At 43.1% G+C, this 57,671-nt stretch carries 57 protein-coding genes, 3 tRNA genes and 1 pseudogene (2 of these 61 cut by a window edge); 24 read left to right on the top strand and 37 right to left on the bottom strand.

Translation table 11 applies throughout. The features are described from left to right. The 3 genes from prfC to TI10_RS08415 form a co-directional block, all read right to left on the bottom strand. A protein-coding gene (gene prfC / locus TI10_RS08405; protein WP_049582872.1) for a peptide chain release factor 3 crosses the window boundary here: on the bottom strand, positions 1-33 show its beginning. It extends 1,557 nt beyond the left edge of the window; the window shows 33 of its 1,590 coding nt (coding positions 1-33); the start codon lies at positions 31-33; its stop codon lies beyond the left edge, outside the window. A 156-nt stretch (positions 34-189) separates the two neighbouring features. Beyond that, positions 190-636 carry a ribosomal protein S18-alanine N-acetyltransferase gene (gene rimI, locus TI10_RS08410; protein ID WP_049582873.1) on the bottom strand — a complete coding sequence of 149 codons (447 nt, stop codon included), beginning with the start codon at positions 634-636 and terminating at the stop codon, positions 190-192. Further along, the gene (locus TI10_RS08415) at positions 605-1,018 is read right to left on the bottom strand and encodes a DNA polymerase III subunit psi (protein WP_049582874.1); all 414 of its coding nucleotides are present in this window, start codon (positions 1,016-1,018) and stop codon (positions 605-607) included. The genes rimI and TI10_RS08415 overlap by 32 nt, the downstream gene beginning before the upstream one ends. A gap of 129 nt (positions 1,019-1,147) precedes the next feature. Here TI10_RS08415 and rsmC point away from each other — a divergent pair, with 129 nt between their 5' ends. The 3 genes from rsmC (at position 1,148) to TI10_RS08430 (ending at position 2,584) form a co-directional block, all read left to right on the top strand. Continuing rightward, complete coding sequence (gene rsmC, locus TI10_RS08420) at positions 1,148-2,164, top strand: 16S rRNA (guanine(1207)-N(2))-methyltransferase RsmC (RefSeq protein ID WP_049582875.1); 1,017 nt, start codon at positions 1,148-1,150, stop codon at positions 2,162-2,164. Between the two features lie 178 nt (positions 2,165-2,342). Continuing rightward, positions 2,343-2,428: transfer RNA gene (locus tag TI10_RS08425), tRNA-Leu, on the top strand. A 69-nt stretch (positions 2,429-2,497) separates the two neighbouring features. Continuing rightward, positions 2,498-2,584, top strand: a tRNA-Leu gene (locus TI10_RS08430). Between the two features lie 53 nt (positions 2,585-2,637). Here TI10_RS08430 and TI10_RS08435 read toward each other — a convergent pair. The 8 genes from TI10_RS08435 to TI10_RS08470 form a co-directional block, all read right to left on the bottom strand. Beyond that, entirely contained in the window at positions 2,638-2,904 is a 267-nt protein-coding gene (locus tag TI10_RS08435) for a DUF1435 family protein (protein WP_049582876.1), read from the bottom strand. Between the two features lie 249 nt (positions 2,905-3,153). Further along, positions 3,154-4,374: an MFS transporter gene (locus TI10_RS08440; protein WP_049582877.1), complete on the bottom strand. Its 1,221-nt coding sequence runs from the start codon at positions 4,372-4,374 to the stop codon at positions 3,154-3,156. Positions 4,375-5,022: 648 nt separating this feature from the next. Next, the gene (gene phoA / locus TI10_RS08445; protein ID WP_049582878.1) at positions 5,023-6,465 is read right to left on the bottom strand and encodes an alkaline phosphatase; all 1,443 of its coding nucleotides are present in this window, start codon (positions 6,463-6,465) and stop codon (positions 5,023-5,025) included. A 103-nt stretch (positions 6,466-6,568) separates the two neighbouring features. Beyond that, positions 6,569-8,107: an alpha/beta hydrolase-fold protein gene (locus tag TI10_RS08450; protein ID WP_244161552.1), complete on the bottom strand. Its 1,539-nt coding sequence runs from the start codon at positions 8,105-8,107 to the stop codon at positions 6,569-6,571. Between the two features lie 383 nt (positions 8,108-8,490). Next, positions 8,491-9,942 (bottom strand): 4-hydroxyphenylacetate 3-hydroxylase family protein, encoded by a 1,452-nt coding sequence (locus TI10_RS08455; protein WP_049582879.1) that lies wholly within the window; start codon positions 9,940-9,942, stop codon positions 8,491-8,493. 225 nt (positions 9,943-10,167) lie between these two features. After that, a complete protein-coding gene (locus TI10_RS08460) occupies positions 10,168-10,791 on the bottom strand; it encodes a glutathione S-transferase family protein (RefSeq protein WP_049582880.1) in 624 nt (207 codons plus the stop codon). Positions 10,792-11,069: 278 nt separating this feature from the next. Next, on the bottom strand, positions 11,070-11,318 hold the full coding sequence (locus TI10_RS25680; RefSeq protein ID WP_049582881.1) for a hypothetical protein: 249 nt from the start codon (positions 11,316-11,318) through the stop codon (positions 11,070-11,072). Next, positions 11,308-12,006, bottom strand: a complete 699-nt coding sequence (locus TI10_RS08470; protein WP_049582882.1) for a hypothetical protein — start codon at positions 12,004-12,006, stop codon at positions 11,308-11,310. The genes TI10_RS25680 and TI10_RS08470 overlap by 11 nt, the downstream gene beginning before the upstream one ends. Positions 12,007-12,269: 263 nt before the next feature. Here TI10_RS08470 and TI10_RS08475 point away from each other — a divergent pair, with 263 nt between their 5' ends. Further along, entirely contained in the window at positions 12,270-13,658 is a 1,389-nt protein-coding gene (locus TI10_RS08475) for a hypothetical protein (protein ID WP_049582883.1), read from the top strand. Here TI10_RS08475 and TI10_RS08480 read toward each other — a convergent pair. From TI10_RS08480 to TI10_RS08490, 3 genes are read right to left on the bottom strand one after another with little or no spacing between them, the layout of a single operon-like run. Further along, positions 13,655-14,047 carry a DUF6088 family protein gene (locus TI10_RS08480; protein WP_049582884.1) on the bottom strand — a complete coding sequence of 131 codons (393 nt, stop codon included), beginning with the start codon at positions 14,045-14,047 and terminating at the stop codon, positions 13,655-13,657. The two genes, TI10_RS08475 and TI10_RS08480, sit on opposite strands and share 4 nt — an antisense overlap. A 53-nt stretch (positions 14,048-14,100) precedes the next feature. Next, entirely contained in the window at positions 14,101-14,697 is a 597-nt protein-coding gene (locus TI10_RS08485) for a DUF3156 family protein (RefSeq protein ID WP_049582885.1), read from the bottom strand. Further along, positions 14,672-16,165 carry an APC family permease gene (locus TI10_RS08490; protein WP_049582886.1) on the bottom strand — a complete coding sequence of 498 codons (1,494 nt, stop codon included), beginning with the start codon at positions 16,163-16,165 and terminating at the stop codon, positions 14,672-14,674. Before TI10_RS08490 ends, TI10_RS08485 begins: the two co-directional genes overlap by 26 nt. A gap of 448 nt (positions 16,166-16,613) precedes the next feature. On the opposite strand from TI10_RS08490, the gene TI10_RS08495 reads away from it, so the two are divergent. From TI10_RS08495 to TI10_RS08510, 4 genes are all read left to right on the top strand, one after another. Next, positions 16,614-17,273, top strand: coding sequence for a response regulator transcription factor (locus TI10_RS08495; RefSeq protein WP_049582887.1), 660 nt, complete (start codon positions 16,614-16,616; stop codon positions 17,271-17,273). A gap of 117 nt (positions 17,274-17,390) precedes the next feature. Then, on the top strand, positions 17,391-18,488 hold the full coding sequence (locus TI10_RS08500; protein ID WP_049582888.1) for a Fic family protein: 1,098 nt from the start codon (positions 17,391-17,393) through the stop codon (positions 18,486-18,488). Positions 18,489-18,612: 124 nt separating this feature from the next. After that, positions 18,613-18,810: a SymE family type I addiction module toxin gene (locus TI10_RS24935; protein ID WP_053093431.1), complete on the top strand. Its 198-nt coding sequence runs from the start codon at positions 18,613-18,615 to the stop codon at positions 18,808-18,810. Positions 18,811-18,823: 13 nt separating this feature from the next. Continuing rightward, positions 18,824-19,021 (top strand): DUF7706 family protein, encoded by a 198-nt coding sequence (locus tag TI10_RS08510; RefSeq protein WP_049582890.1) that lies wholly within the window; start codon positions 18,824-18,826, stop codon positions 19,019-19,021. A 64-nt stretch (positions 19,022-19,085) separates the two neighbouring features. Here TI10_RS08510 and TI10_RS08515 read toward each other — a convergent pair whose 3' ends face one another. The 11 genes and pseudogenes from TI10_RS08515 to TI10_RS08565 all read right to left on the bottom strand — a co-directional run bounded on the left by TI10_RS08515 (position 19,086) and on the right by TI10_RS08565 (position 31,523). Further along, entirely contained in the window at positions 19,086-19,538 is a 453-nt protein-coding gene (locus TI10_RS08515; RefSeq protein ID WP_049582891.1) for a hypothetical protein, read from the bottom strand. Next, positions 19,535-20,071: pseudogene (locus TI10_RS25895) on the bottom strand (RHS repeat-associated core domain-containing protein); the annotation flags it as partial. The pseudogene TI10_RS25895 and the gene TI10_RS08515, both read right to left, overlap by 4 nt. Before the next feature lie 90 nt (positions 20,072-20,161). Continuing rightward, entirely contained in the window at positions 20,162-20,470 is a 309-nt protein-coding gene (locus tag TI10_RS08525; RefSeq protein WP_049582892.1) for a hypothetical protein, read from the bottom strand. 29 nt (positions 20,471-20,499) lie between these two features. After that, positions 20,500-24,735 (bottom strand): RHS repeat-associated core domain-containing protein, encoded by a 4,236-nt coding sequence (locus TI10_RS08530; RefSeq protein ID WP_244161553.1) that lies wholly within the window; start codon positions 24,733-24,735, stop codon positions 20,500-20,502. Between the two features lie 12 nt (positions 24,736-24,747). Beyond that, positions 24,748-25,173: a DcrB-related protein gene (locus tag TI10_RS08535; RefSeq protein WP_049582893.1), complete on the bottom strand. Its 426-nt coding sequence runs from the start codon at positions 25,171-25,173 to the stop codon at positions 24,748-24,750. A gap of 570 nt (positions 25,174-25,743) precedes the next feature. After that, complete coding sequence (locus TI10_RS08540) at positions 25,744-26,391, bottom strand: nucleotidyl transferase AbiEii/AbiGii toxin family protein (protein ID WP_080985013.1); 648 nt, start codon at positions 26,389-26,391, stop codon at positions 25,744-25,746. A 9-nt stretch (positions 26,392-26,400) separates the two neighbouring features. Then, on the bottom strand, positions 26,401-27,174 hold the full coding sequence (locus TI10_RS08545; protein ID WP_049582894.1) for a type IV toxin-antitoxin system AbiEi family antitoxin: 774 nt from the start codon (positions 27,172-27,174) through the stop codon (positions 26,401-26,403). Between the two features lie 223 nt (positions 27,175-27,397). Next, positions 27,398-28,891 carry an aldehyde dehydrogenase family protein gene (locus TI10_RS08550; RefSeq protein WP_049582895.1) on the bottom strand — a complete coding sequence of 498 codons (1,494 nt, stop codon included), beginning with the start codon at positions 28,889-28,891 and terminating at the stop codon, positions 27,398-27,400. 28 nt (positions 28,892-28,919) lie between these two features. Beyond that, on the bottom strand, positions 28,920-29,285 hold the full coding sequence (locus TI10_RS08555; protein ID WP_049582896.1) for a cupin domain-containing protein: 366 nt from the start codon (positions 29,283-29,285) through the stop codon (positions 28,920-28,922). Between the two features lie 63 nt (positions 29,286-29,348). Beyond that, positions 29,349-30,653 (bottom strand): NAD(P)/FAD-dependent oxidoreductase, encoded by a 1,305-nt coding sequence (locus TI10_RS08560; protein WP_049582897.1) that lies wholly within the window; start codon positions 30,651-30,653, stop codon positions 29,349-29,351. 108 nt (positions 30,654-30,761) lie between these two features. Further along, positions 30,762-31,523 (bottom strand): response regulator transcription factor, encoded by a 762-nt coding sequence (locus TI10_RS08565; RefSeq protein WP_049582898.1) that lies wholly within the window; start codon positions 31,521-31,523, stop codon positions 30,762-30,764. Positions 31,524-31,788: 265 nt separating this feature from the next. Here TI10_RS08565 and uriH point away from each other — a divergent pair, with 265 nt between their 5' ends. Beyond that, positions 31,789-32,739, top strand: coding sequence for a uridine-preferring nucleoside hydrolase UriH (uriH, locus tag TI10_RS08570; RefSeq protein WP_049582899.1), 951 nt, complete (start codon positions 31,789-31,791; stop codon positions 32,737-32,739). A gap of 55 nt (positions 32,740-32,794) precedes the next feature. Here the strand turns inward: uriH and TI10_RS08575 are convergent, their stop codons facing one another. Next, complete coding sequence (locus tag TI10_RS08575; protein ID WP_049582900.1) at positions 32,795-33,784, bottom strand: glycosyltransferase; 990 nt, start codon at positions 33,782-33,784, stop codon at positions 32,795-32,797. A 489-nt stretch (positions 33,785-34,273) separates the two neighbouring features. Here TI10_RS08575 and TI10_RS08580 point away from each other — a divergent pair, with 489 nt between their 5' ends. After that, on the top strand, positions 34,274-35,470 hold the full coding sequence (locus tag TI10_RS08580; RefSeq protein WP_049582901.1) for an aspartyl protease family protein: 1,197 nt from the start codon (positions 34,274-34,276) through the stop codon (positions 35,468-35,470). A gap of 115 nt (positions 35,471-35,585) precedes the next feature. Here the strand turns inward: TI10_RS08580 and TI10_RS08585 are convergent, their stop codons facing one another. Next, the gene (locus TI10_RS08585) at positions 35,586-35,753 is read right to left on the bottom strand and encodes a helix-turn-helix domain-containing protein (RefSeq protein ID WP_049582902.1); all 168 of its coding nucleotides are present in this window, start codon (positions 35,751-35,753) and stop codon (positions 35,586-35,588) included. A gap of 217 nt (positions 35,754-35,970) precedes the next feature. Here TI10_RS08585 and xreR2 point away from each other — a divergent pair, with 217 nt between their 5' ends. Both xreR2 and ccdA read left to right on the top strand, forming a co-directional pair. Beyond that, complete coding sequence (gene xreR2, locus TI10_RS08590) at positions 35,971-36,180, top strand: cell morphology transcriptional regulator XreR2 (protein ID WP_036811682.1); 210 nt, start codon at positions 35,971-35,973, stop codon at positions 36,178-36,180. Between the two features lie 89 nt (positions 36,181-36,269). After that, entirely contained in the window at positions 36,270-36,488 is a 219-nt protein-coding gene (gene ccdA, locus TI10_RS08595; protein ID WP_049582903.1) for a type II toxin-antitoxin system antitoxin CcdA, read from the top strand. 51 nt (positions 36,489-36,539) lie between these two features. On the opposite strand, the gene xreR1 is transcribed toward ccdA, so the two are convergent. Together xreR1 and TI10_RS08600 are read right to left on the bottom strand one after the other, a co-directional pair. After that, positions 36,540-36,776: a cell morphology transcriptional regulator XreR1 gene (gene xreR1 / locus TI10_RS23610; protein WP_074525094.1), complete on the bottom strand. Its 237-nt coding sequence runs from the start codon at positions 36,774-36,776 to the stop codon at positions 36,540-36,542. A gap of 321 nt (positions 36,777-37,097) precedes the next feature. After that, complete coding sequence (locus TI10_RS08600) at positions 37,098-37,760, bottom strand: GntR family transcriptional regulator (RefSeq protein WP_049582904.1); 663 nt, start codon at positions 37,758-37,760, stop codon at positions 37,098-37,100. A 436-nt stretch (positions 37,761-38,196) separates the two neighbouring features. Between TI10_RS08600 and TI10_RS08605 the strand changes: the two genes are divergently transcribed. From TI10_RS08605 to TI10_RS08640, 8 genes are all read left to right on the top strand, one after another. Beyond that, entirely contained in the window at positions 38,197-38,925 is a 729-nt protein-coding gene (locus TI10_RS08605; protein WP_049582905.1) for a DUF969 domain-containing protein, read from the top strand. Continuing rightward, on the top strand, positions 38,925-39,941 hold the full coding sequence (locus TI10_RS08610) for a DUF979 domain-containing protein (protein ID WP_049582906.1): 1,017 nt from the start codon (positions 38,925-38,927) through the stop codon (positions 39,939-39,941). Before TI10_RS08605 ends, TI10_RS08610 begins: the two co-directional genes overlap by 1 nt. 9 nt (positions 39,942-39,950) lie before the next feature. After that, positions 39,951-40,598 (top strand): pyroglutamyl-peptidase I, encoded by a 648-nt coding sequence (gene pcp / locus TI10_RS08615; protein ID WP_049582907.1) that lies wholly within the window; start codon positions 39,951-39,953, stop codon positions 40,596-40,598. A gap of 103 nt (positions 40,599-40,701) precedes the next feature. Beyond that, positions 40,702-41,460 carry a LamB/YcsF family protein gene (locus TI10_RS08620; RefSeq protein WP_049582908.1) on the top strand — a complete coding sequence of 253 codons (759 nt, stop codon included), beginning with the start codon at positions 40,702-40,704 and terminating at the stop codon, positions 41,458-41,460. A gap of 32 nt (positions 41,461-41,492) precedes the next feature. Then, complete coding sequence (locus tag TI10_RS08625) at positions 41,493-43,118, top strand: 5-oxoprolinase subunit B/C family protein (protein ID WP_049582909.1); 1,626 nt, start codon at positions 41,493-41,495, stop codon at positions 43,116-43,118. A 14-nt stretch (positions 43,119-43,132) separates the two neighbouring features. Next, complete coding sequence (locus tag TI10_RS08630; RefSeq protein WP_049583353.1) at positions 43,133-44,905, top strand: acetyl/propionyl/methylcrotonyl-CoA carboxylase subunit alpha; 1,773 nt, start codon at positions 43,133-43,135, stop codon at positions 44,903-44,905. A 1,359-nt stretch (positions 44,906-46,264) separates the two neighbouring features. After that, the gene (locus tag TI10_RS08635) at positions 46,265-47,491 is read left to right on the top strand and encodes an RtcB family protein (protein ID WP_139180573.1); all 1,227 of its coding nucleotides are present in this window, start codon (positions 46,265-46,267) and stop codon (positions 47,489-47,491) included. Positions 47,492-47,496: 5 nt separating this feature from the next. Beyond that, entirely contained in the window at positions 47,497-48,324 is an 828-nt protein-coding gene (locus tag TI10_RS08640; RefSeq protein ID WP_049582911.1) for a nucleotidyltransferase domain-containing protein, read from the top strand. 144 nt (positions 48,325-48,468) lie between these two features. Here the strand turns inward: TI10_RS08640 and TI10_RS08645 are convergent, their stop codons facing one another. The 8 genes from TI10_RS08645 to folD all read right to left on the bottom strand — a co-directional run bounded on the left by TI10_RS08645 (position 48,469) and on the right by folD (position 54,962). Beyond that, on the bottom strand, positions 48,469-49,635 hold the full coding sequence (locus TI10_RS08645) for a glutathionylspermidine synthase family protein (RefSeq protein WP_049582912.1): 1,167 nt from the start codon (positions 49,633-49,635) through the stop codon (positions 48,469-48,471). A gap of 93 nt (positions 49,636-49,728) precedes the next feature. Then, a complete protein-coding gene (locus tag TI10_RS08650; protein WP_049582913.1) occupies positions 49,729-50,607 on the bottom strand; it encodes a DUF1190 domain-containing protein in 879 nt (292 codons plus the stop codon). A 12-nt stretch (positions 50,608-50,619) separates the two neighbouring features. Beyond that, a complete protein-coding gene (locus TI10_RS08655) occupies positions 50,620-51,057 on the bottom strand; it encodes a DUF350 domain-containing protein (protein ID WP_049582914.1) in 438 nt (145 codons plus the stop codon). After that, positions 51,058-51,720: a YjfK family protein gene (locus TI10_RS08660; protein ID WP_080985014.1), complete on the bottom strand. Its 663-nt coding sequence runs from the start codon at positions 51,718-51,720 to the stop codon at positions 51,058-51,060. It lies immediately after the preceding gene. A 65-nt stretch (positions 51,721-51,785) separates the two neighbouring features. Next, entirely contained in the window at positions 51,786-52,469 is a 684-nt protein-coding gene (locus TI10_RS08665) for a PspA/IM30 family protein (protein WP_049582915.1), read from the bottom strand. Positions 52,470-52,488: 19 nt separating this feature from the next. Beyond that, positions 52,489-52,905 carry a DUF2170 family protein gene (locus TI10_RS08670; protein WP_049583355.1) on the bottom strand — a complete coding sequence of 139 codons (417 nt, stop codon included), beginning with the start codon at positions 52,903-52,905 and terminating at the stop codon, positions 52,489-52,491. Positions 52,906-53,874: 969 nt separating this feature from the next. Next, positions 53,875-54,087, bottom strand: coding sequence for a ribosome-associated protein YbcJ (gene ybcJ, locus TI10_RS08675; protein ID WP_049582916.1), 213 nt, complete (start codon positions 54,085-54,087; stop codon positions 53,875-53,877). Then, positions 54,087-54,962, bottom strand: coding sequence for a bifunctional methylenetetrahydrofolate dehydrogenase/methenyltetrahydrofolate cyclohydrolase FolD (gene folD / locus TI10_RS08680; RefSeq protein ID WP_049582917.1), 876 nt, complete (start codon positions 54,960-54,962; stop codon positions 54,087-54,089). Before folD ends, ybcJ begins: the two co-directional genes overlap by 1 nt. Positions 54,963-55,158: 196 nt before the next feature. Here folD and TI10_RS08685 point away from each other — a divergent pair. The 4 genes from TI10_RS08685 to TI10_RS08700 form a co-directional block, all read left to right on the top strand. Then, positions 55,159-55,235: transfer RNA gene (locus tag TI10_RS08685), tRNA-Arg, on the top strand. A gap of 165 nt (positions 55,236-55,400) precedes the next feature. Then, positions 55,401-56,615: a tyrosine-type recombinase/integrase gene (locus TI10_RS08690; protein WP_049582918.1), complete on the top strand. Its 1,215-nt coding sequence runs from the start codon at positions 55,401-55,403 to the stop codon at positions 56,613-56,615. 59 nt (positions 56,616-56,674) lie between these two features. Further along, on the top strand, positions 56,675-57,508 hold the full coding sequence (locus TI10_RS08695; protein WP_049582919.1) for a DUF6387 family protein: 834 nt from the start codon (positions 56,675-56,677) through the stop codon (positions 57,506-57,508). 154 nt (positions 57,509-57,662) lie between these two features. Beyond that, positions 57,663-57,671, top strand: the beginning of a protein-coding gene (locus TI10_RS08700; protein ID WP_049582920.1) for a helix-turn-helix transcriptional regulator. 183 nt of this gene lie beyond the right edge of the window; 9 of the gene's 192 nt are visible here — the first part of the coding sequence; it begins with the start codon at positions 57,663-57,665; its stop codon lies beyond the right edge, outside the window.

Below are 57,671 nucleotides of genomic sequence, written 5' to 3' on the forward strand. Positions count from 1 at the left end.
AGCGACTTCCTGCTGAAAAGGGGAATTTGACATCAATAACAATCTTCTGCTTTCTATACGGGCTTGTATTCAACATCAGACGCTTCCCCGCAAGGAAAACCGTTGCCAAACCCGTGGGTGAATGAAAAATTGGCGCTCATTTTCGCTGAAATTGGCGTTATAAACAATCAATCAATTTTATAGCACTTATTAGGCAAACAGCGGCAACGCCATGATGACAGCATCCTCTTTACCTGTCGCAGTAGGATAGTAGCGCTTACGAACAGAGACTTGGTTAAACCCTGATTGTTCATACAATCTAATAGCGGAATGATTCGATTGTCTGACCTCTAACCATAAGGTATTCACCCCTTTACCCGGCAGAATTGAGATTAAATATTCTAATAATGCTTTACCATAACCTTTACCTTGATAGCCAGGATGAACAGCAATATTAAACAGGGTTGCTTCATCTAATATCACTTGGGTTATCGCAAAGCCAATAAGTTGTTCCTTAATCGCAATCTTATAATTCAAATACCGCTCACCCTGATTGCTGAAAAATGTTTTTTCACTCCACGGGAACGCGTGACTGGCTTTCTCAACCAGAAAAGCGGACGGGAGATCAGCGGGAGTTAATAGCGAAATGTTGTTCATGTTGAGAAATCTGTCGCCAGAGAGAACGTTTTGCCTGTCCATCACAATATAAATCATTTAATGCCGGGCTTCTCAAAGAAATTCCCGGCCATGATAGTGTAATATCCACACCTAACAACCAATATGGGCAATTAACCTGTTCCGGTAACATTGCAACATTATTTGCTGTAATGCAGTAAACAGAGGATTTATCCAGTCCCATAGCGGTGAAAATATCTATTAATAATGAATTAGTTAAATCAATGTGGTCATTGGTAATAATCAGCAGACGGGTGGTATCAGGTAAGTGAACAGCTAATTCACCTTGTAAAACTGCCGGATTACGTAAGGTCCATTGGGTAATCCCCAATTGAGCTAATAACCTGTCGCGCCGGGTTATCATATTTATACCACCTGCTGTAAAAAATAATCGGCGATATGTTATCAGAGGCCACAATCTGCGCCAATATTGGGTGTTAGATTTATCATTCCCTGATACTTGGACACAAAACATAAAGGAGCTTATAGACACATGTCTGCGTTAACCCCCGCCAGTGAAGTTATTTTGCGTCACCGTGAGCAATTTAACTCTCATCACCTGCTCTTCGCCGGTGATATTCAGGACACACTGGCAACCCAAATTGATGCTGCCAGTGTGCGAGTGCACACTAACCAATATCATCACTGGCAATCACTGATCCGTACTTTAGATGATCACGCCTGGTTTGGCCTGGTAGCCGAAAAAGCATTTACCCAGGGTTGTGACACCCTGATCTACTACTGGCCTAAAAGTAAACAGGAAGCTCGCTTTCAATTACGCAGCCTATTCTCTATTTTGCCAAAAGGTATCAATATTTTTATTGTCGGAGAAAACCGTAGCGGAGTACGTAGTGTAGATAAACTGATGGAAGGCATGGCGACGTTTCGAAAAATCGACAGTGCCCGTCGTTGCAGCCTGTTTTACGGCCAGTTAGAACATGAAGTGCAGTTCGAACAGGATAACTGGTGGAACAGTTATCAGGTGGAAAATGTCATCGTGAATACGTTACCTGGAGTATTTAGCCAAGATAAACTGGATGTTGGCAGCCGTTTATTGCTTTCTACCTTTGACAAACCGCTCTCTGGCAATTTACTGGATATCGCCTGTGGCGCAGGTGTTCTGGCTGCGGTATTGGGTAAGAAAAATCCTGAGTTAGCACTGACTCTCAGTGATGTTAATGCAGCGGCCATTGCCTCCAGTAAAGCAACCTTAAAAGCCAATAAACTGGAAGGTCATGTGGTTGTCAGTAACGTTTATTCCAATATTGAAGATAAATTCAACTGGATTATCTCTAATCCTCCTTTCCATGAAGGATTAAAAACCAGTTTACTGGCCGCCGATGATCTGATCCGTCAGGCTCCCAACCACCTCAAGCCCGGAGGAAAATTGCGGATTGTTGCCAATGCCTTCTTGCCTTATCCCGATTTACTGGATAAAACTTTTGGCACTCATGAAGTCATTGCTCAGACAGGGAAATTCAAAGTTTATCAGGCGACAAAAAGATTCTAATTGACTCAGCCTGTCCTTGATCCAAGGACAGGCTATCTTTAATAACAAAACAATAGAAGAATGATGATTTTTACGACAACCATGCAACGCTACAATTAAATAATGATTGACGTCTGCTAAAAAACCACTAAAATCCGCCTCCGTGCTGTCAATCAACAGATTGATAGTGTCTGAATTTGCGAGGGTGGCGGAATTGGTAGACGCGCTAGCTTCAGGTGTTAGTGTTCTTACGGACGTGGGGGTTCAAGTCCCCCCTTCGCACCAAATCAGACAGCCGCTGATTGAATTCGGCCAATATTAAATTAGGCAATAAAAAGTAGAATGACAGTACCTGCGAGGGTGGCGGAATTGGTAGACGCGCTAGCTTCAGGTGTTAGTGTCCTTACGGACGTGAGGGTTCAAGTCCCTCCTTTCGCACCAATCTGTTCATTTTCCGTATTGAGTTTCCCATCCATCTTTTCTGCAATAAAACATCAAAAACAGCCAAACTGATGTATTCCCGCCAATAAAGCACACAACACAGCAAACCCTGACGGTATCAACAAAAAATGGCGTGACTTCTGGTTTAACAGCATAAATAGCGTCAGCAGCATCGCTAATACCACCCCCATTTTGAACTGCTCAATGCCGGGATTAATGATGACGAACAGTATGCCAGCCAAACTAGATAAACCTATTCCCCACAAGCTGGTGATACCCTGCCAGAAAAGCGATTTCTCTCTGCCTTTAATCCTGATCATAACTTGCGCCCAACCAAATGATAATGATTACCAATATCATATACAAAAAAGTGTGAAGTACAAGCCAGTTGCAATTACTAATCTGGCAGATCAAATCAATATCTTGTGACACCAGTTCAAATTATTTCGATTCAACATACTACAGAGTTGAATACATCTCGTCATAACGGAACTCAATCGAAAGCGAGCCAAATTCTAACTTAATAATAATAATGATAATTTTACTACTCAGAATAAGTACTCCTTTAATCAACTAACATGTGACCCTTCGTTAATTTTCCTATTAACTGCATTGTTTCGCAAATCAATTAAAACAAACAATGAAAATAACAACCCCATAGTAATTATTGATGATACTATAATTGCTGAATTAAATAATTTTCCAGTAAATGCCCATCCTGAAATAAGAACACTGAAACTGAAAAAAATAAGTCGAAAAAAAGTTAATAGGGATGATGCTGAACCAACTAACTCAGGATACAACGCCAAAGAACGAGAGAACACCATACTATATTGAAAAGCAGAACCTATACAAATAACGGCCATCGACAATGTGAAAGGTATTGCAGATTCGGGATAAATATTACTGAATATCATTAATGAACTACAACCTATCAAACAAATTATAATACTCAAATAGATACAATTAGCTGATCCAATCTTTCTATTCAAAGCGCCAGAATAAAATCCAGCCACTGCTAAACATATCCCTAATATCGATTGATGTACTGCAAATATGTAGTAACTCATTCCCATTTTATCTATATATAAAAAGGGAACAACAGATACATATGCAATACATGCAGATACTAATAGCCCAGGAGTAAAAGCATATATTAAGAAACGCGGATTGAATATAAGTTGACAATAACTTTTGACGACCTTATTCACCCTCAACTTTACCGTATTACGATTTGTTTCAGGAATGATGAACACAGCCATAAGAGAAAGAAAGCTCAGTAAAGCCACTAAGTGGTAGGTAAATCTCCAATTATAATGTGCAACAATAAGAGAACCAGCAATGGGAGCTATAATAAGGGCCATTGATATTGCTGCGTTGAGAATTCCAAAAACCTGTACTGACTCCTCATCTTTATAAGTATCCGAACAAATTATAAACCCGACAACCCAAATAGCACTGCACCCAGCCCCTTGGATAAACCTAAATAAATACAACTGATTAAGATCAACCACAGTTGAACAACCTACGCTACCAATAAAGAATAGAGCAGCTCCGATTAAAATTATTTTTCTTCGCCCATATGATTCTGAAAGTGGACCAAAAATAGGCGTGAATAGACACAGCCCTAAAAAATTGACTATTAGAGTAAATTGCACTGCCGATTCAGTCGAAGAAAAAAACTTTAGCATTTGGGGAAATGCTGGCAACGTGATGTCAACTTCTATAAATGATGGAACCATTCCAATGATAAGTATTATTGGTAATAACCTTAAGATTAACGGTGGCATAAATCAATTCACCTCTGAACATTATGAATCCTATGTAATATAAACACAAAAAGCTGCCATCAAACAACATCTATAGATCAAATTTACTGAATGGATGGCTGCTCATACATGACATTATAAAACCAAGTTATTCTGAGCAAGAAACCTTCAATGAGAATAATTCCCTAAAAATTGGAAAAATTTCAGTCTTTAAACCTTTATTATATCGGGATGATATATCTAACCCTTCCTTATCTTCATCCTGTGCCAATTTAGACCATTCCGATGACAGCTTTACTTATTTAATCAACTTATGCTTTCGAATTACCCATTATATACTTATCCTCAATGGTAATTTTACTTTCAATTCTATATCCAATTTCCTGCTTATGGGCATTATTAGGAAAGACTTTACATCTTGCGCATATGCAAAGTAGTTATATACAGCCTAATTATTTTTTTAAAATAGCATCACTAACTTTAATGGCTTTTTCCATATCACTACTTTATTCATCAAATTTAGAGTATATCTCTAAATAACTTTGTTTAGTTCAAAGCCGGATTTTTCCTACTGGTATGATTAGAGAAAAATATATACGAAAAAGCACAAAAAAATTAAGGCCAGAGAATATCCGGCCTTAATTCGTTATTCCTCAACCACGCACAAGATTACTTTAACTGCATCGCATCACGTATCGTGAAGAACAGATCTGTCTGGTCAGTCAGACCCACAACATTAGCTGCCTGAGGACCATAAGCGGCCACCCTGAGTTGAGTACCAGTATGTTCCTGTTCCTTACCCTCAGAAGTACCGTAATTTACCGCCATCACCCCACCATCTTTAGTGATTAATGCCTGAGTCAGCCCCGGAGATTTTATATGGGCTTCAATAATCTGGCTGGAGTGAGCATGATCCGCAGTGACAATCACTAATGTGTCACCGTGCTTACGCGCATATTTCAAGCCAACTTGTACCGCCTCATCCAATGCGACAGTTTCACCAATCTGCCCACAAGGATTAGCTTTGTGATCCTGCTTATCAATAGAAGCACTCTCCACTTGTAAGAAGAAACCTTTTTTATTCCCTTTTAACAGATCAATGGCTTTATCCGTCATCTGCGCCAACGTCGGCGTATCAGGATTCCGTTTCGAGTTGACTTTACAAGTCACTGGGGGATTATCAATATTACCGTGATAAACTGCTTTAGGCCCTTCCCAAGCAATGTCCATATTGTCTTCATGGAACAAGCCCAACAACGGTTTTTTCTGATCCGCTCTGGTAACGGATGCCAGTGACTTAGCATCCCGAACCAACTGATAACCCTGTTCCTGTGCCTGCTGTTCCAGCGTTTTATCCTTGCCAGCGCCGGCAACCGATTTCTGGGCGAAAATCTTGGCGCCCCCACCTAATGTGACATCAGCACGAGCCGCTAATAATTGCTCTGTGATCGAACCACGCCCGCCATTTTCTAGCGCATTAGTTGGACATTTTTCTATTGTCTCTTGCGGGCCATAACAATCACGGTTAGTGACATGCGCATACTGCGCCGCTGGCGTTGCATCCTGTATCCTAGCCGTCGTTATGTTGCCTGTTGCTTTACCATTCGCTTTTGCCAGCTCAAGCAGGGTTTGATGATCTTTTCCAAATACATCGACACCCAACGCGCCATTATAGGTTTTTATACCAGAAGACCAGGCAGTGGCAGAAGCGGCTGAATCCGTCGCATAGTTGGGTTTACGCGTCTTTTTATCCAGAGAATAGTGAGTGTATTGGCCGGTAAATGGCAAGGCATCAATTCCTTTAAAAAATCCACCCGCACCTTCCGCATAGTTACGGGCAATAGTAATCTCAGAATCCCCCATACCATCACCAATAAACAAAATAACGTTCTTAGCTTTATGATTATTTATCGCTGCTTTTAATGCCTCGGTCTGGTTTTGAGTCATACGGCGAGCGCCGCCAAATTCCGTAATATCACCTTTTACCGCCCGACTTTCCGCCATAATTTGATCGGCATTTTGATCGCCAGCCGCCAACACCGGTAAGCTAACACCTGAAATTAAGGTAGAGACCATAACTGCAACCAAACTTTTCGTATACTTGTTCGACATTAAGATTTCCTTATTAAAACGTAATCGGAATAAAAATCATCGCTATCTGATAAAGGGATACTAAATAAACTATGTGACAGTTATGTGAAGAAAATAAATTAACTCACCATTTTGCTACCAACGACCGGGTGCCGTGGTACAAGGTTTCACACCACGAAATATAATTATGACCACTAGAAACTTCACTAGATTCAACTGGATAACCCTTCTGTAATAACGTCTCTTTCAGGCGACGATTATTATATAAAATGCCCTCCAATTCCCCCACACGGGTTTCAAACAAGCCCGCCTGTAAATAGAAACGCAGTGGTTTTTTCTCCGCTTTAGCAAATTCACGGATCAACCATTCCGGTTTTTCTCCCTGAGGGGCCCACCAATATGAACCAGACATACTAAGAACATTGCCAAACAATTCAGGATGATTAAACGCCACCCATGAAGATGCCAATCCACCATAACTGGAACCTGAAATAATGGTACGCTCTGCCGGCACTTTAATACCCTGAGCAGCCAGCCACGGTATCAACTCACTCGCCATAAATGCAGCAAAATTAGGATTGGGCGGCAATTCCTGGCTCCGACGCGCACTATCCAGGCTATCAATAAACACCACATACATCGGCGGGATCTTGCCCTGTTCAATCAGGGAATCGAAAAATTTATCAATATAATACTGCTTACGGTAAATCTTCCCATCAAACAGCACCAACATAGCAGGCTGTTTCATCGGAGTAACCGGTTGATAAATCGCAATTTCCCGGCTATTACCCAAAATCTTACTCTCAAGCTGATGAAGTCTCGTCGCTCCCTGCAAAGGCCATTGTTTGAATTGTGCGATATCACACAGAGTCGGTCTTAACGCCAGCAATGAATCATGGTTAAACGCATCTTCTGACACAGCCGGTACGACATTTTTATTCAACGGATCGGCTTGAGCAGTAATTAAAATCGACCTACGCTGTTCGTCAGCCGAGCCTTCAATCTGCGGCAAATCCGGCGCCAATCTATATTGCATCAAGGTATCTGACGGAATGATATAGCTGCGAAACCAAACATCAGTACCGGCCAAATGTGACATCGGATCATGATCGCCACTCGGCGCACCCAGAATAAAGACATTCGCTTTCGCTCCACGCCACAGGAAAGTGACGCGCTTATTCTTATCATCATAATCTTCAATCAACGGCGCACCCTTGCGGGTTATTTCTCGCCAGAAGGCATGGGTACTTTTTCCTTGTGCGACTTCAATTTGGAGTTGTTTCAGGCGCGGGCTTTCTGGTTGTTGTCTGGCGTCATTATCCCTTGGGATATAAGGTGGAAATGACAATGTAAGCTGCCACGGTTCTCCTGCTTTGCCCTTGGCTGCCAACCGATATTTTCCCGTCCGAGGAACAGTAAAACCAATTGACTGACGAGCATCTATCGGATTATCAGTGAAAAGCGTGCGAATATGTTGTTGGCGACCTTTCTGCACCACCAATTCCTGCATACCCAATGCCGATCCTTGGACATAATATTCAGGCTGAATTTTAAATTCAATACACGATATTCCCTGAGTATTAAAATTCCCGGTTATTGCTTGCTGGTCTTGCTGAAATTTTATTTGGTAACACTGAGAGGCAAAGACATTAAAGGAAGCCATAAGAGCACATATCATTATGTTTATTTTCATTTTTTTCTCTTTTTTAATTGTTGATTATTAGTATTCAATTTTTTAACTCAGCAAATCATGCACTAATTTCTTATTTAATAAGAAGAACAATTACTATCATTAATATAACAAACTGTGTGTTAACTTTCACTAATAAAACATAAATATGTCAAAATATTTCAGAGAAATGATTATCTAACCTGATAAAATAATTTATAGGCGGATAGATAATTCAACATATTGACATTATATTAGTTAAACCACCTCATACTCTAAAAAATTAAACAATAAAAAAGCGGGATATAATCTATCCCGACGCTGAAAATTTAATGAAAATAACATGGCTTAACTGTATCTGAATGAAATCCCCTAATTCAACTCACATCAATAGAATCTAAAATCCCTCTGCACATACTCTTAGCAAAATCCCAATCATATTTATCATAAAGACGAGACAGAGCAACATGACGGGCTCCTGAATAGAATATCTCATATTGAGTATGACGTGATGCAAATTCAGACCCGATCGCATCCCACACCAATTTCAATAATTTCACTCGTTCAATGGGCGCCAGTAAAGTTGAATATTGTGTTTTTTCTATTAAGTCACGAATTTCTGGGTTTGCTAAATCAATATAATTTGACGGTAACATAATCACGCCGCCGCCTGAAAGTTTTCTGATGTTTTCTATCACCTTTGGATAAGTTGACTGCAATACAACCTGGCAAGCATATAGTTGTAATCGATTGGGAATATAATACTCATTATATCGATCAGGATGACTAATCAAGCCACGAAAGAGCCCTTCAATATTCGTGGCATAGCAAGCAAGTTCAGCTAATGACTCACGAACCGCAGGAAACTCATTGACGCCTATAGCTTCGGTAAGTTGATGGGCCAAACCCGTTAAAAAATGCAGCTTAACAGCATACCGAGCCATACCCTGAACATCCATTAAAACATCAGCGCTCGTTGCCAGAAATTGCTGGCGACACATCTCCGTATTTTTATAAACAAAAACTCTTTCCCACGGAACAAAAACATCATCGAAATAAACGACAGCATCATTTTCGTCAAATTGATGCGCTAAAGGAGAATCAAATTTATTGCTGCCTATTTCATAGGATTTTCTGGAAAGAATTTTTATCCCTTTCGTATTCAACGGTAATGCGAAAGACAAAGCATATTTATCATCCACTCCCTCTTTGAGCGGATTCAATACGCCAACAACAACTTCTTCTGCAAGGACAGCAGCCGTTCCTAACATCTTAGCCCCGCGAACAATTATTCCTTGCGGTTTTTCTTCCAATACACCAAGAGTATGAAATACGTTTTTTACATGTTCACTGGGCATTTTAGATCGATCGCCCTGCGGATTAATTAATGTGAAAGCCAAATAAATATCGTTATCGCGGACATATAAATAGTAATTTTTTAACGCCTCAGCCCTATCCTTGGAATATTCCTCAAATATTTCCAGATGAGTCATCATGCCAGCAATACCAGAAGAAACATGGTCAGGGCTTCTACCTAACCAACCACAACTCCGCATTGCCCAATCATATGCGGCTTCACCTCTGGCAATTAATTTCTCTCGAGTAGTAGGAAGTTCCCAATATAAACCAACACGTTTACCAGCAGAAGTTTCGAACGTCATTCGATCAGCGTGTTCTGCCTGATAATCATAAAGTGAAGCTACCGTTCTGATTGCATTCCGGAAAGCAGGGTGATCCACATGATTCGTGATCTTTTCTCCATTCAGAAAAATGGTTCTTCCATCACGCAGACTTTCAATATACTCCTCACCTGTTCTAGCTCTAGACATTAATGACTTCCTCAGAAATGGGATTGATTTTATACCCGTCATCTTTCAAGTTGCCTCTTTGTTGGCTGCGCTCACTCACCCCGGTCACATAGTTATCTATGCTCCCGGGGATTCGCTCCTTTGCCGTCGCGATGCATCTTGAAATCCATTGGGTATCGGTAAATCGATCTTCAAAGGCGCAATAATTCCTTGCCTTGCTATCGAGCACTGCATTTGATATATAAATTAAGGGCCGGTCGCCGGCTCCGGTATTATAATCCCACGTTGCACTGCGGGCCTTAAGGCTATACGTTCGTGCCATGCGCTTAGATATTCATGGTGACTAAAATCAAAATCAATAATTTTGGCAATATGAGTCCAACCAAAATTGGCAATATCGGCAATGGAATACTCATCTCCGGCCAAAAAGGGACGATCACTAAGCCGTTTATTCAGGGTAGAGAAAGCTTCTTCCGTTAAGCGGCGATAACGCTGTATAGCCGTATGATTTTTTTCAGTCGCGAATATTTCAAAGTGAACCCGTTGTCCCAATATCGGCCCGACGCTAGAAGAATGAAATGTTAACCACATAATCGCCTGCCAACGGCTTTTAAATTCTTCCGGCAATAATTGGTTAGTTTTAGCAGCCAGATAAAGCAGAATCGCCGACGACTCAAAAAGCGTTACATCCGTACTTTCATCAACAAGTACCGGTATACGCCCGTGGGGATTTAACTGTAAAAACTCAGGTTCTCTATTTTCACCCTGATCAATTCGTATATGCTTTAATACATATGGCAATCCCAACTCTTCCAAAGCAATTGTAATCTTATATCCATTTGGAGAACTATCAGTGTATAAGTAGATCATCTCGCTATATCTCCCCTCAAGATAAATATTTAATAATTTAACTACTAAAATATCACTCGCATTTAAAATATTACCCTGTATACCGCTAAACAAATGAAAATATCATTAATTCTCAAAAATTGGAAATAAATATCACGGTGTCCCTTTCTAAACGCATAAATGGAATTTATTGTGTTGTCGGCAAAGAAAGAGAATATCAAAGTACACAAGAAAGCTATCTACCTTCTTATGGTCAATTGATCATGAAAAATCACAGTGACATATCACAACGACTCAAATTAGTTCCAAGCTAATGAACCTTCTCCCACGCAATCGTCAGACAAATCAGACTGCTCGACAAACCAATCAATAATATTAACAATTTCAGGTCGAAACAGGGTTTCTGGTAATATCACCGCATAATAAGCAAATCGGGAGTGCCATTTTTTTCTAGTTTCCTGTTTGGCTGATGAACAGCAATTCGTTACAGTTGGCAGAGGGAGGCTTTCGACTGACCCTTCCCCCTCTGTTTTTACCTTATTTTGCAACCTTTATCTGTTCGGGAGAAATAACACCAGGAGTAAGGTGCTTACCGGAGAGGTAAAGCTGACCTCTATATAACCGGGAACCATCAATATCGACAGTTTCGTTAGGATAATAGGCAAGGTTCAGCTCGCCACCTATACCATCATCTTCAATTTCATCCCTCAGATAAAGAGCCCAGTCCAGTCTGGTTAGCGGGATATCCTTAACTTCAAATGTCTTATTGACATCTGAAAAAATGAAACTTTTTGAGGCGTTGATATACAATTCATTGTCATCAGGCGACAGGGAAAAAGATGGTTTTTCATACTTAATTAAATAACCTGTTCCCACTGATTCAGCCCAGTCAGTGATCCAGCTGGAACTCCTTATCAGGAAGTCGTGAAGGTCTTTTTTTTCTTTGAGATAATTAGCATGCCCTATTGGGAAATTACTAACATAATAGGCAAAACCACCTAATTCAGGGCGAACATTGTTTAAATAGTCGTTGAAGAAATAAGGCAGCTTCTCTTGGACGGTTTTTATAAATGAATCAAAGTTAAGAATTAATTTGAATTTCAGGTTGTATCGAACGCCTGATTGATTATCCGGTCCTCTAATTCCTGTCTCCACATTTCCGCTTTCAAACTCAAGTTTCATTCCTTCAAGTTTTACGGGCTCTCTTGACATGGTCTTTTCATTAATCTGAAGCATGACTCCTCCTTAAAATTCTGACTCATTGAAAAGGATAAACTACAATATTAAAGATAGCGAAGAAATGGGTTTTATCAATCTGTCATGAGAAAAAGACAGGTAAATTTATACGCATGCATCATACTATTTAATACTATTACGCATTTTTCTGTCGGTTGCTGACTTTACAAATTTATGTCGGTGAGCTAAGTATAAATATGTTACGGGATATACGTAATGAAATAATATCTGAACCTAATTTTCACCTTACAGGATATATTTTTATGAAAAAAGCAGATGATGTGCAGTTAATCAGAGGCGGTAAAGGTAAAGGCGCATGCCCGGCCGGGAAATTGTGTCTCTACACTCATGTCAGTTATAACCAGGAAGATACTGACGGAAATATCCTGGCCATCGGTCCGGATATACAACTGGATGAGGCACAACTGGCATCTTATGGCTTTATTGTCGGGGGACGCCACGGTGTCTCAGGCGTGGTCAATAAAATGAGCAAAGCCGGAACACTGGTTTCCGGCCTTCATATCAATGGCGAAACACTCAGGGTCGAGGCAGGAACGGATTTTCCTGACTTGACTAAGCACACTTTTCCGGGAGGAGGTACATGGAATGATGCCACACGGTCTGTTGTGTCGGCTCCTGTGGAACGGGTCACGCTGATAATAATGCTGGAAAATGGCATTTCGCTGGCTGTTGACCAGACCATTGAAACGCAATTAAAAATAAAAAATGAGAGTGCGGTTGCCGTAAACGGAGCAACGATAGATTTTGTGTCCGGCGATCCCGCGAAGGTCTCCGTGGGGAATTTTAACCGTACAGTAAATATTCCAGCGAATGACACAGTCACAGTTAAAATTCCGTTAACGGGACACAGTAAGGGAAGTACAACGCTGACGGCACATCTGCATACGCCGCTCGGCATAATTAATCATGGCGATAATGTGAAGAAAACAAACGCTAACGTCACGGAAAGGTCGGTAACAATCAGGATGTTAATGGCGAGACAAATGGAAATTACAGGCGGTGTGCTGTCCTATGCTCCCCTTGACATCAGAAATGAAAGTAATATTGAGATAGCTGGTGTCGTGCTGGAGCCCGTCTCCGGAAATACCGCCGTTCTGACAGTTGGGGAATTTAATACTACTGTAACCCTTCCAGCAGCGGACACACTGAGGGTGAATATTCCCGTCACAGGAGTGAATGCCGGTACCGCATTGCTGGCAACCTCCCTCACGCTTCCCTCCGGAATAATCAATGCGGGTGACAGCCAGATACAATCTCAAGTAACGGTCGTCACTGTTCGGGACCTTAACGTGGACCAGAAGCTCCTCGGACACTGGCAGAAAGTCTGGGACCAGCCGGAGTGGATCTATAATTACGAATTGACCTTAAAATCTGAAAGTTTACGGGTTGTAAAATGGCGTCTGACGTTCCTCCTGCAGAAAGGCGCAGTGCTTGATCCTGACTGGCTGGAAACACAGAAGGACTGGCTGGAGGTGGACGGCGAAACAGAAGGCTTTATTGCTCTGATAAATAAAACTGGTCACACCATTGATCCGGGAGTGGAGCTTAAGCTCGCGGTCCAGCTCCTTTATCCCAGGAAAGCGGATGAGTACAACGAGCTTTATAATCTTCGTTTAAGGCAGGAGCTTTAAAATAACCGGCTGTGCCCCACCGATAACACCCGTTTAAAACGGGGTGTGGTTTTAACTTGGGTATAAGCGGGAATCTGTGTTGATTTACCGCCAATATAAGCAGCAGAAGCTCCATCCAAACGGTATTTCACCTTTAAACGCTCTAATGCTTCAAGAATAACCGCATCAGAACCTCCCGGAGAAGCAGGCATTATTTTCCCAGTAATACTGTTTTTCCGAGCCTTGGTGTAAACACCGTATCCCACTTTCAGCAATTGACCTTCTTTGACCAAACTACGCAGTATCTTTCCTACCTGATCGTAACCGGCAATATCTTTAAAGTCGTCACGGATGAACACATAACGCTTTGATCGCTTCAAACGCGCCTGAATACGTTCTTTAATAATCATGGGGCTCTCCAGAAATCATGATCGATAAGCGCGACATCTCACGCGGTAAAATGTTAGATCTTTTCCATGAGTTGCTTAAACATCAACAAGGTACTGAGCAACAAATAGCGCTGCTCAGACGTCAAACGCAAATAACGACGACTGGCCGGCAATCGGCTAACAACCTCAGAAGCGGCAAAATGTTCCACTTCAAATTGCCATTGTCCTTGATGAATATTCAAAATGAGATCCCGGAAATCCAGCTCCGCTAACGTTTCGCCAATTAATGGATACTGATTAAGTAAATCAATAATCTGTTGCCCAAACTCTGCGCCATGACAACAGTAATAAGTCACGGTCTTTCGCCGAAATATCCCCTTTACCTTGGCTTTAATAACGATTCTTTCCTTGAGTGAAGTGATTCCCTGCAAACGAAAACAACAACTCACAATATAGGCCAGAAATAACGCCTTCGGCTTTTCACAAACCTCAATCTGCAATCCATCAGGTAACGTCACCTGCAAACTTTCTGCCGATAATCGCTCACAACAGTAAGGCGACAAATTCTGTTCCAGCCGATTTAGCGTTATACCCGCCTGATAGCCAGTAGGATAGCGGGGTTTATTCAACCGCCGCCAAATACCATCAATTAAGGGAACGAAGTGGCTCAAGTTGCACCTCCAGCAATTCACCCTTAGCGAAAGTATGCGAAAGTACCTGTTCAACGGGTACAGGTTTAAATGGATTAACCCGTTGTACACAAAGCGTCCAGAATAGGGCATAGCTGGCGGTCAGACCCAATATAATGGCGAATGGAATATACACATCACCGGGATTCATTCCCGGAGGCGTAATGTGAATAATCGCCAAAATAATGCCTACACTGGAGATAATTTGAGGTAATGGGAAAAACGGTGATTTATAAGCACGATGCAAATCAGGTCTACGAATACGCAGTAATATCACAGAACATGTCACCAGCAAATAAGCAACACACCAGGCACATACCGCTGCTAATACCAAAGGCATAATCCGGTTCAAATCACCTTGAATAATAAAGGTATGCAAACAGGGGATCATTACCGCAACCAAAATCCCAAAGATTGGCGTTTTAAAACGTGGATGTAGATAAGCAAAAATACGCGGTAATGCGCCATCCAATGCCATACCATAGAGAATACGCGGTACCGCCGCCATTAGGGTATTAATTGTTGCCGCTCCCGCCAGTAATAAGCCAATACCGATCCAATATTTACCAAAATCCCCCATCACCTGGCCGGCAAAAGCAGGAATAGCCATTGGCGTTTCCAGCAAGCGAACATTATTTTCTACATCCACCAGCACATTTTCTACCTGATGGCTGATTGACGCGCCATATAGGCCCATACAGACAGCCACCCCACACAGGCCCGTTATCATTGCTCGCGGCAGAACTTTGGCAGAATTTTTAATTTCCGGCGCCATTGGCGTTACCAGTTCACAGCCGACAAACATAAACATCGCCATACCGACCAGACTCAGCACCGCCAAGGGATCACTTAATTTAAGCCCCTCGCCAAACCAACTTTCCAGCGGTACCGCAAATGGCATTAATAATCCGCAAATACTGAAAATAACCAACGTACTCCACATGCAGAATGTCAGCACAATTTCAACTTTACCGAACGCTTCAATACCCAACGCATTAAGTAATCCGAACGTAATAACAAGCCCAACGCCGACCATCCATGAAGCGTTATAACTTTCCACCATCGTATTAAGGCTGTCAAAATTCACTAATGCCATAACACCGGAGAGAATAGTTTCTGCTGTACCCGCAAAAATATGGACAATCAAATAAGCCGAAAGCGCGCCGGTAATTGCCCAAAACCGCCCCATGCCACAAGAGATATAGTCATAGACAGAGCCGGAGGTAGGCAAAATAGCTGCCGCTTCAGCAAACGTCGTCACTTGGGCCTGCATCATGATAAAACTGATCAGCATTGCCAATACGAAAGTATCACCGCCAATCCCAAAGCCACTGGTCACGGTCAGAATAACCGGACTCGCCATGATCACCCCGACAGAACTTGCCAGTGCAGTAGGAAACCCCACCACTCCCTTTTCAATATGCGAAGTCAGTCGTGTTGACATCTTCATTTATTTTCCCTCTTACTTCTGGTCGTAAAAATAACGCTCACAACGATTCATTTGTGAATTTTTTGTGAACTTTATTGAGGATAAATACACTATAGAAAGTGAGACGGAATACCGACCATCGTCCTAAAGAACGATACCTAAAGAGGGATTCATAACTGAAAATGTGTAACGAAAAATACCAGAATATAGAAAAAAGAAAAAATAATTACTTAAATATCAATCAATAAAAATAAAATCGCTTAGCTAATACATTAAGACATTATTTCAGATATATACCAAAACATCTGTTCTTAGCAGGTGATCATCACGTTGAGAAATTTCATTTATTGCAATCTATATCACGTTATTAATATGTTTATTTTGTGTTAATTCGGCATTTTAATTAGCATTTGATTAATTTTTAATATCGATTTATCCAGTTAGATATTATTCTAAAGGGAGAACTTTCTTGTCTACTGTACAACCGAATAGCCGTGAAAATGCTTTAATCTACAGTTGCTTAAATACCATTGCACATCTGGTTCCCATCTCAGCCGCAGCATTCTATCTGGTGAATAATGAATTACGCCCCGAAAATTACATTCTGTACGGCATTTCAGACGAAACCCACCAGAATTATCTGGCCCATTTTCAGCATTTAGACCCATTAAAACCAGCTAATTATCAACAAGATGATATTAATATGGTTGGCATGGATCAGAAAACCCTTACTGAACATAATAAATATTACCATGAATTTATGCAGCCAAATAATATACAGGACATTGCCGAAATATTTATCCGTCAACACAACCGAATTATTGCCGGCGTCTCTTTATTACGAGATACCCTATTTACACCAAAAGACTTTAACCGCCTCAGTGCTATTTTGCCATTAATTGAATTAGCGGTCAGAGACTTGCTTCCTGAAACACCCACTATTCTGACCGCTAAAGAACAAGAAATTATTAATTTAATAAGAGAAGGATCAAGTAACAAACGTATTGCACAGATACTTAATATTTCCTTGTCTACTGTTAAAACCCACTTGCGTAATATCTTTGCCAAAACCAAAGTGACTAATCGCACTGAACTGGTTTCCAGCGGGTTTATTACTCGGCATTTGTGATTCGCCCAATGTTGGCAAAGGTACAAGGTGAAAGACCCAGATTGAGTCAAATAACATTACTATTCGCCTCATTTGGTGAGTAGAATAGAAGCCCTATTTGACTCACAGGTGACGCAAATGTGGATATGGGAACAACCAAACTGGCCGGAATTTCATTGGAATGCCAACACTATTGCACCATTACTGCGAGATGTGCATTTCAACCAGGGATTGTTATTAGGCAAATCGGACTACGAAGACACCAAGCAGGCAACGCTTGATAGCCTTTTATCAAGCATACTCTATTCAAGCGAAATTGAAGGAGAAAGATTGAATGCGGCTTCGATACGTTCGTCATTGGCAAACAGGTTAGGCATTACGGAAGAAAAACCTTATCCAATCGTAGAAAAGAGTGACGGCATTACAGAGGTCGCCCTTGATGTGATAGAAAATAGCCACTCCGATTTAACTCTTGAACGTATACTCAAGTGGCATCAGTTAATATTCCCCGCAGGCTATACCCTGTTCAATCCGATACAAGGAGGTAAATTACGCGAAGGGATGATAGAAGTCGTATCTGGTCGTTTGGATAAGCCAACGGTTCACCTTGAAGCGCCGCCACCAGAAAAAGTGGTCGACGAAATACTCCAATTTATAACGTGGTTCAATCAATCCCGAACAGATACCAGCCTCGATCCCATTATTAGGGCTGCAATTGTCCATTTATGGTTTGTGACAATCCACCCTTTAGAAGACGGAAATGGGCGCATTACCCGGTTTTTAACAGACCTTGCACTTGCTCAAGCCGAAAACCGTTCAATTCGTTTCTATGCAATGTCGGTAAGTATTTGTCATCATCGTAAGGCGTATTACGAAATCCTTGAAAACACTCAGCGTGGCGGCTTAGATATTACTGACTGGTTGGTTTGGTTTCTGAAAATATTGAATGAGACCTTAACAAACAAACTGCAAGAAATTAATCAGGTTGTGCAAAAAGCCAAATTTTGGCGGCGAATAGATCAAACACAGCTTACTGAAGAGCAGACGAAAGTACTAAACCGTATGCTGGACGGCAATTTTGAGCAAGGCATTAGCAGCAGTCAATATCAAAAGGTGGCGAAGGTCAGCCGCGCTACTGCAACCAGACACTTGGCGCATTTGGTTGAGCTAAATTGTTTAGAAAGCACCGGAGCTGGTGGTCGTAGCACTCGTTACGTTATTAATCACAAAGGTTGAATCTTGTAATCGGTAATAAATGCTGTTCGATACTTACAGATAACAAGCTAACCTCGCTTAAAAGAATATAACCGTCTCTTTTCCCACTCCATGATTCATCCGGCCTTTTCCTTATTGAATTCTGGTGGTGGGTAGTACAGACAGGCGGGGTTTAAGCCCGGGGGGACAGATTACCGTGAAGGTGATGGACGGCTGTCTGGTGCTCATTCCTGACAGTGAAGCTACGCAACACTATCAGCAGCAATACCAGCGGCAGCAGAGCCAGCTTAATGAGATTAAGCTGCGGATGCGGGAGATGCTGGCTGAGTACAACGCGGGCTAAGGGAGAGGATAAAATGAACGTGGTGATTGAACATTTACAGGACATTCAGTTAACCCATATTGAAGCACTGGCCTTGGCTCAACTGGTTAAGCGGTTAAACTGGGCGGAGATACGCGCCTGTGCGGTGAATAACGAGGAAGCATACCAGATCAAAGCTGCGATCTCTAAGCTCCAGTCCGCGCTGGCTTATCGTGGCTATGCGCCACGGTAGATCATAAGCAGACCGGAAGATCGCGGAGATCTTCCGGTTTTATTATATATATTTTGACAGATAACTATTTATATATGATATGGCTACATTCTATATTAGAACAATCATAATCAATTTGGATTTGAAATGATAAATCACAAGCTATAATCCTTATTTCATCAGAATTTAAATCATTAAAATGATAATTTTGATTATAATCAAGATCCTTGTTTATCTTATATGCGCCGCAGAATTTCCATTCTTCATCCATTAGCAAATAATAAGAAATTCCTGTGACTTTTTCTTTTATAAAAGAAACAAGATCTTGGAAAGAATAAATACCCACTTCGCTATTTGATATTATTTTCTTATTTTTCAATGAGTTTATAATTAAATCCGTTTCTTCCAAACTTAAAAAATCACTAATGTTTACAAATTCATTAGTAATGGATTTAATTTTATTAAAATACTCCTCTCTACATACATTCCCTTGAGATTTTCTATAAAGTAATGATCTTCTATATTCAGAGATATTCATTTACATCCTCCTTTACCATAATAAGCCTTACCTTTTCCATTACGCAATTGAGGACGTCCATACTTATTCATACGAGGTTTTCCGTAATCATCTGTTTTAACTTGTCCAGCTTCCCAATGAGGTTTATCTGGATGGCTAATATCCATTGTTTGTTCTTGAACAGAAGATAAACCTTTGCCACCGCCAGGTTTTGTTGTTTCGTAAGAATATTCCCGACCAGAACTATTTCGTGATTGACTTACGGGGTGTTGACTTGTAGGTATTCCGGCTTGTCTCATAGCTTCGCGACGAGCAGCTCCTGAAGAACTGAATGGATTATTTTCACTGCCAATTGGTTCACCACTCAACCCCCAAGGATCAATCCACGTCATCGGATTGGGCGCGTACTGATATAAATTCAGGCCCCCTGCCAGCCCTAGCGGGTCAGGCGTTATAAACCGGCCAATTTCCGGGGCATAATACCGATACGTATTAAAATGCAGCCCCGTCTCTTTGTCAAAGTATTGGCCCGCATAACGCAGGTTTTGCCGGAGGTCAAAGCCCTTTGATGGTAGATCATCAATCAAGCCGGAAGATTACAGAGATCTTCCGGTTTTTAAACCCATTAAATAGCCATAAGTGAATTATGACAGCAAAAACACCCTAGCTACTTTCTTAGGCCCTTCGTAAATATCAAAATATTCGTTCGTTTCCATTCGTTCTTTAGGAGCTGTATCCATAAGAAAACTAACACAGCCTCCACTTATATATTCATTGTCTTTTCCATCACTCTTCACGGTTGATTCAATTTCGAAAACGACACTCCAAGCATTATTTTGCCAATTTATATCTTCAGGAAATCTCGCTACAGAAAAGTATCTTCCTGCTGAAGGAGGAGGAGTTTTTCGTCCCCCTTCGTTTTTAGAAAGCCATTCAATCCTGACTAAATGCATTGATAATTACCTAATTAAAGTCGAAATATCTAACACCTTGTAGTTTTAACGTTTTTGCTCCACGTTACTTTTACTCTTGGATCATTTAATTGTTCCACTTGTGCATATCTTGCTGGACCAATTCCATCCAAATGAAGGTCTACATGCATTTTTCCAGCTATATCGTCTGGTACATTTATCTGCACAACTTGGAACGTACTTCCTCCATGACCCATTTTATTGCCCCACGTAACCGCATTTTTGTAAGACTCAGCAAACCATTTGCCTTCCATAGTTCCTTGTCCTGCGGCCCATTTGCCTGTTTCCACCAATTGGTTATATTCAGAGAGATTCATCCCTCTATATAACATCATCAACCCAAGGGGATCGATCCACGTCATCGGATTGGGGGCATATTGATATAAGTTCAGGCCCCCTGCCAGCCCTAGCGGATCAGGCGTTATAAACCGGCCAATTTCCGGCGCATAATACCGATACGTATTAAAATGCAGCCCCGTCTCTTTGTCAAAATATTGACCGGCATAACGCAGGTTTTGCCTGAAATTATAGCTTGTCGATGACAGGGCCGGATCGGTGAAGTAAGCCAGCGGCGGGCCATCCAGTTCACCAAAAATGTGATATTTTCCCGCCCACGCAATTTTCCCGTCCTCGTCCGTGACTTCCAGCGGCGCGCCGTTGATATCAGTGTGGTACCAGAAGTAATTGTGCCTGGCTCCCCGTGTGACGATGCTGGCCAGCGGGGTGTAGCTGTCATGAGATTCATAGCAGTAGGTCTGTGTTTCGCCACTTTTCGTGTCACGCTCCTGCAACAGCCGCAGACCATGCCAGACAAAATCAGTTTGTTCATAACGCGCCAGTCCATCAATCCCGATTTTTACCCCCTTGCGGATACGCCGCCCAAGGGCATCATAGTGATAACGTGCCGTTGTGTTGCCGATTTTCGCCACCGTCAGGCGGTTGTCGCCATCATAGCAGTAATCCTGGGTTCCCCGGCGGGTAATATTGCCGTGCGGGTCGTGCTCATAGCGCCATTCCCGCCAGTAGCTCAGACGGTCGCCCTGCGGCGTCACCGCTTTAGGGACCCCCTGCTCTTCCGCCTCCTGTTCCAATATCGACTGCGGTTGATCCAGCAGGTTATCCGCCCGGTCATACCACAACATATCCTCATAAGCGCAGCCCTGACGCGTCACTTTTTTCAGGCGACTTTCAGAGTCATAAAGATAGTCAACTATGCCCCGGTAATGATCTTCCATCATCTGCAATTCGTCCTGAGGGCCGTAGACCCACGCCCGCCACGGCTTGCCCTCGCTGAGATAGGGCAGGGGCTCGGCATCGGCCTGTTTCAGCGGCAGGCTGTACTGGTGGATACAGCGACCCAGCGGATCATAATCGCGCAGCTGGAACAGTTTGCCCTGCGTGCGGCGGGTTTCACGATGCAGCCGGTCGCGCTCAAATTCAGTGAGGAGTATCTGTTCATGCCGGATCGCACTCAGGTGACCGGAGCCGTAGTAGAGCCAGCTTAAGGTGCCGCCCTGCGGCAGCGTGAGGGCGGTCAGGTTATCCAGTTCGTCATAGCTGAACTGGAGGACGTCGTCGCCGTTCTGCTCGCGAATAACCCGCCCCAATGCGTCATAGTCAAAACGCACGGTGTTGGGCTCTATTCCCAGTAGTTTGCCGTTGTCGTTCGGTTCACGGCTAGCCTCCAGCAGCCTGCCCATGCTGTCCCACCGGTACCGGTAAGTGTCTGTGTAAGTTTCCCGCCGGATCAGCCGACCGGCAGCATCATAATGCTGGTGTACCTGCCGTTCCGGGTACTGGAACACGCGGTCGCCCATGCGCCGTTCGGTGCTTAATAAGCCCGCCGCGTTGTATTCGTACCGGATGAGGGTGTCGTCAGGACGGATTTCTTCGATTAAGCGCCCTTCGGCATCACGGTTCAGCCGATAGCGGTCATCGTTGGCGTTGTCGATCTGTATCAGATGGCCCTCGGGACTGTACTGATAGCGAATTTGACGTTGTAAACGGTCCGTCGCACAGACCACCTGACCTAATGCATTGTATTCCCAGGCGCGGGGCGCATTCTCATTGCGCTGGCGATGGGTTAGCTGACCCGCGCTGTCCCAGGCCAGGTGTTCTGTGGAATCGTCAGGATAGGTGATGAGGATTAACCGGCCGCTATCGTTATAGTCATAACGGGTCGTTTCCATCAGCGCGTTGGTAAAGCGGCTCAGTCGGTTCTCATCGTCGTAACGCCATGTGCTGCTTTGCCCGGAACAGTCGGTGTGGCGCGTCAACTGCCCCTGACCATTCCACGTAAAATGGCTTTCCCCGCCTTTGGCATCAGTCACTTTGTAAGGACGCGCCGTATTATCAAAGACGTAGTGATAACGGGTAGTTTGCTTCAGCGGCGAGGTTTCACTGATCAGCCGCCCAAATTCATCGTAAGCCAGCGCCGTCTCGGTGCCATCCGGCCAGAAGATAACAGTGAGCCGGTCGGTATCATTCTGGTACTGCCAGCCGGTCTGGTTGCCGTTGGCATCGGTGAAGCTCAGCTGACGGCCGTGCTTGTCCCATTCACTCAGACGGGTATGCCCGTCCGCATCTTTGTAGCCGTTCGGCAGGCCAAATTCATCCCACAGGATATGGTGCTCCGTGCCGTTGCGGTCGAGGCAGTGGATAATGTGGCGCGCGTCGTTGAGATGCCAAACCGTGCGGGTGCCGTCGTGCCAGTGCGCCGTGCGGGTGAGGTTTTCATCGTCGTATTCCAGCCGGTAGCCCGCACCCTCGCTGGTTTGCTGGGCAATGACCCGCCACAGCCCTTCGGCTGTCTGTGCCCACTGGTAATCACAGCGCAACCCCCGTCTGTCCTGATGCCATGCCATCACGCCCTGTTTCGTCCAGCCGAACTGACGCTGGAGAAGGTCATTGCGATGGCTGACCCCCGTCAGTTGGGCGTGCTCATTATAATGGTAACGGCAAAGCTGAATACGAGGGCCGTCGTGCAGTTCGCGCCAGACGGCGGTAAGGCGGGAGACAGGTTGGTTATCGTTTTCCATCATGACGTAATCGCAGTGCAGGTTCAAACCGCCATGACCCGTGATGCTGACCATCCGGTTCTGCTCATTATAATGAAAACGCTGTTCGTTACCGACATTATTGCGGATGTGGCTCAGGCGGCTGAGGCCGTCATTATCAAAAGCCGTATAGTGATAAACTAATTCGCCTGCATCACGAATTTCCCATTTGCCCTCTTCCGTGTGTATCAGGTCGCTTTGAGCCTCAGGGCAAAAACAGCGATGACCTGCCGGCACGTCAGGAAAGGGCACGGTATCCCCGGCAGGGGAACGCCAGAGCAAGCCGCCTTCCACGCGCGTGAGATGGCTCTCCCAGAACAGGCTCCAGCCCCGACCCAGTACGCTGTCATACTGATAACGGCTCAGGTAACTACGCTGCCAGTAGAGCGGTAATTCAGCATCAAAAACGAAGTCCAGCTCATCCTCATCGTTCAGGAATTTCTGACCGGCCATGACTTCCACCGGGTTCGTCAGAATACCCGCGACAGGCGCAGCCACGGCAAGCGCCCCCAGCCGGCAGGCGATTTTGCGGATTTTAGCCGCGCCCGGTATCTTGTTAAACAGCGTCTGCAATGCGCCGGGGCCTTTGGCTGCCGCGCCGCCGAAACTGATTAACCCGGCTGCAAACATGGTTAAATCGGAAACGGTATACGCCCATTGGGGGATTTCCGGCACAATCTTTGCTGTCTGCGCCGTCCCGCCGCCGATGAAGACATTCGACGAACCGGTCATGACCGCTGCGTCACAGACCGTTTTGTCTCCGACCCGCACCGCAGGATAGCCATTGATGAAAACGGAAGCAGAGCCTTCCGCCATCTGGCGCAGGCCATTCTCTTTACTGCACTCTACCTGGCTGCGTGTCGCGATAGCAGCGGGTTGGTTGTTGATAAAGACATTGGGGGAGCCTCGCGTGATTTCCCCGCAGGGACTTCGCGACGAGGCCCCCTTAGAGACGCAGGCGTCACGCGCCATGTCGCCTAAATATCCCGCCGCCATGCCCACCGCAATAGCGGCGCCAATCAGCAAAACGCCTACCCCGAGACAGGATGTAGCTAATCCGGCGATAAAGAGAGCCCCCGACAGCATTCCCCCGGCAGCGGAAATTAATGAACCGATGACGGCGCCCGCAACCAATCCCGCCATGACGCTGGAATGGCCTATCGTGTCCCCAACTCGCGCGGCTTCTGGCATAACGTCTCCTCCCTAGAATTGGAAACTTTTCAGGCAGTCATCCAGCCACTGCCGTTGAGCATCGGTGAACGCCTGCTGGGATGACAGAGTGAAAATCAGCGCTTTTTTCTCATTCAGCAGAAATACCGCCTGATATTGATAAACTTGCTGCCCCTTTTTGGGCCGATAACGGGAAAGCAGCGCCATGCCTTGCAGCCGGTTATCGCCCAGCGTTGCGGGTTTTTCTTCCAATAATTGCCAGTTGCGCAGACCATTTTTCAGCAGATCTTTTTGGCGGGTGAGGTAACTGGGGAGATCTTCGCCTTCAACCAGCTTATCACGCGCGATATTTAGCGCGGGCGCATCGGGCGCGATGAGGATGTTTACCGTCTGTTCCTGATAGCCTGCGGGTAACAGAATGCTGCCTTCAGTGAACCGACAACGTGCTTGATTATCCATCTATTTTTACCTCCATCATCACCATAGTATTATTAGCTAAAACCACCATGATTAAGTATTCTCGTATAAATGAATATCCTTAACTGAAAATGTCAAAGTTATTACTTTCTGTTAATCAACAAGCTAATTCTTGAACAAAAATCTATCAATCTTTGTACCATGTCAATAAAGATAAAACAAACTAAATAGTTCTATAGTCATTGACCATTAACAGTCATCTTTAATTAAACAATTCTCACGCTTAATGTTTATTCTGATCGCTAAAGGATAAGCGCACAGAGACTTAATTATTTCCCGATATTGGTGATTTCACCCCATGTTGACAAAATACAAGGCGAAAAGCTCAGAATGAGTCAAATAACATTACTATTCGCCTCATTTGGTGAGTAGAATAGAAGCCTTATTTGACTCACGGGTGACGCAAATGTGGAGCTATTGATGTGATTCAGTATTTAACATGGTTTATAAGATCTGCAATTTGCGGCAGTTATTGCCGTGTATTTTCATTTTTATAAACCTTTGTGTTGCTTTTGAAGGAATGAGCTTTCTTTGTACTTTGTAAGCAGTGAATCACAGTTTCGGTGATTTGATACAACACCACTCCACCAGTAAACATGGGTTTTGAATGTCAGGACGGTTATGACTCACCATGTAGACGATCAGAGCCTTGCGAAGATCATCAGTAAAGCCCTCGTTATCCAGCAACCATTTCACATCGAACAAATCCCTAGGATGTTGCCTATCCAGTGCAGCGCAGATTTTTCCGGCATAGAGATCAGCATGGGAAACGATTTGGATTTCGGCGTAGCCAAATTCATCTTCCACAACCTCGCAGACTGTCATTACCCTCGGTTCAAACACAGTGCCACGCAAGACCGGTGACAACTCAATTTTTATTTGAACGCCTGCTCTTCCTACAATCAACCGCAAGGCATCGTCTTTATCCCGGAAAGATTCGATAATTTCCGCGTCTGTCATCGCAGTTCGAATGGCAACCGCAATCTTACTCAGAGCAATTTTGATCGCCGTTAAGGCTTCTGCACGTTGCAGCATCGGTAAAAATACCAGATCAATATCAACCGACAATCGAGGCAAGTTGCGAACGAACAAATTGATAGCCGTACCGCCTTTCAAAGCAAAACACTCCTGTTCAGCGACAAAAGGCAGCAGTTGCAGTAACAACTGAACTTGTCGGTAATAAATACTGTTACGATCCATAGCCTCTCCCTACATATCCTTGGGCACCGTGATGAGCCAAGTATTATCCAACCGCCCTTTAGTAGTAATAACTCGTTTACCAGCCCCTAAGTTGTACTTCCGAGGCTCCAGCTTTTTAAACCAAGCGTGCTGATGCTTTTCTGCTAACCAGAGGAAGAGCCGCTTTACCTTGATACTGGAGCAGGCCAGCAGCAAAGCATCAAGTTTGCGCGGCGACAAATTGTATAATCCCTGCATCAGATGTTCGGCATGTTCAAAACTGACGGCTTTGGGTACATCCCCCAAAACTTCGAAGATAGCCCTTTCCGGGCAGGAGAACTGGAGCGCAGGCATTCCCTCCCGCCATTGTTCCTGCCTAAGCCAAGTTGGGTCAGCTATCAGATTTTCCGGCCATAACGCTTGGGTCCGGTGTCCTTTAAAATACACATCCAAAGGTACTCTGGTCAGCCAGCGAGGTAACGGCTCACTAGAATACAAGTGAACTGTTCGGATATGAGAGCGGGTGACGTAGTGAGCTAACCCGGCTATCTCCAACGCGGTTAGCCCACCGAGGTGAATAGGTGTTTCAGACATACGCTGCAATGAAGCAACAACACCTTGCCAGTTTAGGTGGCAACTGAATTGGCTAAACACACCAGCAGCAAGGGGAAGAAGTGTTTTACTACGCACAGCGTTGTCCACAAAATGAAGGTTAAGTCCTTGAGCAACGAGCCATTGTTTGGTAGCCAGCATACCAACAGGAAGTAATTCTTTAAGTTGTCGACGTGCTTCAGTATTTAACATAGTTTATAAAATCTGTAATTTGCGGCGGTTATTGCCGTATATTTAATAGACTATAAACTAGCAGATTCTTTTGTGGTTTAGAATATCTATTTTTCACGGCAGTTATTGCCGTGTATCTTCGTTTTTATAAACCACTGCTTTCAATTTGGCACGAAAACGATTTAGCGTTGACAATGGCCCCTTTCAGTCGAGGGGCCTTCCTTATTTTGATCCGAATATCAAATCAGTAACGAACCATCACGGATTTTAATTCAGTATAGTGCTCAATAAAGGCGCTACCGAATTCACGACCAATACCTGAGGATTTGGTACCACCAAATGGTAATGCCGGATCGAGGAATGTATGCATATTGACCCAAACGGTCCCCGCTTCGATACGCGGGATCATGCGCATGGCTTTGCTGAGATCATTGGTCCACAAACTCGCCGCTAAACCAAATGGCGTGCTGTTCATCAATCCAATCAGCTCTTCCTCATCGTTATAGCTGAGGAAAGTCCCGACAGGACCAAATGTCTCTTCCTTCATCAATGAATCTTCAGAGCTGTTAGCACGAATCACTGTTGGCGCCACAAAGAAACCCGGTCCGGCCAGAGCATGACCACCGTAAACAATCTCACTGCCTTCCTGACGAGCTTGCTCAAACAGGGACAGAATCTTGTTATAGTGCGCTTTGTTTGCCAGCGGCCCCATTTCTGTTGATTCATCCAGAGGCGAGCCAATTTTCATTGCCGCGAGTCTTTCAGACAACAGTTTCAGCACGTCATCCATATGGCTTGCAGGAATATAAAAACGTTCCGCCGCCGCACAAATCTGCCCTTGATTGAGATAACCAGCCTCCAGAACGCCATCGACAATTTTTTCAACCGACATATCCGCTAAAAACGCCGCGCCGTTCTTGCCTCCCAATTCCAGCGTGGCACGAGTCAATCCCTGCTCCATTGCTGATTTACCAACAGCAATACCCGTTGGCACCGATCCGGTGAAAGTCACCTTGGCACATAACGGATGGCCTATCAGCGCAGGGCCAAGCACCGAACCAGAACCATTAATCACATTAATGACACCATCAGGGATACCCGCTTCTTTGGCTAATTCAGCCACTCTGAGCATGGTCAATGGGGTGTATTCACTAGGTTTCAATACAATGGTACAACCACAAGTCAGGGCAGCCGCCATTTTCCAGATGGCAATCATGATGGAGAAATTCCACGGAATAATCCCTACCACAACACCAATCGGTTCACGACGGGTAAACGCCGTGTATTGCTCACCTTTAAAAGAGGGCAAGGAGACATTCAAGGTTTCACCGCTGATCTTACTTGACCATCCGGCAAAATAACGCAGGAACTGAGCGGAGGAATCAATTTCCAGCATTCGGGACAACTGGATGGTTTTACCAGAGCAGAGAGTTTCTAACTGCGCCAATTCTTCCCGATGGGCCAGTAATAGATCTGCCAGACGATTCAGGCAGTGACCGCGCTCCATCGGCGAAGTTTGGGCCCATACCCCATGAAATGCCGCCTGCGCCGCTTGCATAGCAGCATTGACTTCCGCTGCGCCGCCTTGATTAACCGTTGCAATGACTTCATCAGTCGTAGGGTTTATGACAGAAAATGTTTCACTCCCCTGACCAATGACTGATTGACCATTAATATAATGTCCGTGATTATGCTGCAAAAAGGTTGTAACTGACTGTAATAAGTTAATATCACTCATTATTTACCTCTATCAAATAAGTGTTTTTTTAACCTTTACAAGCCAGATAATGCTTCACAAAACGGTCAACGGTGATTTCCCACAACACTTCGGTTCCTTTCGGCGCAAACCAGGAATCTCCAGGATGATATTCAATGGTTTCACCGCTCTTCACATCGGTCAATTTTACTGAACCTTCTGTAACGGTTGCATGCTCATCAAACTGATATACCATACTGAACTTGCCACGAGTACAGGCGAAAATCCCACAACTCAGGCTATCCGTTGGCTCACCAAACACCATTGCCATACTGGCCTGCGGCTCGCCTTCCAACACAGTCGCTCCCAGATTGCTTACGCTCCCAATATCCAATAATTCAGGCAGAGGTTTGTTCAATAAAAGTGATTTAATCATGATGTTCTCGTTCCAAATAAAATAATTTATGAATTTTCAATGAATACTACTGATATCAATAAATTAACGACGTCCTTTCCAATACCCAGACGTTTGATGCCAAATCTTGCCCGCTGACACCATAAAATGTCGCAATTTATCTTTGCCAATAATATTTACATGAGGAATTGAACTCATCAGATCATAACGCTCAGATCCTTCGCTCATCCCTTCGGCCAATACTTTACAAACGATATGGCTTGGCGTGACCCCGAAACCGGAATAGCCCTGCACATAGAACACATTATTGTGCTGCGGCAGAGAACCAATCTGTGGGAACAAATTCGCACTGCAACACAACGGCCCTCCCCATGCCAGTTCAACCTTCACGTCTTTCAGATAGGGGAAAACTTTCAGCATCAAGTGACGATTCCAGGCTTTCAAATCAGATGGGATATGTTCAATGAAAGGGGTTGCACTACCGAACAAGAGACGGTTTTCCTTCGTCACACGGAAGTAATCAATAACCGGACGAATATCACTGTATGCACCGCGAATCGGGCTGATTTTCTCAATTAAGTCATCCGATAACACTTCCGTCATTAACTGGAAGGCATAAGTGTTAACCACCTTTTTATAAATATATGGCTCAAGTCCACTGTTAAGAAAGGCGTTACAGGCCCAAAGCATCTTATTGGCGCGAACCGATCCCATCGCGGTACGAACCGTTACTCTGGAACCATATTCAATGTTCAGTACCTCGCTGTTCTCAAAGATTTTTACGCCCAAATCCGTCGCGGCTTTTGCCTCGCCTAGCAATAAGTTCAGGGAATGAACATGCCCGGCCCCCATGTGCTTCAACGCACAAGTATAAACATCAGAACCAATCACCTGTTTCACATCAGAGCCGGTATAAAGCTCAATATCTTCATCAGGAGAAACCGTCTTAAAATCTTGCAACCAGCTACGTAATGTCTTTTCCTGCCTCTTATTCATGCCAAGATAGCTATAACCACGGCAGAGATCAGCATCAATATTATATTTAGCAATACGATCACGAATGATGCCTGCACCCAGATTGCTGATCTGAAAGATCGTTTCCAGCCCTCTCTCGCCAATATGGCGTTTGATCACCGCCAGATCATGACCGATACCCGCCATAACCTGACCACCATTACGACCTGTACTGCCATAGCCAAGATAACGACTTTCCAAGATTGCAATATTGGTGATCCCCTTCTCCGCCAGTTCAAGCGCAGTATTGATACCGGAAAATCCACCACCAATAATCACGACATCGACATCCAGATCTTCTTGTAATGCCGGAAAACGAAGATCATATTTCTTAGTCGCAGCGTAATAAGTTAATGAATCAAGATGATTGTTCATGTGATAACCTAATTAACATCCAACATAATCACCGGATTATCTGTAGCGCAGAGTCACACCACCATGTCCCTTTAGGGATATTTGCAACACATTTTTAACATTTGTGACTCAGGCAAAATAACGGACGGGAGTGGGAACCGTCATAAACAGACTAAAAAGCTCCGCTTGTGATCTGATTTGTAGTTTTTGATAAATATTTTTCCGATGATTTTTTACCGTCCCCGTACTGATAAAAAGTTTCTCGGCAATCTGTGGTGAGCCTTTCCCTTGCAATATTAACTCCACAACCTCGCACTCTCTCGGAGTCAAGGCATAACGAGCCTGAGTATCCAGATAAACTATTTCAGCAGCAGGAGTTTGCGGCATCATTTCATCATGCAATCGCGCCACACTGCGGATAATTTCCAACGCAGTTTTCAGGCTTTTCCAATGCTGCTTCTGGATGAAAAATGGCTGATTTTCCTTACCAAAAAACAGACCAAGTTGTCTTTTAGGAGAGAGCTTCAATAAAACCCCTGTTTCATCCTGCCAACCAGTCTTACGATAAAAATTCAGATAATAATCAGTATGATAAAATCCTGAAGGGATAAGTTCCCGTAAGGTGAATAGATCAGTGTCAGCCCCACCGACCAAGGCTTGATAGAATGGATCTTGCAGATAAGCGCCCTGTTGATAAATCTGATTTATTGCATCGCTGTTTTTATTCTCGGTTTTACTCAAACAACGTGGAGGAAAACCTTGATCGAAGGCATAGATAATAGCGTTATCAAAAGCAATAAACTGTTCCAGCCAAGTCAGTAAATTAGGATAAAATTCACTGGTTGCCACTGATTCAATCACTGCTGATAATCTATCTACATGAATATCCATTCAAGCCCTCGCAATTATTCATAAATTAATAATAAATCCGAAGCAGATATAGTCCGCCAATTCCATAGCGAAACTATATAAAAATCACACTCAAACTGGATGCACAACTTAATTATCGTTTATACGTTAATCAAATCACAATTATGAAACATTTTACTAATTATTTCTGAGAACACTCACCCAGATCTAAGATTTTGTCACGGAATAGACGTTTTAACTGGATTATCCTCATTTTTTATATCACTTTCTCTAGCAAGGAGTAAAAATGACCACCAAAAAGATTATTCTTGATTGCGATCCGGGGCATGATGACGCCATTGCGATGTTATTGGCGCATGGCAATCCTAATATTGAGCTATTAGCCGTCACGACCGTTGTCGGTAATCAGACACTGGATAAAGTCACTCACAATGCGCTGGCGATAGCACATATTGCCGGTATTACCGGCGTGCCCTTTGCCGCTGGTTGTCATCGCCCATTAGTCCGTGATATCGAAACGGCATCGGATATTCACGGTGAATCTGGTCTGGGCGGCGTGAAGTTGCCTAAACACTCTCGAACGCTTGATCCTCGCCACGCGACGGATCTGATCATTGATACGATTATGTCTCATCCACCCAAAACGGTGACACTGGTTCCCGTTGGCAGCTTAACCAATATTGCTCTCGCCGTCCGTAAAGCGCCGAAGATCGTTGAGCGGGTAAAAGAAGTGGTATTAATGGGCGGCGGATATCACACTGCTAACAGAAGCGCAGTAGCAGAATTCAATATCAAAACCGATCCGGAAGCCGCGCATATTGTTTTCAATGAAAAATGGCCGCTGACAATGGTCGGTCTGGATCTGACACATCAAGCACGAGCCACATCAGAAATCACCAAAGCAATTTCACGCATCAATAATAAAGCGTCTCGGTTTGTGGTAGAACTACTGGAATACTATGGTCAAAGTTATAAGAAGAGGCATGGTTTCAATTGCCCTCCAATACATGATCCTTGTGCCGTCGCCTATGTTATTGATCCTACAGTGATGACAACGCAAAAAGTCCCCGTCAACATTGAACTAAATGGCACCTTAACTGTGGGCATGACCGTAGCGGATTTCCGTCATCCAATACCAGAAGATGGCCACACCCAAGTCGCAGTTAAACTCGATCAACAACGATTCTGGCAATTGGTTATTGATGCACTGAAAAACATCGACGATACCTGCGATTAAGATGGCAAATAACCGCAGGTAGGGAACGATAATTAAAGCCGTTGCTTTCAAAATATTAAACGGCTTTTAACACCGCCCTAAGTCTTGGATATCGACGAGCCAAACGCCAACGCAATCTAAATCCACGGGCATTTTTCCAGATCATTGACCAAATACCACGCTCAAATAATTCATGAACGATTTGTCGCTTTATCGTCGAAGATTCTATTTCATTAATGGTATGCAAAATCCCTAACCCCTCTTTCGCAATTTGCCAATGACACGCCGGCGCCTGCTTAACTTGCTGCGGATAACGCTGATTAATCTTATTCAGCATCTCCAAAATTTTCATATAGTGATGCGCTGTCCTTACCTTAATACGATCATCAGCAGGAGCATGGGACACCGAGGAGGCGTGGATCAGATAATCATAAAAAGATTCGTCAATATATTGCACGCGATTTGCCGTCAACAACAGTTCTGTCGTCCACGGAATATCTTGATGATGCAACCCCGGTTCAAACTGATAATGATGTTTTGTCAGAAAAGCCCGTTTATAAATATTTAACCAAGTCACATGCAGGAATTTGCGTGAACTAAGTGCTTGTTGCAACCATTCTGGCCCACTTAGAACTGCGGTAGAAAAGAGGCGATCGGAAGGAAAAATCTTTCGAGCCGGCCGACCATCATCATAAACATAATGACCGTTGCAAGTAGCAATATCCAAATCATTATTCTGAGCAATTTCTAACAATCGGTTATACATACCCGGATAAATGACATCATCAATATCAGGGAAAGCCACATAATCACCTTTGGCTTTCGCTAACCCCGTGTTACGGGCAACAGAAACCCCTTTATTTTTCTGCGTGACAATTTCTGTCTTTGGGAGTTTTTCGGCATATTGTTCAATAATCTGACGACTATTATCCGTAGAACCATCGTTAACTAAAATTAACTCAAAATCAGTTAGCTTTTGCCGAGATAAATTGACAAAAAACTGCGGTAAAAATCGTTCTCCATTATAAATAGGTACGACAATGCTGAGTTTTAGTGATATAGACATAAAATCAATATATTCCTTTAGCCCAAAGGTGTTACTTTTTTATAATAAGATTATCTGGATATTTATCAGGGATAATAATTTCCACATATAAATATAAATCCAATAAATATTTATTAACTTTACATTACACCTAAAAATAAGATAGTCATGATTTATAGTTATTTTTATTTTAAATCGTTATCATTGATATACACTATATAATTAAACACATCCAGATAATTTATATTTTAATGCTACATCTATTACCAATTAATTATTATATCAATATCGCCATTAATAACTATTACCGTTCAAATTTATCAATAGCCGATATTTTCATCAACATTACCGTTGAAAATAATAATAGTTCAACCGCAATTAAACAATTACTCACTACATTTCACATCAACTAATATAATGATGTTATTGTTTATCTTTGGTTTTAGTAAGTTGGGTTTTACCAGACCCTAGATTTTCATCTTCCACTCCCTAAAAAAGGAATCTAATATTATGGAAAAACAGGAAAAGATAGCCTCTCGGACAATGATTGCCGCCAGTTTGCTAACACTGATAACGGGCTGTAGCCATATGGAAAAAATTCATATGCCAGAAGAACATAAACCCGTCCTTTCTACTAAGCTGAACATCCATCAGCCTACATCGATCATTGTTCCTATCACAATCTCCGGTAAAAAATACCAATTCTTGCTGGATACTGGCGCCAGTTATACCTTCATCGATAATAAGCTGGCAAAAACGTTGACACAAATCACACCAGAATCAAAAATACCGGTTACATTCCACCGTATGCTGTCTGATGGACTGGTTACAACCAGTGAAAAACGCTTACACAAAGCTGACCTAACATTATGGCAACCCCTGGCGATTACCCTCGGCAATTATACGGTGCCGGGTTCCGATCCCTGGATTGGCATTGATATGAACCTCTTTAATCAGTCCCTTGGTCAAGAGCTGGATGGTATTCTCGGAATTGACACTTTTCGTCAGTTAAACTGGGAAATAAATAACCTGAACCACACATTGACAATATGGCGCCATGCCCCTTCAATACTAAATTATCAACAATGCGAACCTTACAGTGATAACTATGGCAGATCTCCCGCAATCCAGGTTTCTAATGTCGTTTTTAATATAGATACCGGGGCCGATTACAGCTATGCTTCTCAGGAATTCATCGAATATCTGAAAAAAGAGCATAAAGATAAAATTTCTGAAGGAACCAGTGTCAAATACGCATCCGCAAGTGGGCTTGATAGTGGTAAAGAGTACCTGATTGATGGTTTTTATTTACAGCAATTGCCGGTAGGTCGTCTGAGAATTGGTGAAAATAAAAATGATCTCTACAATCTTGGTATGAGTTTCTTCTCGCGTTTTGATGACTATCTGTTTATCCCAAATAAAATGCTGCTCTGTTTTAACGCCAAGAATTTCACCCGTTATGACAACCCACTTCTTCGCACAATTGCAATTCGTTATTTTAATAACAAAGTAGAAATATTTTACAACGATCCTAAAGATATTGAAAAATTTGGATTAAAGAACGGTGATATTGTACTGGAAGTTAATGGTCAACCAGCCCTTCCTAAGGATATCACCTATCTTCGCAATCAGTTGTCAGAAACACCATCGGGTAAATTAACCATAAAAATTGAACGGAATGGCACCCAGAAAATTATAACCATTTAATAAAGCCATTTATTGAGGGAGAACTTATATCTCCCTCAATAAACTTATTCCCCAATTTGGTATTTATTCTGTTTATAAGCAAGATAGGTTTAAGAAATAAAGAGGAAAGCAACTGTTAGCCTTTTGATTTAGTGCTGAAATCAAACAGATCTGTTAACTCAATCTGTAAACCATTCGCAATAATATTGATGATTTCCAGCGTAGGATTTCTAACCCCACGCTCAATACCGCTGATATACGTCCGGTCGATTCCACATTTATCGGCAAAAGCTTCCTGAGACATGCCAGACGATTGCCTGAAATACCTAACTCTTTGTCCAAAAAGAAATTTTACAGCATTTGGCTTTTTCATCCGATAAGTATCGAATTATGTTACTTATCAGACCACGGACTATGAGTCACTTTTTGCGACAAGTTATGTTATCATATGTGACTTATAGTCTACTATGTAACGACTTACCTTTTCATATCAAAGTTATCCGTAACGCAGAGGATTAATAATGAAAAATCAGGACTGGCACCCAGCAGACATTATCGCCGAGCTGAAAAAACGGGGAACATCATTAGCCGCCGTTTCAAGAGAGGCAGGGCTAGCATCATCCACCCTTGCTAATACCCTGCAACGCCGCTGGCCTAAAGGTCAACGGCTTATTGCCGAAGCTTTAGATTGCGATCCCGCTGAAATATGGCCTTCGAGGTACACAAAGTAAGTGGCTGTAAAGCAAAAACGGGGCAGTTTATCAATAAGATAAGCTGCTCCGATCTACTTTATACTTAAAATGTGTTTTTGAGGTGTGCTATGAAGCATAGAGTTAACGTAACCGTTGATAAAGAAAATTATCTGATCCTAAGTTCAGCCGGTGTAAACATTTCGGGTTTCGTTAATGAAATCGTGACCAGAGAAGCTCAACGAATCAAAGCTGAAAGTTGGAAAGTAGATAATCGCAAAGGAATGGAAGAAGTTGCTCAATTTATTGAACAATATGGCTCATTTGCTGATGAAAACAGGAACTGGTAAATGCAATTTGTTGCTTATAAATACAAACGGAGCGAAAGCAAATAAAATCGACTAACTCTTTTTCTCTGCGTCAAAGTCAAACAGATCTTTTAATTCGATCTGTAAACCACTTGCGATGACATTGATAACTTCAAGCGTGGGATTCCTGACGCCACGTTCAATACCACTGATATAAGTGCGATCAAGCCCACATTTATCGGCAAAAGCTTCCTGAGACATACCAGATGCTATTCTGATATATCTAACTCTTTGCCCAAAAATGGATTTTATAGTGTCAGGTTTTTTCATTCGATAAGTATCGAACGGCGTTACTTATCAAACCACGGACTATAAGTCACGTTTTCCTGTAACTCATGTTACTAATATGACTTACCGCAAAAATACGATGAATGATGTTTTTAATAACCACATGATCGATTAAAAAGTTCGACATCATGGCGCAAAAGGCATATATAACTTCTCTTAGCATTGACTTCCTTGATCTCTATAAACACTATCGCCTTTGTCTGGAAAGGCACCAAACAAACATAACGTTACAAACGAAAAATATGAAAAAATTTTAAATAAATTTGCCAATCTAGCCGCAGGTATTATCTTAATCTTTATTTATTAAGCACGATTTTTGCGCGTATAAGCCGCTAATACAGTACGTTCTGACTGTTCCAGATAGCTTTTTAACTCAGAGGCCGCACTTTCTGGTTCACCTTTCTCAAGTAACGCCAAAATATAGGCATTCTGATCAATATAAGGAGCATAAAAAAGTTCAGGATCGTTCAGATAACCAAAAGCCAGACGCAATTCCGCAGAAATATGCCCATAGAATGTTATCAACCGTTCACTGTCAGTAAGTTCAACAATAGCGGAATGAAACGCCATATTTGCGGTTCCAACACCGATCCAGTCCTGAATATCACGACACTGTTTCGCCATTTCAATTGCCCTACGCATGTGCTCAACCGCAGGATGCATAGGGTAAGACTGCGCCAATGCCTGACATTCAATCAGCCGCCGGACCCGATAAATATCAATAATGGAAGCAATACTCGGTGTGGCGACGAAAACACCACGGTTAGGTTCATATCGCAGTAACCCTTCCTGAGTCAGTATCCGAAAAACCTCACGTAATGTATTACGCGATATCTCAAGCTGTTCGCTCAAAACCGTTTCTGACAGTCGTTGACCGGGTGATAGCTCTCCAATAATCAGCTTTTGCCGGATAATATCTGTTACTTTTTCACTTAATGTCTTAGGAGCGGAATTATCTTTTCTCATAATGGTTAGTCGAAAGGGCGTATGATGACCCAATCCAGCCACGAATTACCAGTCTTAAAGCAATAAAAGGATGGCAGGAATCTTCACACATTCACCTACTGTCAGCAAGCATAGGGATCTAACCCGCTTACTGTTTTCTACGCCAGAATGATTATTGCCTCACGATAGTGCATTAAATGAACCATAATAGAGCATCACTATTGTAAAAAGTGATCTGCATTTCATTTCTATAATTAAAAAATAATTTTATTTGCCTATTCTTTCGCCTCATCCTATTTATTGTTCAACAATATAAAAACAATTATTTAACAATAAATGCAAATCATCCAACGATGGTACGTATATTGCTTAGATATAAATTTATCTATCACACAGGAATTCAGCCTATGACGACACAGCAAACAACCGTGATTTTTATCCACCGGGGTGACACAACATGCAACAGATCGTGAATCTATGGCCGTTGATTGGCATCGCAGTTATTGTCGTGGGCTTTTTACTTAGGTTTAACCCGGTATTGGTAGTGATTGTCGCAGGGATCATCACCGGGCTGGCAGCACATATGCCGATCACAGCGATTCTGGAAAAGCTAGGTTCCGGCTTCCTTAATACCCGAAATTTGCCACTAATTTTACTGTTGCCGCTGGCAACTATTGGCCTTTTAGAACGGCACGGTTTAAAAGAGCGGGCTCAAACCTGGATTAGCAATATTAAAACAGCAACCTCCGGGCGTTTGCTGATCATCTATCTATTCATTCGTGAAACAACCGCTGCGCTGGGCCTGACCAGTTTAGGAGGACATCCACAAATGGTGCGTCCCTTGCTGGCGCCAATGGTAGAAGGGGCGATGGAAAATCGTCACCATGATCTGCCTGACGATGTACGTTATCGCTTGCGGGCCATGTCCGCAGCAACCGACAATGTTGGCCTGTTCTTCGGTGAAGATATTTTTGTCGCCTTTGGCGCAATCATCTTTATGCATAACTTTATGCTAGAGTCTGGCGGCATCCAAACAGAGCCGCTACATATCGCTATGTGGGGAATTCCTACCGCTATATGCGCCTTTTTGATCCACGCTTTCCGCTTGTCTCGTCTTGATCACCGTATCGCTACCGAGTTGGCGGCACTGAACGGTATGAACAAAAATCGAAGGAAGGTGGAGTAATGTTTCAGCAACAATATCTTTATTGGTTAGCTGGCATCATCCTGCTGGCTGTAGCAGTGATGTCCTGGCGTGATCGCACCAACCCTCGCCGTCTGACCACCAGCTTATTCTGGGCGCTATATGGCATCGTGTTTCTGGTAGGCGACTGGACTTACCGCTTAATAGCACTATGGGCAGACAACGAAGCTGAGGCCCAAAAGATGTTGCATATCAGTGTGGGGCTGATCGTTGTGTTGATGGCGCTGACGGCAGGTTTTGGCGGGGTGCGACTAGGTAGCTACCATCAACGCACACTTCAACAACGGCAGGAAAGCGCCTCCCGTTTGGGTAATCGTCTATTTCTTCCCGCACTGGCGATCCCTATCGTCACCGTGGCAGGCGTATTACTGTTTAACCACGTTCCTGGATTACAACAAGTTCTGTTCGGTACCGGCAATCATGCCACGCTGGTGACGCTATTTTCCATGACAATCGGCTGCTTAGTGGGATATGGCATTGCATTGAAAATGACACGTGAAGGCGTAGCTCAATCAACCCAAGAAGCGCGTCGTCTGCTGGACGCTATTGGCTGGGCGTTTATCCTGCCACAGATATTAGCAACGCTAGGGCTATTATTTACCGTTGCAGGTGTCGGTACCGCAATTTCTCACCTGACAGAACATTATCTGGCGGTGGATAACCGATTGATCGCGGTGGCGACATATGTACTCGGCATGGCGTTATTGACGATGATAATGGGCAATGCTTTCGCCGCATTCCCGATTGTTACCGCCGGGATCGGCATTCCTATTCTGGTATTGCAACATGGCGGCAATCCGGCGGTTATGGCCGCCATCGGCATGTTTTCAGGCTATTGCGGTACACTGATGACCCCAATGGCCGCAAATTTCAATATCGTTCCTGCCGCACTACTGGAATTACCTAATCGCAATGCGGTCATTAAAGCACAAATTCCCACTGGAACGACGCTGCTGATCGCCAATGTCTTTCTACTCTATTTTTTGATGTTTTTGTAAGGAAAGCCCATGAAAACCGTTTTAATTACCGCTTTTGAACCTTTTGACGGTGAAGCCATCAATCCATCGTGGGAGTCAGTCAGGCAATTGCAAAACCAACAGCTTTCTGGAGCACATATTGAAACGCGCCAACTACCATGTGTATTCAATACTTCTCTCACCAACCTGTACGCGGCCATTGATGAGATACAACCTGAACTGGTCATTGCGGTGGGACAAGCAGGCGGCAGGTCAGATATCACAGTGGAACGCATAGCGATTAACATCAACGATGCACGTATTCCCGATAATCAAGGCAATCAGCCCATTGACACCCCTATCGTGACAACCGGACCGGCGGCCTACTTCTCCACCCTACCAATCAAAGCGATCGTCAGTGGTCTGCAAGCCGCAGGTATCCCTGCTTCGATTTCACAAAGTGCCGGCACCTATGTCTGCAATCATGTCATGTATGGCCTACTGCACCATCTGGCACTGACTTATCCCAACGTGCGCGGTGGATTTATCCATATTCCCTATCTGCCTGAACAGGCGGTAAAACACCCTGGTACGCCAAGTATGGCTCTGGAAACAATAACAACAGCCCTGAAAATCGCTATCAAGCAAGCACTAGAAAACCGTGAGGACATGGTTACTAGCGGAGGAACGACACATTAATTCAGCGTCCATCGGCGTAGCGGAAATTGCCTATCTGTAGAACTGATAAGCATCCTGAATTTTTTACTCCTTTTTTAAATATCACTCTATTGGGGTCATGACTATGAACATTATTGATTTAAACAGCGATCTTGGCGAAAGCTTTGGTCAATGGAAAATGGGCGACGATAACGCAATGCTGAGCATTGTCACCAGCGCCAATGTCGCGTGTGGATTTCATGCTGGCGATCCCGCCGGGATACTTCAAACCTTAAAATCTGCCCATAAAAATCAGGTAGTGATCGGCGCTCATGTGTCTTATCCAGATCTTGTCGGATTTGGTCGCCGTAATATGGATATCTCCAGTAATGAACTGATCGCAGATGTTATTTACCAGATTGGCGCGTTGAAAGGTTTGGCAGCAGCAGCAGGGACCACCGTAAGTTATGTTAAACCGCACGGTGCGCTGTATAACACCATTGCCCATGATGAATACCAAGCCCTTGCCGTTATTACGGCGATTCGTGAAGTGGATGACAATTTAACGCTGGTTGGATTAGCCGGCGCAAAAATATTGGATTGGGCGAGAGAAAAAGGTTTGCGTACCGTTGCGGAAGCCTTTGCTGACCGAGCTTACACCCCACAAGGCACGTTAGTTTCCCGCCGAGAAAAAGGATCTGTGCTCCATGACGCTAATGTCGTTGCCCGGCGCATGTTGCAATTGGTGACCGAAGGGGGAGTTGAAGCCATTGATGGCAGTTTTACCCGTATTCAGGCGGATTCCATCTGTGTTCATGGCGACAGCCCAGACGCGGTAGAAATGGCACGTCAGGTGAAACTAACCCTGCAACAAGCCGGGATCACTGTACGCTCCTTTATTTAAGCAAAGTAGTATTTAATGCTCAGGAGTACCTAGTGCGTTTTTTACCTGTTAATTTAGCTGCCATTATTGTCGAGCTTCATGATCTGAATGAAACTCTGGCGTTATTTGATTCACTTAACGCCCGACCTATTGCAGGCGTAGAAGAAATTATTCCAGCGGCCAGAACATTGTTGATTCGATTTCGCCCCAATGTTGTTTCCACAATCAGACTTGCCAGAGAAATCAATGGTCGCAACCTGAATGCACTGGATAGGGCAACAGGGAAACTCGTTGAAATTCCGGTGTATTACAATGGTGAAGATCTGGCTGATGTGGCAGAAATCCTCGGCATCACTACCCAAGAAGTTATCAAGCGACATACAGAAAGTCAGTACACCGTTGCTTTTACCGGATTTGCCCCCGGATTTGCCTATTTAGTCGCAGATTCAAACCTTTTACATGCCCCTCGCCGGATGACGCCAAGAACCCGCATTCCTGCGGGCTCCGTCGGGCTGGCCGGAGAATTCAGCGGGATATACCCTCAAGCCAGTCCGGGAGGATGGCAAATCATCGGCACCACGCCAGAGCGCATGTGGGATCTCTCTCGTTCTCCCTCTTCCCTGTTACAACCCGGTTTCCGGGTACGTTTCAGAGATCAACGCAAAGGCGCAACAATCATTAAACCCGAAAACCCAATTGCGCCCATAGACGACATTCTATCTTCGCAGGCTGATAAACAAGCCTCACTAGAAATCCTAACCACTGGAATACAGACACTTTTTCAGGATTTAGGACGTTCAGGGCAGGCGAGTTTAGGTATTTCCGCTGCCGGAGCGCTAGATAAAACAGCGCTGAGAAGCGCCAACCGGATTGTCGGTAATCCTTCGGATAACGCATGTCTGGAAATTGTGCAAGGAGGATTAAGCTTTATTTCTCATGGCAATGTCATTATCGCTGTTACAGGCGCTGATTGCCCAATCACTGTTCAAACCGCATCTGACCGCAAGTTTCAGGTTAATAGCTATCAACCTGTTGATCTAAGTGAAGGTGATAAAGTAACGCTAGGAATGCCCAAAGCGGGAGTACGTTCTTATTTGGCAGTACGTGGCGGTTTTGCCAAGCAACCTATTCTCGCCAGCCTCTCTTACGATACGCTGGCACACATTGGCCCCAAGCCAGTCGCTATAGGCGATATTTTGGATATCCTCACTGTCACTCAGGGATTCGCGGTATCAATGGATGAAAGCCCGGCTTTTAATATGCCTACCACTGACGATATCGTTACACTGGATATCATTCTGGGACCGCGTACCGACTGGTTCACCGCAGAAGCGCTATCCTTGCTAAAAAGCCAACTTTGGCAGGTTACGCCACAATCTAATCGAGTCGGTATTCGTCTATATGGCGGCATATCACTATCGCGTATTAACCATAAAGAGTTACCGAGTGAGGGAACGACTACTGGCGCAATTCAGGTTCCCGCCAATGGTCAACCGGTGCTGTTTTTAGCAGATCACCCTTTAACCGGCGGCTATCCCGTCATTGGTTCCGTTGCCAGCTATCATCTCGATCTTGCAGGACAAACTCCTGTCAATGCCCGTATCCGCTTCAACCCAATCACTGAATTTCACGAAATAACTGAATTTCACGAAATAAAAGAGAGCGATTGCCGCTCATGAGTACCGCAATGACCATGAATATTAAACATCATCCCATGAAAAAAGTTTTGATTGCTAACCGCGGCGAAATCGCCGTCCGTATCATCCATGCCTGCCGGGATTATGGCTTACAATCTATCGCCGTTTACGCTGATTCGGACATCAATGCACAACATGTACAATTGGCTGATGAGGCTCATAGTTTAGGCGGAAACAGCCCCGCTGATACTTATCTTAATATTCCCCAATTATTGGATATTGCGAAACGTTCAGGCGCCGACATGGTACATCCCGGATACGGATTTCTGGCTGAGCGGGCAGAATTTGCCCGTGCAGTTATTAATGCAGGATTAATCTGGGTTGGTCCTGAACCAGAGACAATTGATATTTTGGGTAACAAAGTTAAAGCACGCAAAATTGCCCAACACGTAGGGGCGCCACAGGTTGCAGGCACAGCAGAACCGGTGAAAAACGCAGAGGAAGCTCTGGCGTTTGCCGAACAATACGGCCTGCCAATTGCAATTAAAGCAGCATATGGCGGTGGTGGACGTGGCATGAAAGTAGCATGGCGGCTCGATGAAGTCACCGAACTCTACAATTCGGCTGTTCGTGAAGCAACAGCGGCCTTTGGTCGTGGAGAATGTTTCATTGAACAGTTTCTGGATAAACCTCGTCATATTGAAGCGCAAATTCTGGCTGATAAACACGGCAATGTGGTGGTACTGGGTACACGTGATTGTTCACTGCAACGGCGTAACCAAAAATTAGTAGAAGAAGCGCCGGCCCCATTTTTGACCGAACACCAACGCCAGCGTATTCATCAAGCGGCACAAGATATTTGCACCGCAGCCCATTATATCGGAGCCGGTACTGTGGAATTTCTGCTCAGTGTAGACGGCACAATTTCTTTTCTGGAAGTCAATACTCGCTTGCAGGTCGAACATCCTGTCACCGAAGAAACCACCGGGATCGACATTGTGGTAGAACAATTTCGGATTGCTGAAGGTAAACCTTTATCATTAACCTCAACGCCTATTCCTTTAGGCCATTCTTTTGAGTTCCGTATTAACGCCGAAGATGCGGGCAAAGGATTTTTACCGACGCCCGGAACTGTGACGCTCTTTTCTCCCCCTTCCGGCCCAGGCATAAGATTGGATTCTGGTGTTGCAGCAGGTTCTACCATTCCTGACACCTTTGATTCGCTGATGGCTAAGCTGATTGTCACCGGAGCAACCCGTCAACAAGCTATTGCCCGTGCGCGACGTGCATTACAGGAATTCAGCATTGAAGGTGTTGCATCAGTATTGCCTTTTCATCGAGCAGTAATGGAGCATCCTGATTTTATTTCCGATGACACATTTAACGTCCATACACGCTGGATCGAAACTGACTTTATCAATGATATAAAAATATCTCCGCGTCAGGAAAACTCTTACCCAGAAAAGGTAATGCGCACTTTTATTGAAATTAATGGCCGCCGGCATGAACTGGGACTCCCTGCCGAATTATTACAAGGGCTTTCATTGCCTGATTCTGGACAAAATTCCCTCACTGAGAGTAAAGGTCGTGAAGCTGAGGCGACAATAACAGCACCTAATCCTGTCTCAGCACCAATATCCGGCGTCTTGCAATCCTGGTATGTGCAGGAAGGTGATAAAGTTAAACAAGGTGATATCATTGCTGTCATGGAAGCAATGAAAATGGAAACTCAACTCACTGCACATCGTTCTGGGAAAATCGTTATCTATGCAGAAGAAGGCAGTTATCAACAGACAGGAAATATGCTGGCAAGTATTGACGATGATTAATAATGGCGATAATCGCCAAATTAGTCACAATTAATTGGCTAATTTGGCACATAAATTCACATTACCCAATACAACATCAAATTGTGCGGATAATCTCCGTACAATTTTAATGAAGAGATTAAAGTTAAAATGCAAGCGATATCGTGAAAAAGAGGCTAATTAAACCCTTTATGAATAGAAAAAAATAACTATTAAGGACAATATTTCTAATCATTTCGTTAATATTGACAATAAGAGGAATAAACCATTACACAATTTAAAACCTGTTTTTTGGATTCAATAAATTATTAATAAAATTATTTTATCCAAAATAAATATTTTTAATGCCATACGCTTCAATTTAAAATTGATAAATTATTAAAACCAATAATAAACGTGAAAACATTCAAACAAAATAAAGAATAAAAAAACATAATTCACTAATGATTACTCATTGATAACAGTTATATACATTTATCTAGTGGATAACAAATAGCATGGTAATTTGTGACTATTTTTATATATACTTAAACAATAAGAAATCATTAACTCATTATAAATTATCGATTATAAATAGTTCAGAGGTTTATTTTCCACACTTGACAATGCAAATAAATTTACCAAAAAATCAAATAAAACATGATGTTAACAATACATCTTCATATCAACAAGATATAAGTCAAATTTAACAAGAATAAATCAATAAAAATGTCATAGGCCATATACCACACATGTTGATATTTTCAAGAAATATATTAAATTCAGTCCATGACTTTATTCCAACCATAGAAATATTATTTCATCAAAAGATAATGTTACTCATTTAATAATTCCCCACATCCACATGATAATTATAAAATATACACATCCATTTGAATAGTATATAAACTCACTATTACAAAAATATCATAATAATAAATAATTTAATTATTTTACATTTCCTTTACAATTATCAACACAATTTAAAACTATAATAAATTCATATATGTTTTCATAAACATATTTTTATATAGATTAACATCACAATTTCAACATTACTCAACAAAATAATAACTTAAATAATTGCAATTACCATTAAACAGAATACTATATTAATAGTGAAATAAAATTTTTATTTACAATATTTTCCTAATGGTCCAAGAGAAGACCAAGATAAAAAACAAATTCAGAAGCCTTGATTAAAAAGGAAAAATATTCGTTACTTTAAATTATAATATACCTAATAGATTTCGAGTTGCAGCGCGGCGGCAAGTGAATGAATCCCCAGGAGCATAGATAACTATGTGACTGGGGTGAGTGAAAGCAGCCAACAAAGCAGCAGCTTGAAAGATGAAGGGTATAATAGTGTCATAGTGACGGCTAAGTAACCAGGAGAACAATGTGATAACAAACGATTACGAGTTGATGACCGCGCCAAACAGTGTACCAGTAAAAATGTGGACTCACGGCGTACCAGTAGAAGCGGAAGCTCGTGAACAACTGTTAAATACAGCAAAAATGCCTTTCATATTTAGCCACTTAGCCGTTATGCCTGATGTACATCTTGGTAAAGGTTCAACCATCGGCAGTGTCATCCCGACTCGTGGGGCGATTATTCCAGCCGCGGTAGGCGTAGATATCGGCTGTGGCATGATGGCAGTACGTACCTCATTGAATGCCAAAGATTTACCGGACAACCTATATGCGATCCGCCATGCGATTGAAATCGCTGTGCCACATGGACGCACGGCAAACCGTACCGGTCAGGATAAAGGCGCCTGGCAACAACCACCAAAAACCGTCGATCGCCATTGGAGCGTGTTACAAACTGGGTTTAAACGGCTAACTGATAAATATCCACAATTACTGAAAACCAATAACCATCAGCACTTAGGGACACTAGGTACCGGTAATCATTTCATTGAGCTGTGTCTGGATGAATCTGACCGGGTATGGGTAATGCTGCATAGCGGCTCCCGCGGTGTAGGCAATGCCATTGGTAATCTATTTATCACCCTCGCCCAACAGGACATGAAACAGCATATCGCTAACCTGCCTGACCGTAACCTAGCCTATTTTGAGGAAGGCAGCCGTCACTTTACCGATTACATGGAAGCGGTCGGTTGGGCGCAAAACTTCGCCCGCCATAATCGCGAAGTCATGATGCAACATACACTGGCAGCACTGGCGACGGTAATAACAAAGCCGTTCACTGCCACGATAGAAGCGGTAAATTGTCACCACAACTATGTACAACAGGAGCAGCACTTCGGCCAAAACGTGTTAGTAACACGCAAAGGCGCAGTCGCTGCACACCAAGGCGTCATGGGCATCATTCCCGGCTCAATGGGTGCGAAAAGCTTTATCGTACGTGGTCTGGGAAACGAAGAGAGTTTCTGCTCATGCAGTCACGGTGCAGGACGAGTATTAAGCCGCACGGCAGCGAAAAAACGCTTCACAATTGAGGATCAGAAGCGTGCCACGGCACACGTGGAATGCCGCAAGGACAGCGACGTCATCGATGAAATTCCGATGGCCTACAAAGACATTGAGGCCGTAATGGCCGCTCAATCTTCACTAGTAGAAATCGTTCACACCCTGCGTCAAGTGGTTTGCGTAAAAGGATAATCAAGATGAAAGAAAAATTTGGTATCAGTGACATTATGAAGCAGCACATATGCCAAAAACTGGCGCAACTTGAGACAGAGCTGCAAATACGAATACTCTACGCCTGTGAATCAGGTAGCCGCGGTTGGGGATTTGCCTCAACAAACAGTGATTACGATGTACGTTTTATTTATGTACATTCTCCATCATGGTACTTACGCGTCGATCCCTCTCGGGATGTCATTGAACTGCCGATCAGCAACGAGCTGGATATCTGCGGTTGGGAACTGCGCAAAACTTTAGGGTTGCTGAAACGAGCCAACCCGACACTGATGGAATGGGCAGACTCACCGGTAATCTACTACGAAGATGTGGAGTTTATGGCAGCGCTACGTGCCCTATTACCAGACTATTTCTCCAACAACAGAGCACGATATCACTATCTGTCGATGGCAAAGAAAAACTTTCGCGGTTATCTGCAAGGCGAGACAATTCGGCTGAAAAAATACCTTTATGTATTACGTCCATTGTTGGCGGTACGTTGGATCGAAGCCGGTAAAGGCGTTCCCCCAATGCGCTTCGACACCTTGCTGGCGGAAACTGTTGCAGACGCGGCGCTGATGCAGGAGATACAGACTCTACTTGCCATCAAACGTAACGCCGACGAAACGGAGTATAGCCCTCGTTTTAAGCGCATTCATAACTTTATCTGCCGCGAATTGGATGATTCAGTTACCCGCTGCGAACTCAAAGACAAAAAACACCTCGCAGATACCGAATTGGATCGACTTCTGATGCGCACAGTACTTCACCATAATAATGAAGAAGGAGAATACATGTTAAAAAATGGATGAAAAATCATATCAGTATGACATTTCAGCAATAAAGTTGGATGTTGACAAAAAGCCAGAAAGCAGGGTCTTCCACCCTGCTCCAGAAATAAATATATCATTTAGGCAGGAAGATTTATGGAGAAGAAACAGATAGTTATAGAATCACTAACCTAAAATTATATGAGGCACAAATCGTGATGTATCTTTCGTGATCCTGCCAATATCTTCCCTGACCGATAGGCCAGCCGGCGTGTCATTCACGAGCCAACTACCGATAAGAACATGGCTATCGCCAATCTTTGGCAATGGGGTGTACTGCTGCACAACATAACCCTCTTCGCCGTAAGGTCCATCTACTTCTTCAACCACTTTGCCATCTTTATGAATACTAATATTCGCTCCCTCACGGCTGAATATCGGCTTCATGACGTAATGGGCTAGGCGCTTGGCTTGCGGATCATCGGCAAAATAAGCTTCAAGCAAATTTGGATGTCCGGGAAACATCTGCCAAAGCAACGGCAAAATTGACTTATTCGAAGTGATGCATTTCCACATTGGCTCAAACCAGTTAACCTCCGCCGTAACCAAATGTTGAGCGTATTCTTCACGAAACATGAACTCCCACGGGTACAACTTGAATATAGAATCTATAATCTTGTTATTACTATCCGTAAACTGATCACACTCGCTCAGTCCAATATCCTCAAGGTAGACAAACTCGGTATGAATACCTGCATCTCTGGCACAGTCAGCCATGTAATCGACCGTCCCCTTGTCTTCCTCTGTGCCCTTACAGCAGGCAAAATGAAGTGTGTTGAATGGCAAAAAGGGTTTCAATTCACAGAAGCGATTAACAAGCAACTCCTGTAGCAAGTTGAACTGATCAGCCGTATGAGGCAATTCGCCCCGGTTAACCTTATCTTCCAGCCACAACCAGCTAAAAAAGCCATGTTCATAGATTGAGGTTGGCGTATCTGAGTTAATTTCCAACAATTTAGCCGAGTTTTTACCATCATAGGCAAAATCGAGGCGACTATAGAGGCTTGGATCTTTGCGCTGCCAAGATCCACGAACCAGTGGCCACATTGCTTCTGGAATTTGGAATTTAGCCATCAACTCATCACTGTTGACCACTCGCTCTACCGCTTGAAGACTCAATCGGTGGATTTCCGCTGTCGGCTCTTCAATATGCTCTTCAATTTGCTTGAGAGTAAACTGGTAGTAATGGTCTTCCGTCCAGTACGGTTCATTATCGATTGTGTGGAAACCAAACCCAAATTCTTTTGCCCGCGCTTTCCAATCATGACGAGGTGTTGTTGGGATCTGAAGCATGACGTTAACCCTTTGATAATGCTTAATGCGGCAATAATGACTCTATGCAAAACACTGATAACAAGAAGCCTGAGAATAAAATGTCAGCGCTGGTTAACCCCCCCAACTGTATTTAGCGGAAGATGTTGAACCAAAACCACCAGAAGACTTGGTGGTAACGATTGGCTTACTATCATAACCAGAATAACGGGAATCGCTGTTTTTAAATTTTTGCTCATTTTCACGTATCAAGCGCTCTCGATACATTCTCTCTTTATGCTTACGCGCTGAGTAATCGCCGATTTCATCAACGATCCCAGATGTAATATAAGAAGTTGATCGGGAGCTCAGTATAGGATTTATACCTGCAACGACATGTGTTCCACCTTGAGCAGCTTCTTTCTCAATTGGCAGACGAACCGTCTCCAGCGGATGCAAATAACGTCGGTTCATCTCGTACTGGATGTTGCCAATATCGGAATAAGCGCCAATAACCTTACTATCAGCGAAAAAAAGCTTACCGTATAAGTCGCTATAGCCTGATGTTGAAGTAAATAGCGGCTGATAGAACACATTGCGGTATTTTTCATCTATATCGTATTGGTTAAACTGTGCTGGCTTCACCTCCGCCATCATAAAGGCGGCCATCTTCGGTCGATAACCTACAGCCCCCGGCATTGCTTCACACTCACCATACTCAAGCTCACACATGGCTTTCTTACGAAATTTCTGCGAAGTGCGTTCTGCTTCACGTAATGCCGCCTGGTACGTGGCTTCACACTGAGCAGCGATCGTATTCTTTGGATTATTCTGACAAGACGCCAAATCCTTATAGATATTGATTGACAGCTCATCCGCCGATTGACCGCAACCCACGAGTGAACCCACACTGAGCGCCAATGACGTGAATGAGAACCCACGCCAATATTTGCGTTTACTCTCAACGTTAATGGCGGTGCTGCGCATTCTGCGCTTTTTGTTGCCGTTCGTCATACGATCCCCAAATCAGTAAGTCATGCAAGCTGCATTTAAAAGACCAACAGAAATTGACACCGCCGCCAACACAATTGCGGCAGGGACCTCATTATTCTCAATGCGAGATACAATCTTTGGCATCATAAATATGCGAACCATGAAAAAACCAGCAATCTGGGCCAACAACGCAATAACACTCCACATCACGAAATCAATGACACCGACAGAGTTGCTTGCCGCACTTGCAATGGCGATGCTGTAACCGACCAGCGCACCGCCAAGTGATATTGCAGCAGCGGTGTTTTTCTCTTGCTTGATAAGTTTCCACTCATCATGAGGAGTAATTATTGTGTAGATGAACTTGAAAACAATGAAAAAAACCAGCGCCAAACCAAAACACAAACCAAAATTGCCTACACCATGCATAAACTGAGTGAAAGCCTGTTCTTCATTTTCCAATGTGATCATTTATGCCACCACTTTAAAATCAGTTTGGTTAAGTTGAATACCGGTGCTCAATACCATCAATCTATCCAGGTGATTCCCGACAACTTTTTCTTCTCCCACAACTTGAAGCTCTTCTGTTCTGTTATGAGTAACCTGACGCGTATACACCATCACAAACTGATCAGTTTCGGTTATACGCCCCTCTTTACTGTAAGTTTTCTCGGTAACAGCCACAGGCTTAACATTGTCCCATAACCGAGAGAACTGGGTGCCGTCGAGATCATATTCCCCATTTGGCGTGACAATACCGTTTTTAATCAGCGCATCCCATTGAGCTTGTGAATCGATCGGTTTAGTTTCGTAAAAGTACCACAGGCTCACCTCCTTCACGCCATCATCCCCCTCGCCTTCTTGCAGCACTTGAAGGTAACCTTCGTCATCCGTGTAATAACGAACCAAACGCACGTTATCACCTAAGTCGACAACACCAACGGAACATATAAGCTGAGTTGAAGCCGCATTTTCGATCGTTAAGTCAGATTCCATCAGTTTTAGCATCAACGGGTCTATCTCAAATACCCCGCCAATACGCAAACCTAATACTTCCGGCGCCTTTGGAACAACAGGCGCAACTGCCTTACTCCCGAACGCGCTCTTAAACGCATCTGCGATTTTGGAAAGCATAAAAACGTCTCTTGATAGGAAGATCCCACTTTTAAAAGCAGGATCTTGATTTAACAACTGAGTATTTACTTGCCAAGGATACGAGCAAGTTCATCTTCCGCGGACATAGCGCTTGAAGTTATACCAGCCTCTTTAAGCTTTTTATCCAGATCGCCAGAAGTCATACTATCGTGAAGCTCTTGCTGAGCCTCGAACTGAGCCGCTTTCTCAGCCTGACGTGACTTGATACGCTCCAGGGAATCAAGGGCGGTAGATGTTTTTGACGAAGCGCCAACCACAGAGCTTTGAGTCGCAGCCTGTGCCTTCTGCACTTGTTCAGTTGCCTTAACCAAATCAACCTGATTCTCAAGCTGCGACACTTTCTTCTTCGCTTCTTGCACATTGTGTCGATGCGTCGTTTCAGCCTTCTGGAACGATTCAAACAACGCTTGTTCTCTTTCCAGCTCATCACGCAGAGTCGCAACTTTCTGAGCACACTCCAGAGCAAGCCCATTATCACCTTTACCCGCAGCAGAGCGAGCATAACCCTCGTACTCGGTGATACTGTTTTTGATATCTGAAACCCTTTTCTCCGCCATTTTTCGCTTAGCAATAATGCTAACCAGACTTTCATCCGCACGGCGGATTTCTGCTTTTGCTTCTCGGATTTCCTGATCAAGAATCGTCAGTGCGTTGCCATCAGCGACAGATTCTGCCGCGTTATTTACCGTTCCTTTAATTGCTTTAAAAAGCTTTTTCCATACATTCATTGATATTTCCCCTACATTGTTATTTTAGAAACTCAGAATACGCATCAAGAAGCTCAGTGATGTTGGCAAACAGCATAGAGACTTCGATGACAACGCTTTCTTGTTTTGATTCCGATGACAATGAACCAAAAGCAGTATAGTAAGATTGACCATCTACCTTAGTAATTCCAACTGAGGTCAGCGGCATCATCTTGTGCGTTTCTAAAATAAACTGATTTAAAGAAGCGGGATCTAAAACATTCTCTTCCGAAAACAGTAATGCTTCCACTGTAATTTGTCTTCCACAAATAGCCAGATGTGCTTTAATTCCGTCTTCATTAGTAATTGCAAGACATTCACCTATTTGCTCTACAGTCCAGTTGTTACCAGATTCATTAAGAGCTTTAATTACTTGATTTAATTCCAAACTATTTACTCCACTGGTTTGTTTTATCATTAAAATCAGCATATTAAGTTTAAATTATCATCAGATTATACATTTTTCAATAAGTATCGCGTTAAAATAACCTAGTATTAAACCTGCAATATTCATAAGTGTGGTAAATACTAAAAACGCATAAAACCTTAAATACAGCATTACTGGACACTATTAAAACCTTATGCCATTTGCTAAGTGACCTTGTGCTATCTCAATACCTCCTGTGCAAAGCACCATGAGAATACTCGCATGAAAAAACTCATCCTGACGGATGATTAAAACCACTTTTAACTAAGGTTGCTTTATCACCTTGGCGTATCACAGTAAATAAAATAGAGAATTGCAGGGTCAAATAAAAACTTCCAGTAAAATCAACCGATATTGATAAAAGTATCCACTTGGGTTATCAACTCATTTAACCTTATAATATTGAAGCTAAAATCTTTTCAAACTCCAGTTTATCTCCGACATAAAAAAGCTCTTCTACTTAGCGTTTTTTACATTCAACAGAGATTAACCTTAATGCGTTAACTATCAGATTTAATCTTTATTTACCGTCATAATCTTTTCATCACCATTTTAACTATCTGTTTTCGCTTCATTTTAAAAACTAAGAAGACCGATTTATACAATAAACAGAAAAGCGATAATCATAGATATTAAAAGGGTGATAAAACGTTTATATTTTTGTTATTTTACATTGAGATATCTTTAACTACAGATACTTAGGTTAACTGATAGCAAAAACTTGTCGGATTTACCCAAAAACATTCAGCTTATAAAACCCTCTGTTAAATCAAGTTTAATATCTATCAATGATAACCACGATGTTATTTAGCATCCGAAAATATGCTTTTCCTTTTTGCCCACACTTTACTCACTTCCCAGACATACCGATTAAACACTTTTTCGGTCAGTCCCAACCAAAAAGCCTGGACTTTACCCGCAATCTGCGGCTCCCTTCATTTTTAAGGGAGCCAATTTTAATCATTCTTTAATGTGGACAGATTTACCATTAAAAGTAACAACCTGCCCGGCTATAACTTTATAACGTTTACGGGTTTCTATCTGATTATTGACTTCAACCAGACCTTCAACAATAACCGCTTTAGCGCTAGCGCCGCTTTCACTCCACCCTTGAAACTTCAACAGATCACACAACGCCACATGAGGGCGGCCTTCTAAATAAAAAATTTCCATTAACAACCTTCAATTTTTTCCACATCGTGGTATTCCTCGCAGGCTTGCAAGGTATTCTGGATAAGTGTCGCGACTGTCATCGGGCCAACCCCCCCTGGAACCGGAGAGATCCAACTTGCACGTTCGGATGCAGTTTCAAAATCAACATCGCCGATGACTTTGCCATCTTCCAGGCGATTAATTCCTACATCAATCACAATAGCGCCGGGTTTAATCCATTCGCCGGGGATAAAGTTTGGTTTACCGACCGCCACAATGAGTAAATCTGCGTGCTCCACATGGTGGCGTAAATCTTTGGTAAAGCGATGAGTCACCGTAGTGGTACAGCCCGCCAATAACAACTCCAGGCTCATTGGGCGACCAACAATATTTGAAGCGCCGATAACGACGGCATTCAGCCCATAAGTGTTGATTCCACAACGCTCAAGCAACGTTGCGATACCGCGTGGAGTACAGGGACGCAGCTTTGGAGCACGTTGACACAAACGACCAATATTATAGGGATGGAAGCCATCAACATCCTTATCAGGCTGGATACGTTCCAGAACTTTGACGTTATCAATACCGGCAGGTAAAGGGAGCTGAACCAAAATTCCATCAATTTCCGAATCGTTATTGAGTTGATCGATAAGATTCAACAACTCAGCTTCGCTGGTGGTATCTGGCAGGTCATAGGAACGGGAAACAAACCCGACTTCCACACAGGCGCGACGTTTGCTTGCGACATAAATTTGAGAAGCAGGGTTTTCGCCGACTAACACAACGGCAAGACCAGGAGCGCGTCTTCCCGCAGCAACACGTTGCTGAACACGCACTGCGACTTCACTTCGGATTGTCTGCGCAATCGTTTTCCCGTCAATAATTTTTGCTGGCATGTACGAATAAATCCATAAATCAAACATTGGGATACAGCCTATTTTGTCAGAACATGAACGTGATGTCAGTTTTATTGATAATCAGAAAATAGCCAGATGAAGATTTATAAGCAGAAAAGCCATTGACTCAAGGAGTTGTCACCGTATAATCTCTCCCCGCATCAAAGCATTACTGATGCAGCTCATCTCTCAAGATGCGCCCTTAGCTCAGCTGGATAGAGCAACGGCCTTCTAAGCCGTAGGTCACAGGTTCGAATCCTGTAGGGCGTACCATCCCCAAGTCTCCAAACGTCTTTTAAAGTCCACAAATTCCTTAAGAAACAAAGAAAAACAAGAAACTACAATCTATTGATGTCTACTAAGGTATGTTGAAATCTACAGATCTTTGGGGGCATAATCGGGGGCATTGTTAGGTTCAATCAAAATAGATGCCCCCAAATGAAGTTGACAGTCAGACAGATAGAGACAGCGAAGCCCAAAGACAAATCGTACAAACTCTCCGATGGTGGGGGCATGTACTTAGAAATTTTCCCGAATGGTTCCAAATGTTGGCGGTTAAAATATCGTTTTGCTGGCAAAGAAAAGCGATTGGCATTTGGTACTTATCCCACCGTAACTTTGGCAGAAGCCAGAAACAAAAGAGAAGACGCCAAGAAAATATTGGCAAATGGCGATGATCCGGGGCTGGTCAAAAGACAGGAAAAAAGGGAAAAGGCTCTCATCGTAAATAACAGCTTTGAAAAAATTGCCCTTGAATGGCACGCCTACAAGCTCCCTAACTGGTCAAAGGGATATGCAGAAGACCTTTTAGAAGGCTTCACAAAAGATATTTTTCCTTTCATTGGCAAACACGCCATCACCGATATCAAACCTTTAGACATGCTCACAGTCCTGCGTAAAATGGAACAACGCGGCGTTCTCGATAAGTTGAAAAAGATCAGGCAGGCATGTAATCAAGTTTTCAGATACGCAATTGTCACGGGAAGAGCAGAATATAATCCTGTTGCTGAATTGGCTGGCGCATTAGCAACACCGAAAGCCAAGCATTTCCCACATTTGAATGTTGATGAATTACCCGCATTCTTACAAGCATTGTCCTTCTACAGCGGAAGTAAAATTACTCAAATCGCGACCAAATTACTTTTGCTTACAGGATTGAGAACCATAGAATTGCGCGCTTCTACTTGGACAGAAATTGATTTTGATAAAGCAATTTGGGAAATCCCTCAAGAGCGCATGAAAATGCGTAGACCTCATATCGTCCCGCTTTCTGAGCAGGCTTTAGCTTTGTTGAAAGAATTAGCAGCGATCACAGGTCGATTTAACTTTGTTTTTCATGGACGGAATGATGCAAGTAAGCCAATGAGTGAAGCTGCCATTAATCAGGTTCTTAAACGCATTGGTTATGATGGCAGAGCAACAGGCCACGGATTTCGCCATACCATGAGTACAATTTTACATGAACAGGACTATAACACTGCATGGATTGAAACACAGCTTGCACATGTTGATAAGAACAGTATCAGAGGAACATACAATCACGCCCAATATTTAGATGGTCGCAGGGAAATGCTGCAATGGTATGCTGACTATATGGATATGTTGGAGCGAGGTGAAAATGTGCTGATCGGAAAATTTGGTAAAAGAGCGTAGTGGATAGGTTCCATATGTTAATCTGTATCAACTGAACATTTTAGGATGGTTTTTAAACAATGCTGATGGATGAATATTACTGTTTAAATTGGTTTGATATCGAGAAATATGAAAAATATGTTCATTCTTTAAACCATGAACAATGGTTTCTGGCTTTGCAAATACGGCATGAATATTGGAATTTTCCCGCAAAAATAAAAGAACTACGTTCTTTCTATAAGGAAAATAACTATAAGTCAGATATTATTGATGACAAGGTTGAAAAATATAATCAATTTATCAATGATATTGAAATTAAAACTGTTTTATCTCTTGATTATTTGAATTCTAACAAAGAATTTCTTCGTAAATATATGGAGTTGCCATTACATACGATGAGTGATGTTGATCTCCAACTTGCCGCCCATCAGCATTCCATTGGTGATTTATCATCTGATGAATTCATACATAAGGTTCTCATTGAGAAAGATGAAAATTATGTTAATGACAACGTCATTATTTATAAAGGAACCGAAGATAGCCGTCCTGAATGGTATCTTAGTGTTAATCTGGCTGCAAAAGATGATGTACTTTATCAGGCATTCAAACAATTTTTAGCTGAAGAAAGACGAAAAAAGAAGATCTTCCCAAGGAAAGATATCTCTGAGGTTGAGATTAAGAAATTTATTAATCTTAGATTACTACAGTACCTTGATTTGATTATCTACTGTTCAGCTAAAAATATAGTGATAAGTAACGTTGTTTTTGCTCAAATACTTTATCCAGATATTTATGATACTAATCCAATAGATCGACTGAGAAAAACCATGCCGTCTCTGGCTAAAGAAGTGATGGAAGGTGATTGGCTTGTTGCATCGGAACTTAAATTGTCTCTTGTGAATAGGGTAAAATGATTTTTCTATGGAATGGAAATATCACATTTTCATTCCAACTAAAATTTTCAGGTTTTTATTCCGACTGAAATTTTTTTTATTTCATGACTCGTTTAATCTAATTATTTGCAATTAAATAGCTCTGTAGACGTTAAGAAATTACAGGAGTTATTTTATGCAGCAC

The sequence above is a fragment of the Photorhabdus luminescens subsp. luminescens genome, from assembly GCF_001083805.1.
Lineage (GTDB): Bacteria > Pseudomonadota > Gammaproteobacteria > Enterobacterales > Enterobacteriaceae > Photorhabdus > Photorhabdus luminescens.

Bases quoted from the DNA above. Each gene is read 5' to 3' on its own strand.
- rimI (WP_049582873.1), bottom strand. From the start codon at position 636: ATGAACAACATTTCGCTATTAACTCCCGCTGATCTCCCGTCCGCTTTT.
- TI10_RS08415 (WP_049582874.1), bottom strand. From the start codon at position 1,018: ATGATAACCCGGCGCGACAGGTTATTAGCTCAATTGGGGATTACCCAA.
- rsmC (WP_049582875.1), top strand. From the start codon at position 1,148: ATGTCTGCGTTAACCCCCGCCAGTGAAGTTATTTTGCGTCACCGTGAG.
- TI10_RS08435 (WP_049582876.1), bottom strand. From the start codon at position 2,904: ATGATCAGGATTAAAGGCAGAGAGAAATCGCTTTTCTGGCAGGGTATC.
- TI10_RS08440 (WP_049582877.1), bottom strand. From the start codon at position 4,374: ATGCCACCGTTAATCTTAAGGTTATTACCAATAATACTTATCATTGGA.
- phoA (WP_049582878.1), bottom strand. From the start codon at position 6,465: ATGTCGAACAAGTATACGAAAAGTTTGGTTGCAGTTATGGTCTCTACC.
- TI10_RS08450 (WP_244161552.1), bottom strand. From the start codon at position 8,107: ATGGCTTCCTTTAATGTCTTTGCCTCTCAGTGTTACCAAATAAAATTT.
- TI10_RS08455 (WP_049582879.1), bottom strand. From the start codon at position 9,942: ATGTCTAGAGCTAGAACAGGTGAGGAGTATATTGAAAGTCTGCGTGAT.
- TI10_RS08460 (WP_049582880.1), bottom strand. From the start codon at position 10,791: ATGATCTACTTATACACTGATAGTTCTCCAAATGGATATAAGATTACA.
- TI10_RS08470 (WP_049582882.1), bottom strand. From the start codon at position 12,006: ATGCTTCAGATTAATGAAAAGACCATGTCAAGAGAGCCCGTAAAACTT.
- TI10_RS08475 (WP_049582883.1), top strand. From the start codon at position 12,270: ATGAAAAAAGCAGATGATGTGCAGTTAATCAGAGGCGGTAAAGGTAAA.
- TI10_RS08480 (WP_049582884.1), bottom strand. From the start codon at position 14,047: ATGATTATTAAAGAACGTATTCAGGCGCGTTTGAAGCGATCAAAGCGT.
- TI10_RS08490 (WP_049582886.1), bottom strand. From the start codon at position 16,165: ATGAAGATGTCAACACGACTGACTTCGCATATTGAAAAGGGAGTGGTG.
- TI10_RS08500 (WP_049582888.1), top strand. From the start codon at position 17,391: ATGTGGATATGGGAACAACCAAACTGGCCGGAATTTCATTGGAATGCC.
- TI10_RS08510 (WP_049582890.1), top strand. From the start codon at position 18,824: ATGAACGTGGTGATTGAACATTTACAGGACATTCAGTTAACCCATATT.
- TI10_RS08515 (WP_049582891.1), bottom strand. From the start codon at position 19,538: ATGAATATCTCTGAATATAGAAGATCATTACTTTATAGAAAATCTCAA.
- TI10_RS08525 (WP_049582892.1), bottom strand. From the start codon at position 20,470: ATGCATTTAGTCAGGATTGAATGGCTTTCTAAAAACGAAGGGGGACGA.
- TI10_RS08530 (WP_244161553.1), bottom strand. From the start codon at position 24,735: ATGCCAGAAGCCGCGCGAGTTGGGGACACGATAGGCCATTCCAGCGTC.
- TI10_RS08535 (WP_049582893.1), bottom strand. From the start codon at position 25,173: ATGGATAATCAAGCACGTTGTCGGTTCACTGAAGGCAGCATTCTGTTA.
- TI10_RS08540 (WP_080985013.1), bottom strand. From the start codon at position 26,391: ATGGATCGTAACAGTATTTATTACCGACAAGTTCAGTTGTTACTGCAA.
- TI10_RS08545 (WP_049582894.1), bottom strand. From the start codon at position 27,174: ATGTTAAATACTGAAGCACGTCGACAACTTAAAGAATTACTTCCTGTT.
- TI10_RS08550 (WP_049582895.1), bottom strand. From the start codon at position 28,891: ATGAGTGATATTAACTTATTACAGTCAGTTACAACCTTTTTGCAGCAT.
- TI10_RS08555 (WP_049582896.1), bottom strand. From the start codon at position 29,285: ATGATTAAATCACTTTTATTGAACAAACCTCTGCCTGAATTATTGGAT.
- TI10_RS08560 (WP_049582897.1), bottom strand. From the start codon at position 30,653: ATGAACAATCATCTTGATTCATTAACTTATTACGCTGCGACTAAGAAA.
- TI10_RS08565 (WP_049582898.1), bottom strand. From the start codon at position 31,523: ATGGATATTCATGTAGATAGATTATCAGCAGTGATTGAATCAGTGGCA.
- uriH (WP_049582899.1), top strand. From the start codon at position 31,789: ATGACCACCAAAAAGATTATTCTTGATTGCGATCCGGGGCATGATGAC.
- TI10_RS08575 (WP_049582900.1), bottom strand. From the start codon at position 33,784: ATGTCTATATCACTAAAACTCAGCATTGTCGTACCTATTTATAATGGA.
- TI10_RS08580 (WP_049582901.1), top strand. From the start codon at position 34,274: ATGGAAAAACAGGAAAAGATAGCCTCTCGGACAATGATTGCCGCCAGT.
- TI10_RS08585 (WP_049582902.1), bottom strand. From the start codon at position 35,753: ATGTCTCAGGAAGCTTTTGCCGATAAATGTGGAATCGACCGGACGTAT.
- xreR2 (WP_036811682.1), top strand. From the start codon at position 35,971: ATGAAAAATCAGGACTGGCACCCAGCAGACATTATCGCCGAGCTGAAA.
- ccdA (WP_049582903.1), top strand. From the start codon at position 36,270: ATGAAGCATAGAGTTAACGTAACCGTTGATAAAGAAAATTATCTGATC.
- xreR1 (WP_074525094.1), bottom strand. From the start codon at position 36,776: ATGAAAAAACCTGACACTATAAAATCCATTTTTGGGCAAAGAGTTAGA.
- TI10_RS08600 (WP_049582904.1), bottom strand. From the start codon at position 37,760: ATGAGAAAAGATAATTCCGCTCCTAAGACATTAAGTGAAAAAGTAACA.
- TI10_RS08605 (WP_049582905.1), top strand. From the start codon at position 38,197: ATGCAACAGATCGTGAATCTATGGCCGTTGATTGGCATCGCAGTTATT.
- TI10_RS08610 (WP_049582906.1), top strand. From the start codon at position 38,925: ATGTTTCAGCAACAATATCTTTATTGGTTAGCTGGCATCATCCTGCTG.
- pcp (WP_049582907.1), top strand. From the start codon at position 39,951: ATGAAAACCGTTTTAATTACCGCTTTTGAACCTTTTGACGGTGAAGCC.
- TI10_RS08620 (WP_049582908.1), top strand. From the start codon at position 40,702: ATGAACATTATTGATTTAAACAGCGATCTTGGCGAAAGCTTTGGTCAA.
- TI10_RS08630 (WP_049583353.1), top strand. From the start codon at position 43,133: ATGAATATTAAACATCATCCCATGAAAAAAGTTTTGATTGCTAACCGC.
- TI10_RS08640 (WP_049582911.1), top strand. From the start codon at position 47,497: ATGAAAGAAAAATTTGGTATCAGTGACATTATGAAGCAGCACATATGC.
- TI10_RS08645 (WP_049582912.1), bottom strand. From the start codon at position 49,635: ATGCTTCAGATCCCAACAACACCTCGTCATGATTGGAAAGCGCGGGCA.
- TI10_RS08650 (WP_049582913.1), bottom strand. From the start codon at position 50,607: ATGACGAACGGCAACAAAAAGCGCAGAATGCGCAGCACCGCCATTAAC.
- TI10_RS08655 (WP_049582914.1), bottom strand. From the start codon at position 51,057: ATGATCACATTGGAAAATGAAGAACAGGCTTTCACTCAGTTTATGCAT.
- TI10_RS08660 (WP_080985014.1), bottom strand. From the start codon at position 51,720: ATGCTTTCCAAAATCGCAGATGCGTTTAAGAGCGCGTTCGGGAGTAAG.
- TI10_RS08665 (WP_049582915.1), bottom strand. From the start codon at position 52,469: ATGAATGTATGGAAAAAGCTTTTTAAAGCAATTAAAGGAACGGTAAAT.
- TI10_RS08670 (WP_049583355.1), bottom strand. From the start codon at position 52,905: ATGATAAAACAAACCAGTGGAGTAAATAGTTTGGAATTAAATCAAGTA.
- ybcJ (WP_049582916.1), bottom strand. From the start codon at position 54,087: ATGGAAATTTTTTATTTAGAAGGCCGCCCTCATGTGGCGTTGTGTGAT.
- folD (WP_049582917.1), bottom strand. From the start codon at position 54,962: ATGCCAGCAAAAATTATTGACGGGAAAACGATTGCGCAGACAATCCGA.
- TI10_RS08690 (WP_049582918.1), top strand. From the start codon at position 55,401: ATGAAGTTGACAGTCAGACAGATAGAGACAGCGAAGCCCAAAGACAAA.
- TI10_RS08695 (WP_049582919.1), top strand. From the start codon at position 56,675: ATGCTGATGGATGAATATTACTGTTTAAATTGGTTTGATATCGAGAAA.